This is a genomic window from Neobacillus bataviensis, assembly GCF_019969725.1.
Map to the genome: position 1 here is coordinate 1 of NZ_JAHXYW010000018.1, position 56,008 is coordinate 56,008.

Sequence of the window (56,008 nt, forward strand, 5' to 3'; positions counted from 1 at the left end):
GATCACCCTCTCAGGTCGGCTACGCATCGTCGCCTTGGTGAGCCGTTACCTCACCAACTAGCTAATGCGCCGCGGGCCCATCTGTAAGTGTCAGCCGAAACCGACTTTCAGCTTTTCCTCATGAGAGGAAAAGGATTATCCGGTATTAGCACCGGTTTCCCGGTGTTATCCCAGTCTTACAGGCAGGTTGCCCACGTGTTACTCACCCGTCCGCCGCTAACCACCGGGAGCAAGCTCCCAGTGATTCGCTCGACTTGCATGTATTAGGCACGCCGCCAGCGTTCGTCCTGAGCCAGGATCAAACTCTCCAAGAAAGTTGATTAGCTCATAAAATAAAACGTTGGCTTCATTTCAATAAGAAACGAATATTATTGTTTGTTGACGTTTTTGTTTGTTTAGTTTTCAAAGAGCAATCCATCGCTCAAAAGCGACTTTATTAATATATCATCTGCACTTCGTAATGTCAACGACTTTTTAAAAAGTTGTTTTTTTAACGTCAGCAGCGACGTTTATTAATATACCAAGATATTTTATAGTTGTCAACGGAATTTGAAAAAAAGTTATCCTTTTTTTCTGTCCCTCTTACCTCTTCTCATGTATCTTAAACAATCGTTCGGTGATGCAACCCTTCTAAATAAAGTAAAGAGTACCTTATATCTCTCTTCCATAGCTCTTTTTACTATATGATCAATGCGTTCATCCCTTAAATCAAATAATATTTCATCCATTTCTCTTTTAATTAGGTATTCCATTTCTTTAACTTCTTTTTCATTGATGAGAAGCCCAAACATTGAATTACCCCCAGTGAAATTTCTAGTTATTGTAGTCTTTTCCAATTAATGAAATTTTATAATAAAAATTCTTTAATCATATATTTAAAAAAACAAGCATAGGTTGAAGACAAGGATGGTATTGGACGAGGTGGTCATATATGAATTTCTTTGTTGTGCTAAACGGAAAGGCCTTAAAGAGTGTTGTTCTCATTTTAATCGCCGCATTTTTTACTGCATGGTTTCTCTATATGGAGAACCTTGCACAAATACCTGTCTTTTCAACGAAAGAGGGTCCAAAAGCCGTTTATCGCGGTGAAAAAGACCTTGCTCTAACCTTTAATATTGGCTGGGGTGATGAAAAGGCAGAACCTATTCTAGATACATTAAAAAAGGAAAATGTGAAATCAGCTACGTTCTTTTTATCTGGATCATGGGCTGAAAGACACCCTGATCTTGTCAGCAGAATTGTCAAAGATGGGTTTGAGATTGGTATTCTCGGGTATGATTATGTGGACTATCGTGATTTAGAGGACGTAAAGATCGGCAAGGATATTGCCAAAGCCCAGGAAGTTTTTGCAAAATTAAATGTGAAGGATATTAAATTATTACGTGCGCCGACAGGGCATTTTGATGAGCGAGCATTAAATATCGCAAAAAGATATGGATACACAATGGTTCATTGGCGTGTGGATTCCAAGGACTGGACCAATCCTGGGGTTGGCAAGATCGTCGCAAATGTAAAAAAAGCCGATAAGGGAGATATCGTTCTACTTCACGCTTCTGACTCGGCTAAACAAACTGCTAAAGCCTTGCCGCTTATTCTTCAGGATATTCGTCAAAAAGGCTTAAAGCTCGTGTCCGTTTCCGAGATGATTACTAACGGGGAAGTTCAGTCGAAGATTATCAATTAAAAAGAAAACCGTCCATTTTATACGGACGGTTTTTTTGTTAATTTTTTAGGGCTATTTGCTTTTCGTTTAAGTCTTTCCTGTCTTTCCTTTTCTGATTGTGTATTCAATTTATGGAGAATTAACAATTGATAGGCATTACAGGCCATCAAGGCAAACATCATCAAAAAAAGCCAGTTTTTAGAGTTTGTCCTTAGAACAGGAACCCACTCTACTATCGTTACCACAACCATGAAGAACAGCGCCGGAATAAATGCCTGCTTATTGGTCTGTTTCATCTTATACCATGCCGCCACAGCACCGACTACCAAAAGGATTATGGCCGGTACCAAAAAAGGAAAGATCGATTGTCCAGATTTAGCAAAATTTTCATAACGCAAATAAACCAAATCAAACAGAGCAAATAAAATTAGGACAATCTGAACAGCATTCCAGAGGGAAACAGATTTAAATATTCCTATTCCAAACCGGTGAATCGTTAAATATGCAAAAAAGCCCATTTGGCTGATAGCACTAAATAAAAACCCCATGACAATAAACCAGATTAACGCCGACAATATATCGCCAATTTGAAATCCAACAAAAAATGGCTGCATTTCATTCCAGCGGACAATCAATCCCACAATAGCCGTCGTAAGCCCGCCAACTACTAAAGTGGTGATAAACAACCTTACCAAATTTCGGCTTGTCACCTTATAAACCTCCAGCGTACAAAATAAATTCCATTATGATTGTACCAATCAACATTTGAAAAATCCATATTTTAAAGTTCCAACGAATAATCTTTCCGAGTTTTCTTCATTATAAAATTAAGGATTCATATGTGAAAGGAGCTTGTAAATGAAAACGAAAAGTATGTTGCTCCTCCTACCCATCATGGTGCTCCTAACGAGCTGTTCTTCTCCTGATACCAGCAGCGGAGGGCAAGTGGATTATGACGAAACGAAAAAAATGGTAGTGGATATTCTTAAAACCGATGATGGAAAGAAAGCAATTGAAGATGTTTTGTCCAAAGATGGCATAAAAGAAAAACTTGTGATGGATCAAAAGGTGGTTTCCGACACCATTTCACAAACCCTAACTTCAGAAAAAGCGACTGAATTTTGGAAAAAGACTTTTAGTGACCCAAAATTTGCTCAAGGCGTTGCGAAAAACATGAGATCCGAAAATGAAAAACTTTTGAAGGATTTGATGAATGATCCTGAATATAGAGGTATGATGATTGAGGTTTTTAAAGAACCTGAGATTCAAAAAGAAATGGCAGATGCCTTAAAAAGCAAAGAATATCGCGAACATCTTCAAAAAGTCATTACCGAAACAGTAGATAGTCCATTGTTTAAGGCTAAAATTCAAGAATTACTTTTAAAAGCGGCTGAGGAAGCGAATACTAAAGCCAGCAGTAAAAGCGGGTCAAGTGAAAAATCCAGCGGCAATCAGGGTTCTGGCGGTCAAGGCGGCGGCGGATCTTAAAAAAGCCTATAAAAAAAGAAGCCTCTTCGTTAATCCGAATGGGCTTCTTTAACATTATTTTTTAAGAAGGCTGACTACTTTATCGGCAATTTCCAGATAAATTTTTCCGATTTGATGATCTTCTTGGTAGATAGACGGAGCAAAGTCTTCATCGTTCCAGTCTGGCTGGTTAAGCGGCAGGCGGCCAAGAACCTCGGTATTTAATTCTTCGGCAAGCTTATCGCCGCCGCCCTTACCGAACACATACTCTTTTTCACCAGTTAATTTGCTTTCAAAATAGGCCATGTTTTCGATGACCCCAAGGACCTCATGCTCAGTTCGAAGTGCCATCGCACCAGCGCGCGCAGCAACAAAAGCTGCTGTTGGATGTGGAGTGGTCACGATAATTTCTTTACATGCCGGAAGCATGGTGTGAACATCAAGCGCCACATCTCCTGTTCCTGGCGGCAGGTCTAATAGTAAATAATCAATTTCTCCCCACTCTACTTCATTGAAGAAGCTGTTTAACATTTTGCCAAGCATCGGGCCGCGCCAAATGATTGGGGAGTTGTCTTCCACAAAAAATCCCATAGAAATAACTTGAACGCCAAAGCGTTCAACAGGAATAATCTTTTCTCCTCGAACAACAGGGCGCTTCGTAATTCCCATCATATCCGGTACGCTGAAGCCGTAAATATCGGCGTCAATAAGTCCTACCTTTTTACCTAGGCGTGCTAAAGCAACAGCAAGATTTACAGATACTGTTGATTTCCCTACGCCGCCTTTACCGCTGGCAATAGCAATGAAGGTAGTATCGGCAGAATTGAGAAGATTTTTCTCTTTTTCAGGCTCTGCATGTCGGTGAGCAGCTAAAACTTCCTCCGGCAGTTCGCTAAAGCGAATGCCTACGGTTGCTGCCCCGGCTTCTTTTATTAAATTCACGATTTGTGTTTGCAGCTGCAATTGCTCGCTCGTTCCCGTCCGGGCAATCCCCACCTTTACACTCACATGATTTTTTTCTTCTTTAATCTTAATTTCCTCGATTGCATTCAATTCAGCTAAGCTTTTATGTAAAAATGGATCTTTGAGGCTGCCAATGGCCTCAGTGATTCTTGCTTCTGTTAACATTGAGTAACACCTCACCAATTGAATTCGTTTCCATCTTTCAGTATATCATACATCTCCAAAGAATCAGTTAATTGAATCACAGGTAAACAATATTCAATGAAAAAAGCCAAAATAAACGGAAGGTGTTTCCCACCTTCCCTTAATCTGTTTCTTTTAATTCTTTTTCATTCGTGAAATAACGGATGACCCCACGGTAAATGGATTCCGCTATTTTCTCCTGATACGATTCCTTTTTCAAGTTTTCCTTTTCTGCTGGATTTGATAGAAAGCCTACCTCAACAAGCACCCCTGGTTTTTTTGCATTTTTCAAAATATATACCTGGCTTATTGGCTTCGCCTTACGGTTGGTATTCCCTAGATTTTTGCGGAGTTCCTCTTGGATAAATTTAGCCGCTTTTGCATTTTCTTTGTGATGCGGGGCATAAAAGGTTTGGGCACCGCTCCATCTTGAGGAAGGAATCGCATTTAAATGGATACTGACAAAAAAGTCATTATCGGAATCATTAATCATTTTTAATCGTTTCTTAAGGTCTTCTACTTTTCTGCGGCTATAGCCCTTTGTATCATCATCGGCTAAATCCTTATCAGTATCTCTTGTCATTACCACAAGAGCGCCCTGCTGCTGCAAAAGATCCCTAACTTTTAACGTAATATCTAAGGCAATATCCTTTTCGAGTGTTTTCCCGGTACCTGCGCCCCCATCAGGACCGCCATGGCCTGGATCAAGCAAAATGATTTTGCCTGATAAAGGAAGATTCCAGGATTTCCATGAGTTATTTTCCGAAAAATCGTGCTGTAAGATGAGGAATAATACCAGTAACCCCACTGAAAAACCGATTATTTTCAATCTGCGCTTTGACAACCAAATCATTCCTTCCCGCTCGTCCCTGTTCAATAAACTATATGGGACAAGGGGGAAAAATATTACAACGAAAAGCGGAAGCGCCTTGATTAGGGGCGACAAGCATAAGACGAGCCCCTAGGCGCTGAAGCTGGACAATTTTAATGAAGTCGCAGCTTATGGCGTCTTTGGCCTTTTTCGTAGCCCTCTCTCCACCAAACATGGATGTATTGTTCACATAAATAATAAAGGGACTCACTCATGGCTCCTTCTTGGCCATTACCCCAGTACAGTAAAAAGTTATATAACGTATCAATTAAATGCTGTTCCTCGCGGAAGCAGCGGACCCTTACGTCTTCCAAACTCTCTCCATGGTAGCCAAATTTGCTGAACTTTGCCCCTAATAAAAAAGCTTCAAGGGCGACATCATAGCAGGCTTCCTCTATTCCCGTATTCATAATCATGCTTGAAGCAATATTCGTTGAACCAAAATACTGTCTTACTCTTTCTTTCAGTGTATTAATCGATAAATCCCGCAGGACGGAACGCTCGTATTTTATTTGTTTTTCACGTCGTTTTTCTTTAAAGGTAGTTATTACAGTCACTTCGTTTTCACCTCTTAGAACTATTCTTTATCCCTCGTTCATAAGAAATGCAAAGACGATATTTCCAATTTTTATTTTTAAATTTTAACAACTGGCGATCACCTTGAATATTTTTATAGGGAATATAAAGGAACGGAGGCTAAGATCTTGTGCTGGAAGTAAAAGAATCGAAGTACGGAAGAGGCGTTTTTGCGACCAGGGATATCCAAAAAGGTGAACTCTTAGATGCTTCGCCAATCATTGTCATCCCTCATGAAGAGTATAAATATTTGAAAAAAACAGTGCTGTCAAACTATGTATTTTGGTGGGGGAAAAATGATAAAGCCCGAGCTGTCGCATTAGGCTATGGTTCGTTATTTAACCATTCTTACACACCGAATGCCAAATATAAATTTAAAAGGAAAACAGATACGATTAATTTTTATGCTTATACCGATATTAAAGCAGGCGAAGAAATATTGGTTAATTATAATGGAGACCCTGATGACCAATCGCCCGTATGGTTTGAGGTGTTATAAAGGATGATTCCCCCAAATTGGGGGATTTTCTTTTGAATTCATATTCTTTCCACTAAAGGAAAAGATAAAAGTAATCCTGAATACGGCGGTGACTCAACAAATGGGTTGGTTTTCAAAAAAACACGAGCAACAAGTTGATAGAGAATCACTAGAACAATTCCTGCTGCGTTCCAAGGACTATAAAAAGGTTTCTTATATTAATCAACCAACAAACAACCAGTTTACACTTTCCTTTATATCTACGCTTATTGATGAGAGCATTTTACAGGAAAGCGCACTTCCTTATTTAATGGGAAAAAACCTCGAAAAGATTGAGGATGTTAAAAAGATTGTCGCACTTACGGACGTGGAAATCAGCGATGACCCAAGTGTAATTGAGCAAAAATTGTTTAATGGTTATGTGCTCTTAACGCTGAACTCAGATCATAAACAATTTGCCTTTTTGGCGGCGCAAAAGGAGATTGTAAGAAGTGTTACAACGCCTGAGGTTGAATTTAGTGTCATTGGCCCGAAGGAGGCCTTTGTCGAATCTATCGAGCAAAATATCAATTTAATTCGAAAGCGACTTCCTGTGAAGGAGCTCATTTTTGAAGAAATAACAGTCGGGAGACTTTCAAAAACGAAAATTGTTGTGCTCCATATTGACGGTATTACGGATAAAGATAATGTTCAAACCGTGGTCGAACGGATAAAAAAAATAGACTTTGATGCTATAACGGATAGTTCCTATGTCGTACAACTCATATCTGATAACAAAAACTCCCCTTTTCCACAGCTTTTGGATACAGAGCGTCCGGACAGGGTAACAGCGATTCTCGCAGAGGGGAAAGTAGCCATCTTTGTTGACGGGTCACCGCATGCCCTGATTGGCCCAACAACGCTGGTCGAATTCTTTAGTTCCTTTGAGGACTATTTTCTAAATTGGATGCTTTCTTCCTTTTTCAGGATGATACGGCTATTCGCCGTTATGTTTTCCGTTTTAATAACACCAATATATGTTGCGACACTATCCTACCATTACGAGCTTATACCGAAGGATTTAATGAATACCTTGGTAACCTCACGCCGAGAAATTCCGCTGCCGCCGATATTAGAGGCACTGTTTTTAGAACTGACCATCGAACTCCTAAGGGAGGCAGGAGCCCGCCTGCCGACGAAGGTTGGTCAGACGATCGGTATCGTTGGCGGGATTGTCATCGGGACCGCATCAGTTGAAGCGGGACTGACAAGTAATGTCTTATTGATCATTGTGGCGCTGGCGGCTCTGGCATCCTTTACGACGCCTGTATATAAAATGGGCAATGCCATCCGGTTGATGCGATTTCCCTTTTTATTTTTTGCAGAACTATGGGGTCTGCTTGGAATTGTGTTTTGTTTTTGTCTTTTAATGACACACTTAATCAGGCTTACTTCTTTGAACAGACCTTTTTTAGAACCACTCTATCCACCTAGAATGACGGACCTTAAAGATTCTCTAATTAGGCTGCCATTTAGTAAACAGTCTAAAAGGCCGCAATCTTTAAGAACACAAGATCCTGTTCGGTTTACCCCCATGAAGGAAAGAAAAAATAAAAGTGATATTGACGAATAGGAGGCGGTTATTGGGCTATGGAACAATTAGTACCCGAAAAAGCAAAAATATCGCCTTTTTTAGTTTTTTTTCTAATCCACACAATGCAGTTTGGTATAGGTGTCCTTGGTTTCCAGCGAATTATCGCCATGACGGCTGGATATGACGCATGGATATCGGTTATTATTGCTGGATTATGCATCCACATCATTATTTGGATGATGTATAAAACCCTTGAAACCGTAAACGGTGATTTGGTTTCCGTTCATAGCTTTATTTTGGGTAAGAAAATGGGCAAGCTCCTGACACTTCCTTTTGTTATCTATTTTGTACTTATCGCTTTAACAGTGCTTAGGACCTTTATTGAGGTCATACAAGTTTGGATGTTTCAAGATATGAGTACCTTCTGGTATTCTCTGGCTTTTTGCGGATTAGCGATTTATATTATTTTTGGCGGATTTAGAGCCGTAACAGGTATAGCATTTTTTGGAGTTGTATTACCGTTTTATTTACTATTCAGTTTTTTCTTTACTATCCCTTATGCCGATGCTAGTAACTTATATCCAATCCTTGATCACTCTATAAAAGATTTGCTCATAGCATCTTATCAAATGTCTCTCACATATTTAGGATATGAAATACTACTGTTTTTCTATCCGTTTATAAAAGAACCACAAAAATCAAAGAAATGGGCCCATCTGGGTGTTTTATTTACCACTTTTCTTTATACAGTGCTTACCATTGTTACCTTTGCCTATTTTTCAGAGATGCAGCTTCAGAAGAGTATTTGGGCCACACTAACGATGTGGAAAATTGTTGAAATGCCCTTTGTTGAGCGCTTTGAGTACATTGGTATAGCCAATTGGAATATCGTTATTCTGCCGAATTTTTGCATTGCTATATGGTGCGCCACCCGCGTCCTAAAAAGAGTGACCCATTTGAAGCAAAAATATGGAGTCCTCCTCGTATCATTGGTCGTGTTAATCACTATAAATTTCTTTAAGACACGAACCCAAATAAACACGCTCATAGATTATACGGGTAAAATTTCATTTTATTTAAACTATGGGTATATCCCGCTGCTATTTTTTCTTGTGCTGATTGTGAAGAAGGTGAAGAAAAAGTGATAAAAAATATGATTGTCAGCTTAATTGTCATTACAGTTCTTGCGGGTTGTGTGGAAAAGGAAATCTTAGATGATGTAAATCTGGAGTCTGGGAGTGCCTATGATTATGTAAATGGAAAAATAAGAGGCACTGCCTTAGTACCTATCTATTTGCCCAATAAAGAGGTGCAAAATAAAACCTTTTCTGCCTCTTCTAATTTAAGCAGAGACTTTTTAAGAGATGTCCAGCGTCAATCATCAGATCCACTGGTCACTGGGAGCATTAAAGTTGTTCTTTTTGGTAAAGATCTAGCTAGAGAAAAAGGAATATTAGACCTAATTGATTCGTTTCAGCGCGATCCCAGTATTGGTGCTGGTTTATACCTGGCAGTAACTAATGGGGAGGCAAAAAATGTCATAGAAGGGAATTATGGAAAAAGAGGTAATGCTATTTATTTATCTAATCTCATTCATCATAATATGAAAAACAAAGATATACCTAAAACAAACCTTCATCGCTTCCTATTTGATTTTAATCAAAAAGGGAAGACGCCTTATCTACCAGAAATAAGAAAATTAGGCAAAGAGCAAATTGAAATTAGCGGTATCAGCTTTTTTTACTATGGCCGTGTAGTAGATACCATTCCAGCTTCGAAAATGTTCTATTTCAAGCTTCTTGTCGACAAATATAGCCAAGGGACCTTAAAGGTGACTCATAAGAAAGAAAGAGCTGCTATTGAAAGTATTCGTTCTAAGTACAATATGAAAATAATCTCTAGAGATCCCTTAACAGTAAATGTTCAGCTTAAAATAAAAGCGGTATTAAATGAATACTCTGGGGCACGCGTCACACCAAAGGAAATTAAAGAAATCGAAAAACTCCTTCAGAAAAATATCGAAAAAGAATGCACATTATTAATAACCAGATTTAAAGAAAAGAATATTGATCCAGTTGGATTTGGCCATTTTATAAAAAGCCACACTAAACGCTTCAATTTTAAAAAATGGGAAACAGACTATCCGCATTTAAAGGTTAAGGTTCATGCAGATGTAACTATTATGGAATCTGGCGTAATTGAGTAATTTGTCGAATATGTTCTCAGATTTTGTAGATATTTCCCGGGAATTTGTTGGAATTTGAAAAATAGGAACCCTTTAAAGTCGAAAACAGAAAATTACTGTTATATCGCTAAGCGATACAAAACAAAAAATGCCTTATGTAGGGACTTTTATTTTTGGAATATGGAGAAAAGCCCCCACCATTTTTCTTTTGGTTTTTGTTTTTGTATCGCTTCTTCTAAACGTTTATTAAATTCATTTTGTGAAACCCATTCTTTACTCTGCTCATCTCGCAAATTCTGTATTTCTTTTTGTAAGAATTCACTCTTTTCTTTTTCTTGCTGTAGTAACGTTTCGTAATGAGTATTTTGTTGTTCAGATAATTTTTCAATTTTAGTAATGGTCTTTTGAGCCGAATTTGCAATATTAGAACTTATAACATGATGGTCCTGCTGAAGACGGGATACATGCGTTTTAAGTTGAGACAAATCGTTCGTTAATTGAGCATTCACTTCGCGTGTAGCTGCAACCTCATTAACTAAAAACATTAAGATTTCTTTTAATTGATTAGGGTCTTGGGGTAAATTTTCGTATGGAACGGAAATCGCCATCTCTGTATCAGTGGAACCATTTAATCTTTCTTTTTGTTGATTTACTATGTCTTTCGCCGTTTCGTCGAGGGGCTTGTCCGTATCGCGTAACGCTATAAGCACTCCGATGTCAGATTGAACAAAGATTCGCCGATCGCCATCTTTCAAAAACTCATATCCATTCCGCTCTAAGATCTGGCCATACTTTCGAACAGTTGGTGTTGCAATTCCTACTTCTTCTGCCGCTTCCTTGGTAGAAAAAGCTCTTTCATTCGGTTGTATATCACGTCGCATATCGGACCTCCTTTATTATTAAATATGAAGGTTTTTACCCATATTTGCAATATATATCGCCAAGCGATACAAAAAACAATTCTTTCTTCCCAAATGCTATCACATATGATTATTAACCATAGAAAAAAAACTCCCAGCCATGATGGCAGGGAGTCTTTGATTTTGTGCAAATTAACGCTTTGAGAACTGAGGCGCACGACGAGCACCTTTAAGACCGTATTTCTTACGCTCTTTCATACGTGCATCACGAGTTAATAGACCAGCGCGCTTTAATGTTGGACGGAATTCAGGGTCAGCTTGTAGTAATGCGCGAGCAATACCGTGGCGGATTGCGCCAGCTTGACCAGTGTATCCACCGCCGCTTACGTTTACAAGAACATCGTAGCTTCCTACTGTTTCAGTAGCTACTAATGGTTGTCTTACAACAACACGTAAAGCTTCAAATGGGATATAATCTTCGATTTCACGACCGTTAACAACAATTTTACCTGTACCTGGAACTAAGCGCACACGTGCGACAGAGCTCTTACGACGACCAGTACCAATATATTGAACTTGTGCCAAGTTAATTCCCTCCCTCTTAATTAACCGCGAAGTTCGTAAACTTCAGGTTTTTGTGCTTGGTGTGGATGTTCTGCACCAGCATATACGTGTAATTTTTTGAACATTTGGCGGCCAAGAGAATTCTTTGGAAGCATGCCTTTAACAGCAAGCTCGATCATTTTCTCAGCATAGTTTGTACGCATTTCAAGAGCCGTTCTTTGCTTTAAACCACCTGGGTGTAAGCTGTGACGGTAGTAGATTTTGTCAGTTAATTTCTTACCAGTTAATTCTACTTTAGAAGCGTTAAGAATGATAACATGATCACCAGTGTCAACATGTGGTGTAAAAGTTGGTTTGTTTTTACCACGTAAGATTGATGCTACTTCAGAAGCAAGACGACCAAGAGTTTTGCCTTCTGCATCAATTACGTACCATTTACGCTCGATATTGTTGGCATTTGCCATAAACGTTGTACGCATGAGTTTCCCTCCTAATTAAATCCATTAAGGTTATAATGTTCGCACCATCAAAGTATTCGTGGTTCAAACTGTTCCGGGAATGAACGACCGATTACCCTTGTGCGTTTAAGTTTCAAAATCATATATTTTCAATCACGATGAAGACTTTCCGGGGCTTTATCGTGGGATTAAAAACACACACATATAATATAATAAATAGTATGGGTCAAAATGTCAAGGGAATGTTACACCAGGTTAGGTTGTTTTAGAAAATTATTTATTATAATAAAAGTATGCTTAAAGTGATTAAGTAACCAGTCATTTTGAAGCCGCCTTAATGACCGCCGCTGGCTTTTTTCACCTTTCGCGGGCATTATGAACCCTTCTTAATGACCATCACAAGCTTTTTTCACCCTTCACGGGCATTATAAACCTTTCTTAATGACCATCACAGGTTTTTTTCACCCTTCGCAGGCATTATGAACCCTTCTTAATGACCGTCACAAGCTTTTTTTACCTTTCACGGGCATTATGAACCTTTCTTAATGACCGTTACAAGCTTTTTTCACCCTTCGCAGACATTATGAACCTTTCTTAATGACCGTTACAAGCTTTTTTCACCCTTCGCAGACATTATGAACCCTTCTTAATGACCATCACAAGTTTTTTCACCCTTCGCGGGCATTATGATGCTTCATAACTGCCGGCCACCTAGTTATAAAAAACTTCCCAAAGATACAAACCATGTGCTGGTGCGGTTTTTCCGGCAAGGCGTCGGTCTTGGCCAGCTATGATTTCAGCCATATCCGACGGCGAGCGATTACCAACTCCAACTTCTAGTAATGTTCCTACCAATATCCTAACCATATTATATAAAAAGCCATTCCCTATGAATCGAATCACAAGCAAGTCGCCATCCACGACAAACTCAATGCTTTCAATCGTACGAACTTTGTCTATTACTTCTGTTTTCGAAGCACAAAAACTCGTAAAGTCATGAGTACCAAGAAAGTATTTACTAGCTTGCTTCATGGCATCGACGTCTAAAACATATGGATACTGATATGCAAAATTCCGCTGGAACGGGTCCCGCTTAGAAGAAAGATGTATTAGATAACGGTATTCCTTTCCTGCAGCATCAAAACGAGCATGGAAGGAATCGTTCACTTTCTCTACCGAAAGCACCGAAATATCCGACGGCAGCATGGAGTTTAACGCCATCTCCCATTTACGTTCCGGAATAGGCAGGGCTGAATCAAAATGAATGACCTGACCTTTTGCGTGAACACCAGCATCCGTCCTGCCTGATCCTGATACCTTTACCGGCACACCCTTATGCATTTTTGCTAAAACAGTTTCTAGCTCTAATTGCACAGTCCGCTTATTTGGCTGAACCTGGTAACCGGAAAAACCCGAGCCATCATAGGATAGGATGCATTTATACCTTTGCATGAATTCGCCCCATTATGAACGTAATAAAAATAATAAAACCGATAAAACGACCAAAATCATAAGCTGCACGGAATCTGCTATATGCCAGCTTAATTGGCGGTATTTCGTCCGTCCTTCGCCGCCGCGATAGCCCCTTGCCTCCATCGCAATCGCCAGCTCTTCTGCACGCTTAAAAGAACTCACAAATAAAGGAATAAGCAGGGGAATGACCGCTTTGATTCTTTCTTTAAAGGGTCCGCTGGCAAATTCCACGCCACGGGCCATTTGCGCCTTCATAATCTTGTCCGTTTCCTGCATGAGTGTCGGAATAAACCGTAAAGAAATTGACATCATTAACGCCATTTCATGAACAGGAAACCGAACTTTTTTTAACGGATGCAGCAATGTTTCAAGCCCATCTGTAATTTCGATCGGTGTGGTTGTTAAGGTTAATAAGGACGTCATTAAAATTAAGAAGAAGAAACGTAAGGAAATAAAAATCCCCTGCCGTAAGCCTTCCTCATAAATTTTCAATGGACCTAATTCAAAAATGACTGCACCTTGTTTTGTAAATAACAGCTGCAGGACTAACGTAAATAAAACAAGCCACAGCACAGGTTTAAGACCGCCATATAAAAAGCGAATTGGTATCCTTGATAAACCAAGCATTAAAAAAGTATAAATTCCAATAAGTGCATAGGTTACAACGTTATTAGCGAGAAAAATGATACAAACAAATAAAAAAATGAGAATCAATTTTGAACGTGGATCCATCTTGTGAAGGACCGAATCTGCAGGAACATAGCGGCCAAAAATCATTTTTTCCATCATGAGCGTACACCTCTGCTTAAAAAGTCTGAAACTGCAGATGATAACTCGTCAATGGAAAGATAAATTTTATCTAATTTCATGCCCATTTTTTCCTCAACCTTAAGCTGAAAACGAACCACTTCTGGAACATCCAATCCCATTTGCACTAATTCCACAGGGGTAGAGAAAATCTCCTCTGGTGACCCTTTTTTGGCAACCTTGCCTTGCTGCATAATCACAATTTGGTCGGCATATCGTGCGGCATCCTCCATACTGTGGGTCACAAGGATCGTGGAAAGACCTCTATCCTGATGAAGTTGATAGAACATATCCATTATTTCTTTTCGGCCGCGAGGATCTAAACCTGCAGTAGGCTCGTCCAAGACAATGACATCTGGTTCCATCGCCAGCACACCAGCAATGGCTACGCGGCGCATTTGCCCGCCTGACAGGTCAAATGGTGACTTTTCTAAAATTTCTTCACTAAGTCCCACTTGCTTTAGAGCAACTCGTGCTCGTCTTTTTGCCTCTTCTTCGGTAACTCCAAAATTAAGCGGTCCAAAAATAATGTCTTTTTCAACAGTTTCCTCAAACAATTGATGCTCCGGGAACTGAAAGACAATCCCAACTTTTTGCCGTACTGGTTTGAGATTTTTATTCTTTTGTTTCGCTTTTATTTCATTGTCCCCAATTTTCACCATTCCGTCTGTTGGCTGCAGAAGAGCATTCAAGTGCTGTAACACAGTAGACTTCCCGGATCCTGTATGACCAATCAAAGCCAAATAGGTCCCGGAAGGAATATCGATTGAAACGTCTTGAATAGCTAATCTTTCAAATGGGGTATTTGCTTGATAACGGTACTCTACATGTGAGAGCGAGATGTCCATAGCTCTTTCACCAACTCTTCTTCCGATAAATAGTGCCTGGATAAATCAATCCCTTTTTGACGGAATGCTTTGCTCATTTTAACTGAAAAGGGAATATCCAGCCCAAGTTGTATCAATTGTTCATCCATCGAAAAAATCTCTTCTGGTGAACCTTCTTTAAATACCTCACCTTTATTCATCACGATGATTCGGTCCGCTTTCGCCGCTTCCTCTAAATCATGTGTAATTGAAATAACGGTTAGTAACTTTTCTTCTTTTAAACTTCTAACCGTCTCTAACACTTCTTCCCTGCCCTTTGGATCAAGCATCGACGTTGCTTCATCTAAAATAATAATCGATGGTCTTAAGGCTAGTACACCTGCGATTGCCACCCGCTGTTTTTGACCGCCTGATAGATGGTGGGGCTCTTGATATAGAAACTGATCCATTTTAACTTTTTTGAGTGAATCCTCAACTCTTAGGACCATTTCTTCTCTTGGTATTCCGTTATTTTCTAAACCAAAAGCCACATCATCCTGTACAGTTGTCCCAACAAACTGATTATCAGGGTTTTGAAATACCATTCCGATTTTTCTCCGGATGTCCCAGATTGATTCTTCGTTCAGCTTTACATCGCCAACAGTAATTTCGCCTTCCTTGGGAAACTGCAGGCCATTTAAAAGTTTTGCCATTGTCGATTTTCCCGAACCATTATGCCCGACAATGGCCAGCCATTCCCCTTCAAAAATGTCGAAGGAGACATTCTTAAGGGCATAGCGCTCTTGTGAATCGTATTGAAAAGATACTCCCTTTAGAGATACAATTGACTTTTTCATCAAGCAATCCCCCACTAAGCTAGACTATTCTCATCTCTTATTTTCTTTTAAATACAAAAAAAGCCTGCACCTCGACCCAGTTGCAGCACTGCGCTTCAGAGACTGCAATAAAAGGGATTTCTATAATAGAAATGGGAGGAGGTGCATGAGCTAGACAAGTCGCAAAAAGGAATAGAAGTAATCCTTCCGGGAAAAAATCATCGCTCCATTTTAGTGGAGTCACGCTCATCATAACACTCGTTTGGCTTGATAAAACTATAAAATATTGAATTCCATTTTACAGAAAAAGGGCAAAGAACAAGTTTGTTTGTAAACTGTCCAGCGCCCTTGTTGTCTGTTAAAAGGTATTAAACTAACTCGATAATAACCATTGGCGCACCGTCACCGCGGCGAGGTCCAAGTTTCATAATACGAGTGTATCCACCTTGACGCTCTTGGTAACGTGGAGCGATATCAGTGAAAAGTTTTTGTACAGCATCTTGACCGTTTTCAGCGTTAGCAACTTCGTTACGAACGTAAGAAGATGCTTGACGACGAGCATGTAAATCGCCGCGCTTACCTAAAGTGATCATTTTTTCAACTGTCACACGAAGTTCTTTCGCGCGAGTTTCAGTTGTTTCGATGCGCTCGTTGATAATTAAATCTGTAGTTAAATCACGTAGCATAGCTTTACGCTGTGCACTTGTGCGTCCTAACTTTCTGTATGCCATGAAGGGTTCCCTCCTTTGTTGAAGTCATAAAACGGATTATCATAACGCATGACTAGTCGTCTTTGCGTAAGCCTAATCCAAGCTCTTCTAGTTTTGCCTTCACTTCTTCAAGTGATTTACGGCCTAAGTTACGAACTTTCATCATATCTTCTTCAGTCTTATTGGCTAATTCCTGAACAGTGTTGATTCCAGCACGCTTCAAGCAGTTATAAGAACGAACAGAAAGATCAAGTTCTTCAATAGTCATTTCTAGAACCTTTTCTTTTTGGTCTTCTTCTTTTTCAATCATGATTTCAGCATTTTGTGCTTCATCAGTTAAACCAACAAAGATGTTCAAATGCTCGGTCAAAATTTTTGAACCTAGAGCAATCGCTTCTTTTGGCCCAGTGCTTCCATCTGTCCAAACATCAAGCGTAAGCTTATCATAATTTGACATTTGGCCAACACGTGTATTTTCTACCTGGAAAGCCACACGAGCAACTGGCGTATAAATCGAGTCAATTGGAATTACACCAATTGGTTGATCTTCTCTCTTATTCTGATCAGCCGGTGTATAACCACGACCACGTTTAGCCGTTAAACGCATGCGAAGATGACCATTTGACGCTAATGTCGCAATATGAAGATCTGGATTTAAAATCTCAACATCACTGTCATGGGTAATGTTGCTTGCTTTTACAGGTCCTTCACCTTGTACATCAATCTCAAGTGATTTTTCTTCATCAGAGTAGATTTTTAAAGCTAGCTTTTTAATGTTTAAAATGATGGATGTTACATCCTCTACGACGCCTTCAATTGTTGAGAACTCATGAAGTACCCCATCGATTTGAATCGATGTAACAGCGGCACCTGGGAGTGAAGATAATAGGATACGACGTAAGGAGTTACCCAAAGTAGTACCATATCCGCGCTCAAGTGGTTCTACGACGAACTTGCCATACTTGGCATCATCGTTGATCTCAACCGTTTCGATTTTTGGTTTTTCTATTTCGATCATCATTAACCCTCCTTCAAAACGTCGAAACTCGATTAGTTAGTAAGCTAACCGAAATTCCCCCATGTTTACGTTCCCGTTTTGTGCACAACAACTGGAATAAATCTTCTGTATGTTGCCAAAATTTAATATCATATCCCATTATAGACATATGATACAAAATCTATACAGAAAAATTAAACGCGACGACGTTTTGGTGGACGGCATCCATTATGAGGAACTGGTGTAACGTCTTTGATAGCAGTTACTTCAAGACCAGCAGCTTGAAGAGCACGGATTGCAGCTTCACGGCCTGCACCAGGTCCTTTAACAGTAACTTCTAAAGTTTTCATACCATGTTCAATGGAAGTCTTAGCTGCTGTTTCAGCTGCCATTTGAGCTGCGAATGGAGTAGATTTACGAGAACCTTTAAATCCAAGCGCACCAGCACTTGACCAAGAAATTGCATTACCATGAACATCAGTGATTGTTACGATCGTGTTGTTGAAAGTTGAACGGATATGAGCAATACCTGATTCAATATTCTTTTTAACACGACGCTTACGTGTATTAGTTTTACGTGCCATTTAAATAACCTCCTTTGCCGATTACTTCTTCTTGTTCGCAACAGTCTTACGAGGACCTTTGCGTGTACGAGCGTTGTTTTTCGTATTTTGTCCACGAACCGGTAAACCACGACGATGACGTAATCCGCGGTAGCAGCCGATTTCCATTAAACGCTTAATGTTAAGAGAAACTTCACGGCGAAGATCACCTTCGACTTTTAATTTGTCGATGATGTCACGGATTTTGTTTAATTCGTCTTCTGTTAAATCACGTACACGAGTATTTTCAGAAACACCAGCTTCTGCTAATACCTTTTGTGCAGTATTTTTACCAATACCATAAATGTAAGTTAAAGAGATAACTACACGCTTTTCACGTGGAATATCTACACCAGCAATACGTGCCATAATGAGCGCACCTCCTTCAATGATTAACCTTGTTTTTGTTTATGTTTAGGGTTTTCACAGATAACCATAACTTTTCCGCGTCTACGGATAACTTTGCACTTTTCGCAGATCGGTTTAACAGATGGTCTTACTTTCATTATCCTAACCTCCTTAGTAGTACGGAGTGCAAGCGAATTATTTGAAGCGGTAAGTAATTCTTCCGCGTGTCAAGTCATATGGAGAAAGCTCAACAGTAACCTTGTCTCCAGGAAGAATCCTGATGAAGTGCATGCGGATCTTACCAGAAACATGAGCCAGCACAGTATGACCATTTTCTAATTCTACCTTAAACATCGCATTTGGCAAAGTTTCAATGACTTTACCCTCAATTTCAATTACATCATCCTTGGCCATCAACTCGTCTCCCTTCTCTATTCAAAAATAGTATTCGAAAATGTAAAATTAATCTTCTTATAGGTACAACAATAGCAACCTTAAAATTTTAACATATTGTACAGCATCTGTCCGCAAGTAAATTCTACATTTTTAGGAATTTCTCAGTCCTCATGTAAGTCTTGCCCAACTCTCGGTCCTACATACTAAGTACAATAGAAAAGCCATTTTCTCCCACATACTTTTGTTTTCTTTTGAAGAGATGTTCGAGAGTCGCCCGCTCAGTGTTGCCAATGATCATTAACGTACATCCTCAAGTAATTGCTCGATGTCAGCAAAAACTTTGCGAATATCCTGTTGACCATCAATCGTGCGGAGATAGCCTTTTGTTTCATAAAAAGTTAATAATGGCTCTTGTTGTTTGATGTTGACGTCTAAACGGTTTTGAACGGTTTCCGCATTATCATCAGCTCTTTGATAAAGCTCGCCGCCACACTTGTCGCATTTACCTTCGTTGGCAGGAGGATTAAATACTAAATGATAAGTAGAGCCGCAGTTCTTACAAATCCGACGTCCAGTCAAACGATCCATTAATATACTTTTATCAACGTTAATATTGATTACATAGTCGATTTTTTTATTTAAATCAACTAGTAAGTTTTCCAACGCATCTGCTTGAGGTACTGTTCTAGGAAAGCCATCCAGCAAAAATCCTTTTTCACAGTCATCTTTGCTTAATCGTTCACGAACAATGCCGATTGTTACTTCATCAGGAACAAGTTCACCTTTGTCCATGAAGGATTTTGCTTGTAATCCTAGTTCAGTTCCTTCTTTCATCGCTGCACGGAACATATCTCCAGTTGAGATATGAGGGATGCCGTATTGCTCTACGATTCTTTCAGCCTGAGTACCCTTTCCGGCACCCGGAAGCCCCATTAATACTAAATTCACACGTGTTCCCCCCTCGTGCTATATTTGGTTTCAGGGGCCAATAGGTCCCCAAAACCTTTTACTTTATAAAACCTTTATAGTGACGTTTAACAAGTTGTGCTTCAAGTTGTTTCATCGTTTCAAGTGCAACACCGACAACGATGAGCAAGCTTGTTCCGCCTATTTGTGCCGATTGCGGCAGGTTCGCTAATTTAATGAATAAAACAGGAAGAACCGCAATAACAGATAAGAAGATCGCACCAACAAATGTTAAACGATATAAGACGCGTGTTAAGTATTCTTGCGTGCTCTTACCAGGACGTATGCCAGGAATATAGCCGCTTTGCTTTTGTAAGTTTTCCGCTGCTTGTTCAGGGTTAACTTGGATAAAGGCATAGAAATAAGTAAACGCGATAATTAATGCTGCATAAAGAGTCATCCCGATTGGATGAGAATAGTCAAATACTTTTGTAATCCAAAGTGTAACATCATTCGTTGGAAAGAATGAGGCAACTGTTCTTGGCGTTACGATGAATGAAACGGCAAAGATAACAGGGATAACACCGGCTGCGTTAACTTTTAACGGCATATGAGTAGATTGGCCACCCACCGGATTGCGTCCTTCTACAACGCGTTTCGCATATTGAATAGGAATTTTACGTGTTGCTTGCTGGATAAAAATAACTCCAACAACAATGGCAATAACAGCAAGAACTATTAATGCAACTGTAACAATACGTAGGAACAGAGCTTCTCCTGCATTTTCGAACTGTTGAACATAAATTTGATTAACTGTGTTAGGAATGGCAGCAACAATACCGGCGAAGATGATGATCGAAATACCATTTCCGACACCCTTCGAGGTAATTTGCTCACCTAACCACATCAAGAAAGATGTACCAGCAGTTAAAACCGTAGCAATCAATAGATAAGTTCCGATTCCAGGGTTTTCAATTAATTGGCCACTGGCTAAGTTATTAAAGCCATATGACATACCTAATGCTTGGATAAATCCAAGCACAACAGTGAAATAACGAGTGAATTGAGCAATCTTACGACGCCCTGCTTCCCCTTGTTTGGACCATTCCGTAAATTTTGGAACAACATCCATCTGTAAAAGCTGAATGATAATCGAAGCGGTGATATACGGCATGATACCCATTGCAAAGATGGAGAATTGTTTCAATGCTCCACCGCCAAAGGTATTTAAAATTCCGAAGACACTTAGCTTATCCTGATTAGCAAGAACCTCAGCATTTACATTCGGTACAGGGATAAATGTACCTAGTCGAAAAACGACTAACATTAAAAGGGTGAAAATAATTTTATTCCTTATCTCACCCACGCGCATAAAATTGGAGATTGTCTGGAACATTAGATCACCTCAGTAGTTCCACCAGCAGCTTCGATAGCTTCCTTAGCAGCAGAGGAGAATTTGTGAGCTTTTACAGTCAACTTTTTCTCTACGTTCCCTTTAGCAAGAACTTTAATTCCTGCTTTTTCGTTACTTACAACGCCTGTTTCGATAAGAAGTTCTGGAGTAACTTCTGTACCTTCTTCGAAGCGGTTTAATGCATCAAGGTTCACAACTGCGTATTCTTTACGGCTAATGTTAGTGAAACCGCGTTTTGGTAAACGACGGAATAAAGGTGTTTGACCACCCTCAAAACCAACACGTACACCGCCGCCAGAACGAGCGTTTTGACCTTTATGACCTTTACCTGCAGTCTTTCCTTGGCCAGAACCGATCCCGCGTCCTAAACGTTTGCGCTCTTTACGAGAACCTTCGGCAGGTTTTAATTCATGAAGTTTCATATTGGCACCTCCTTATGAAAGAAAACAATGGATTATTGTTCTTTTACTGTTACAAGGTGAGCAACTTTGTTAATCATACCGCGAATCGCAGCGTTATCTTGGTGCTCAACTGTTTGATTTAATTTACGTAAACCTAGCGCTGTAACTGTTGCACGTTGGTCCTCAGGGCGACCTATAACGCTCTTGTTGAGGGTAATTAAAAGTTTCGCCATTTGATTTCCCCCCTTATCCTAACAGTTCTTCTACTGATTTACCACGTAATTTCGCTACGTCTTCAGCACGTTTTAATTGTTTTAAACCATCAACTGTAGCACGTACCATATTAATTGGAGTGTTTGTGCCTAATGATTTAGAAAGGATATCTGCTACCCCAGCTAATTCAAGAACCGCACGAACTGGACCACCAGCGATAACTCCTGTACCTTCAGAAGCAGGCTTAAGAAGAATTTCACCAGCACCAAAACGTCCAATTACTTGGTGAGGAACAGTAGTTCCAACCATTGGTACTTCCACTAAGTTTTTCTTTGCATCTTCGATAGCTTTACGAATTGCATCAGGTACCTCTTGGGCTTTACCAGTACCGAAGCCGACATGACCGTTTTTATCTCCCACTACGACAAGTGCAGAGAAACGGAAACGACGTCCACCTTTAACAACCTTCGCAACACGGTTAACTGTAACTACGCGTTCTTCTAGTTCAAGTTTGTTTGGATCAATACGACGCATCTTTAAGTGTCCCTCCTTTGTCTATTAAAATTGTAGGCCGTTTTCACGAGCAGCATCAGCTAATGCTTGAATACGTCCATGGTATAGGTATCCTCCACGGTCAAATACAACTGCAGAGATCCCTTTTTCTACCGCACGTTTAGCAACTAATTCTCCGACTTTTTGTGCAGCTTGAACGTTGCTTGTAGATTCAAGACCGAAGTCTTTTTCTATTGTAGAAGCACTTGCTAAAGTAACTCCATTCATGTCATCGATAATTTGAGCATAAATGTGTTGGTTTGAACGGAACACATTTAGACGTGGACGAGCTGAAGTTCCGCTAAGTTTCGCACGAACACGAGCATGTCTTTTCTTGCGAGTAGCGTTTTTATCAAGCTTCGTAATCATTTACGTCACTCCTTTCGTTTACCTATGCGGCATTACTTACCTGTTTTACCTTCTTTGCGACGAACAAATTCGCCTTCGTAACGAATTCCTTTGCCTTTATATGGCTCTGGAGGACGAACTCCGCGAATATTGGCAGCTAATGCACCAACACGTTCTTTATCAGTACCTTTAACGATGATCTTTGTGTTAGTAGGTACTTCGATTTCAAGACCTTTTTCAGGTTCCATTTCAACTGGATGAGAGTAACCAACGTTTAATACAAGCTTAGTACCTTGCTTTTGCGCACGGTAACCAACCCCGATTAATTCTAAGCCTCTTTCGAAGCCTTTGGAAACACCTTCAACCATGTTCGCAATCACAGCACGAGTTGTACCATGTAATGCGCGGATTTCTTTTACATCAGATGGACGAGCCACTGTAATGATGTTCTCTTCAACAGTGATCGCAATCTCAGGATTAAAAGTACGAGTAAGTTCGCCTTTAGGGCCTTTTACTGTAACTGTATTGTTATTTAAAGTAACCGTAACTCCAGCTGGAATTTCGATAGGTTTTTTTCCTACGCGAGACATTTAGTGCACCTCCATTCATTCAAAAACTCGATTACCAAACGTATGCTAAAACTTCTCCACCGATTTGTTTTGCACGAGCTTCTTTATCTGTAATAACACCTTGTGATGTAGATACTAGTGCGATACCAAGACCGTTAAGAACACGTGGTACCTCAGTAGATTTTGCATAAACACGAAGACCAGGCTTACTTATGCGCTTAAGACCAGTAATAACACGCTCATTATTTGTACCGTACTTTAAGAAGATACGGATGATACCTTGTTTGTTGTCGTCGATAAACTCAACGTCACGTACGAAACCTTCACGCTTTAAGATTTCAGCGATTTCTTTTTTCATATTAGAAGCAGGCACTTCTAACTTTTCGTGACGTACCATGTTCGCATTACGAATGCGAGTAAGCATATCTGCAATTGGATCTGTCATGACCATTATTTTTACCTCCTTCCACAACTCTGGGTTTTACCAGCTAGCTTTTTTAACACCAGGAATTTGTCCTTTGTATGCTAATTCACGGAAACAAATACGGCAAAGCTTAAATTTACGGTATACAGAGTGCGGACGGCCGCAACGTTCGCAGCGAGTGTACTCCTGTACAGCATATTTAGGCGTGCGTTTTTGTTTCGCAATCATTGACTTTTTAGCCACGTTTTCGCCTCCCTTATTTAGCGATTACTTTTGGAATGGCATTCCAAATTGAGTTAAAAGTTCACGAGATTCTTCATCAGTGTTAGCAGTCGTTACGATAACGATATCCATACCACGAACTTTGCTTACTTTATCGTAATCAATTTCAGGGAAGATTAATTGTTCTTTAACACCCAAAGTATAGTTACCGCGACCGTCGAAAGCTTTCTTAGAAACACCACGGAAGTCACGTACACGAGGTAAAGAAACAGAAACTAATTTATCCAAGAATTCGTACATGCGCTCACCACGAAGAGTAACCTTTGCACCGATTGGCATACCTTCACGAAGACGGAAGCCAGCGATAGATTTTTTCGCACGAGTGATAAGTGGCTTTTGACCAGTGATCGTTGCTAATTCTTCAACAGCGTTATCAAGAGCTTTTGCGTTTGCAACTGCATCACCAACACCCATGTTTACAACGATCTTTTCGATCTTAGGAACTTGCATAACTGATTTATAGTTGAACTTGCTCATTAGAGCAGGAGTAATTTCTTTAACAAACTTTTCTTTTAGGCGGTTCATGTGTGTACCTCCCTTCTTAATTTAAACTATTTATCTAATACTTCACCGGATTTTGCTACGCGTACTTTTTTGCCATCAACCGTTTTGTAACCTACACGAGTTGGGTTACCTGATTTAGGATCGATAGGCATAACGTTTGATACATGAATTGGAGCCTCAAAGCTGATAATTCCGCCTTGTGGATTCACTTGAGAAGGCTTTGAGTGCTTTTTCACGATGTTTACGCCTTCTACTAGAACACGGCTGTCTTTAGGATAAGCAGCTAGGATCACACCTGTTTTGCCTTTATCCTTGCCAGAAATAACTCTGACTTTATCACCTTTTTTTACATGCATCTTGTCGCACCTCCTTAAAGGCAATTGATTTTAAAATTATAATACTTCTGGAGCAAGAGAAACGATTTTCATAAAGTTGTTATCGCGAAGTTCGCGGGCAACTGGTCCGAAGATACGTGTTCCACGTGGGCTCTTATCATCTTTAATGATTACACATGCGTTTTCATCGAAACGAATGTAAGAACCATCTGGACGGCGAGCGCCACTCTTTGTACGAACGATAACAGCCTTAACAACGTCACCTTTTTTAACAACGCCACCTGGTGTTGCTTGTTTTACTGTACAAACGATCACATCACCAATACCAGCAGTTTTACGACCAGAGCCACCAAGAACTTTAATCGTAAGCACTTCACGAGCACCAGAGTTGTCAGCAACTTTTAAACGTGATTCTTGTTGAATCATGTGTGTAACCTCCCTTCGGATTGAAGCTTATCCGAACAATTAAATAATAACGGCTTTTTCTACAACTTCGACTAAACGGAAGCGTTTAGTAGCTGAAAGTGGGCGAGTTTCCATAATGCGAACAACATCACCGATTTTTGCCTGGTTTTGCTCATCATGAGCTTTATACTTTTTAGAGTACTTAACGCGTTTACCATATAAAGGATGCTTTTTGTATGTTTCAACAAGAACTGTAACAGTTTTGTCCATCTTGTCAGAAACAACGCGTCCTGTGTAAACTTTGCGTTGGTTACGTTCACTCATCTGTGAACCTCCTCTCATTTATTACTTGTTAACGCTGATTTCTCTTTCGCGAACAACAGTTTTCATACGAGCGATCGCTTTGCGTACTTCACGAATGCGAGCAGTATTTTCTAGTTGTCCTGTCGCCAATTGAAAGCGTAGGTTGAAAAGCTCTTCTTTAAGAGATTTTACTTTTTGTTCAATTTCAGCAGTGGTAAGGTCACGAAGTTCATTAGCTTTCATTTGATTCACCACCAATTTCTTCACGTTTTACAAACTTACATTTTACTGGAAGTTTGTGCATAGCAAGACGTAATGCTTCACGTGCGATTTCTTCAGAAACACCCGCGATTTCAAACATAACTTTCCCTGGCTTTACAACTGCTACCCAGCCTTCAGGTGAACCTTTACCGGAACCCATCCGCACTTCTAGAGGCTTTGCAGTGTAAGGCTTATGAGGGAAGATTTTAATCCATACTTTACCGCCACGTTTCATGTAACGTGTCATCGCAATACGAGCAGCTTCGATTTGACGGTTTGTAATCCAAGAAGCTTCCATTGCTTGTAGGCCAAATTCACCGAATGTTACTTCAGCTCCGCCTTTTGTTTGGCCGCGCATATTTCCACGGTGTTGACGGCGATATTTTACGCGTTTTGGCAATAACATTATTATTTGCCTCCTTCCGCATTTTTCTTCTTAGTAGGAAGGACTTCTCCACGATAGATCCATACTTTTACGCCAAGCTTACCATAAGTAGTATCAGCTTCAGCCGTAGCATAGTCGATATCAGCGCGAAGTGTATGAAGTGGAACTGTTCCTTCGCTATAGTGTTCAGAACGAGCGATATCAGCGCCGCCAAGACGACCAGATACCATTGTTTTAATACCTTTCGCACCTGCACGCATAGCACGTTGAATAGCTTGCTTTTGTGCACGACGGAAAGATACACGGTTTTCTAATTGACGAGCAATATTTTCAGCAACTAGTTTCGCATCAACGTCAGCCTTTTTGATTTCAAGGATGTTGATGTGAACGCGTTTGCCAGTAAGTTGATTTAATGCTTTACGAAGTGCTTCAACTTCTGTACCGCCTTTACCGATAACCATACCAGGCTTAGCTGTATGAACTGTTACGTTAACACGGTTAGCAGCACGTTCGATTTCTACTTTAGAAACAGAAGCATCTTTTAAACGCTTCGTGATATACTCACGAACTTTAAGGTCTTCGTGTAAAAGATCAGCGAAGTCTTTACCTGCGTACCATTTAGATTCCCAATCACGGATGATTCCGATACGCAAACCGACTGGATTTACTTTTTGACCCACAGCTTATCCCTCCTTCTTTTCTGTTAAAACGATTGTAATATGGCTTGTGCGTTTGTTAATTTGGCTTGCACGGCCCATTGCGCGAGGACGGAAACGTTTTAAGGTTGGTCCTTCGTCAACGAATGCTTGAGTAACAACTAGAGTGTTAACGTCCATTTCATAGTTGTGCTCAGCGTTTGCCATAGCAGATTTTAAAACTTTTTCAACGATTGGAGAAGCAGCCTTAGGTGTGAGATTTAGAATCGCCACAGCTTCACCAACTTGCTTTCCTCGGATTAAATCAACGACTAAACGTGCTTTACGAGGAGCAATACGAACTGTTCTTGCAACAGCTTTAGCTTGCATTTGGATGCCCTCCTCTCTTAACGTCTTGTTTTCTTGTCATCATTGCCATGCCCTTTGTAAGCACGTGTTGGAGCGAATTCTCCAAGCTTGTGACCTACCATGTCTTCAGTAACATATACAGGCACATGTTTGCGACCATCATAAACTGCGATTGTGTGGCCGATAAATTGTGGGAAGATCGTAGAACGGCGAGACCAAGTCTTAATAACTTGTTTGCTCTCAGTTTCATTTAACTTTTCGACCTTAACCATTAAATGATCATCAACGAATGGTCCTTTTTTTAAGCTGCGACCCATGAAGGTACCTCCCTTCGTGACTGTTCTACGGTTCTATCTTTGAACCGTAGGAGAGACACGTTATTTTTTACGACGACGTACGATAAATTTATCTGATTTGTTCTTCTTCTTACGAGTTTTGTATCCAAGAGTTGGTTTACCCCATGGAGTCATTGGTGACTTACGTCCGATTGGTGAACGTCCTTCACCACCACCGTGTGGGTGATCGTTAGGGTTCATAACAGATCCACGAACAGTTGGGCGTTTGCCTAACCAACGAGAACGACCTGCTTTACCAATGTTAATAAGTTCATGTTGTTCGTTACCAACTTGACCGATTGATGCACGACACTCAGAAAGGATCATTCGAACTTCACCAGAAGTTAAACGAACTAGTACGTATTTTCCTTCTTTACCTAGAACTTGTGCGCTAGTTCCAGCAGAACGAACTAATTGTCCGCCTTTACCAGGTTTTAGCTCAATGTTGTGTACTACAGTACCAACAGGGATGTTTGCTAGTGGAAGTGCGTTACCCACTTTAATATCTGCCTCAGGGCCAGACATTACTTCCATACCTACTTGAAGGTTTTTAGGAGCTAAGATATAACGCTTCTCTCCATCAACATAATTGATTAATGCAATATTTGCAGAACGGTTTGGATCATACTCGATAGTGGCAACGCGTCCTGGAATGCCATCTTTGTTACGTTTAAAGTCGATTAAACGATATTGACGCTTATGGCCGCCACCTTGATGACGAACAGTTAACTTACCTTGGTTATTACGGCCGCCTTTTCTCTTTAATGGAGCTAATAGAGATTTTTCTGGAGTGCTAGTTGTGATTTCAGCAAAATCAGAGCTAGTCATTCCGCGACGACCATTGGAGGTAGGTTTGTACTTTTTAATCGCCATTTTATTCCCTCCTCTTCTTGTTAGTTTTTAGCTTTCAAAGAATTCGATTTCTTTGCTGTCAGCTGTTAATTTTACGATTGCTTTACGACGCTTGTTTGTGTAACCGCCGAATTTACCCATACGCTTGAATTTACCTTTATAGTTCATGATGTTAACTTTCTCAACTTCAACGCCAAAGATTTCTACAATAGCATCTTTAACTTGTGTTTTGTTAGCTCTCACATCAACTTCGAACGTATATTTCTTTTCAGCCATTAGGTCAGTAGAACGCTCAGTGATAACGGGGCGCTTAATGATATCGCGTGCATCCATTATGCAAGCACCTCCTCTACTTTTTCAACCGCTGCTTTAGTCATGATTAATTTATCATGGTTTACAACATCTAGTACGTTGATTCCATCAGCTGTTACTACTGTTACACCAGGAATGTTGCGAGCAGAAAGTGCTACATTTTCATCTAGGTTAGCTGTAACAATAAGTGCTTTTTTCTCAACAGAAAGACCGTTTAAAACAGCTTTGAAATCTTTTGTTTTTGGAGCTTCGAAAGCTAGGCTTTCTAATACTAAGATATTTTCTTCTAATACTTTAGAAGATAATGCAGATTTGATCGCTAAGCGACGAACCTTCTTAGGTAATTTATAGCTGTAGCTGCGTGGTGTTGGACCAAATACAGTACCACCTCCGCGCCATTGTGGAGAACGGATTGACCCTTGACGAGCACGGCCAGTTCCTTTTTGACGCCATGGCTTACGGCCACCGCCTGCAACTTCAGAACGAATTTTAGTTTTATGAGTTCCTTGACGTAATGAAGCACGTTGCATAACAATCGCTTCGAATAATACGTGCTGGTTAGGCTCAATACCAAAAACTGATTCATTAAGCTCGATATCACCAACTTGTGATCCGTTTTGGTTTAATAATGCTACTTTCGGCATTCCTTTGTTCCTCCTTTCTTAAAAAGTGACTATGCTTTTACCGCACCTTTAATTTTTAATAAAGCTTTTTTAGCTCCTGGAACATTACCTTTGATCAATAGTAGGTTGCGCTCAACGTCAACTTTAACGATTTCAAGGTTTTGTACAGTAACTTGTTCTCCGCCCATACGTCCAGGTAATGCTTTACCTTTGAATACACGGTTTGGAGCAACAGGTCCCATTGAACCAGGACGACGGTGGTAACGTGAACCGTGAGCCATTGGGCCGCGTGATTGTCCGTGGCGCTTGATTGAGCCTTGGAAACCTTTACCCTTCGAGATTCCTGTTACATCTACAATATCGCCTGCAGCGAAAATATCTACTTTGACTTCTTGACCAACTTCAAGTGCTGCTAAGTCGTCTCCGCGGAATTCGCGAACGAAGCGCTTAGGAGCAGTGTTTGCTTTAGCAACATGGCCTTTTTCTGGTTTGTTAGATAACTTCTCACGCTTGTCTTCAAAACCAACTTGAACTGCAGTATAACCGTCAGTTTCAACTGATTTCTTTTGAAGAACTACGTTAGCAGCTGCCTCAACTACAGTTACAGGAATTAAGTTGCCGTTACTAGCAAATACTTGAGTCATACCAATCTTTCTTCCTAAGATTCCTTTGGTCATTTAAGTCACACCTCCTGTATATTTGTTCATTTATTTTGATTAAAGTTTGATTTCGATATCTACACCAGATGGTAAATCTAAACGCATTAACGCATCAACTGTTTGTGGAGTTGGGTTAACGATGTCGATTAGACGCTTATGTGTCCGCATTTCGAACTGTTCACGAGAATCTTTGTACTTATGAACCGCACGAAGAATTGTGTAAACAGACTTTTCAGTTGGAAGCGGAATCGGACCAGAAACTGCCGCACCTGAACGTTTTGCTGTTTCAACGATTTTTTCTGCAGATTGATCAAGAATTCTGTGATCATACGCTTTTAAGCGGATACGAATTTTTTGTTTTGCCATTATTTTCCCTCCTTTATTCGCCTATTTTCGAAATAGACAGTTCTCAGTGAAAATTTCCCACACACTCGCCATGGCAAAGCGGCCGGGTGTGTCAGCAACCTTCCACCTCATCGCAGTCAAAGACCAACATTGTCTATTATACATAAAACATAAAGCAAACGCAACAGTTATTACAATTTTTTTTATGCTTTCTGTGCTGAACACTTTTTTAATTATAGCGGCTGACATTTTCAATTTCAATCCCAAAATGTAATCTCCAATATTCTCCTAATTTATTACTCCAAATATTTAATCAATTTAATATGTACATATATAATAGTAGAAACTGTTTTCAACATAAAACACGAACACTCTACTCTGGTATATTTGCTCGTGATTTACCAAAATAGGTTCGAACCAAAATCATTATTAGAGCGATGAATGGTATTCCCACTAATAGCGGGAACCCCACCAAATAAGGCATTTTATTATAAAAAAACTCTTGATAAGCAATCTTATTTTTTGATCCAATCAATGAGTAAATAAAAATGAGAGATATTACGGGGATAATCAAAGGCTGATACCTTTTAAATTTTAAAATGTCCCTTAACCCAATCAAAGCTGCATAGACATAAAGAATAATTTTTATGAAAAATCCTACCGCAAATGTCCCAACAACAATGGAGTCCATCCTCTGGATAATATGGCCAACATTGATCTTTTCGACTGTAAGAAGCAATGGGATTTCAACTGCCTGAGCACCAGTACCAATTACACTAATAATTAATAAAAAGGTCCATGTAAGACCTAACCCACTTAACAAAATGGAAAGTAAGCCCGTTCTTTTGACCAATTCGGGCTTATTCAAGTAAGGGAAAATCATAAGAAAAAGAAAAATTTCCCCAAAAGGGAAAAACAACGTTAGGGGTACAGCATGTTTTAAAACGGGCAGCCAGCCAAATTCTAAAACAGGCTGGACGTTCTTAATTTTGATAATTCCGGAAGCAAAAACCGTTAAATTACCAATTACTCCGAAAGCGGCCATTGCGCCAACGAGGATCTCTGCCGTCCTTCCCACCACTTCAATCCCTAAATAGCAGGCATAAGAAACCAATAACAGTCCGATAAAAATAAATACGGAAACCGGCGTTTCCGATAAAATATAAGTTCCTATTGTATCCCCTAAATGCCGCGCATTGACTGCGGCAACAAATGTAAAATAGCAAATATATACTATGCTTAATGGAAGTCCGATATATTTGCTAAATACTTTAATTAAAATTCCGGTAAAAGGAAGGTTTGGATACCGTTTAAATATTTGGACGTATACAAAGAAAAAAAGAATGAGTGCGCCAAGCATGCCAAGCGTGATTGATAACCAAGCATCTTGTTTCCCTTCATGAAATGAAATGACAAATAAATAGATATTCCCATTCAAAAAAATATGGTTTTCTGGGAAAAGTGAGGAACAAGCATGCTTGAGAATGGTAAAATTCCACCTCATCAATATACAATAATGATTGCATTTTTTATTGTCGGCGGCAGCATTTTGTATACCCCCTCAGGTCTTGTACATAGTGCGAAACAGGATGCTTGGATGGCTAATATTATTGTAGTCGGACTAGGACTATTACTGGTGTCTCTGTTCAATTTACTAGGAAGTAGATTTCCGACAATGAACCTAACTGAATATAGCGAAAAAATATTAGGAAAATGGCTTGGAAAATTCGTATCCTTTTTGTATTTCATTTATTTTTTTCTTAGCCTTGCTGTATTCATAAGACAAATCGGTGACTTTGTAATCATACAAATTCTCCCGGATACGCCCATTTTACCCCTTCATATTCTTTTAATCGCAATAATGATTATGGGCGTGCGATACGGAATAGAAACCTTTTCTCGAGCGATAGAAATTTTCTTTCCAATCATTTTTTTACTTTTACTTATCTTTATCATATCGATTTTCCCTATGATTCAATTTCAGCAACTTCAGCCCATATTAGCCAATGGGATAAAACCCGTAATTAGCGCTGCTTTGAAATCCATTGGAACACCTTATTTGCAATTAGTGTTGTTCTTAATGTTCTTCCCCGCTGTAAACCAAACGACAAAAGCAAAAAAATCCTTTTTGCTTGGAACAATTATTGGAGGTAATGTTTTAACAATCGTTACATTACTAAGTATATTGTGCTTAGGCACTTATTTTTCTGAGAATATGCAATTCGTTACCTATGCTCTAGCACTAAAAATCAATATTGGAGGCTTTTGGCAGCGCATAGAGGCCGTCATGGCCTTCATTTGGTTCATTTCCATCTATATTAAAATCACAATATATTTTTATGGGTCTATTATATGTTTGGGTCAAATTCTAGAACTAAAGGAATATAAATGTTTAACGTTTCCATTAGGGTTAATAACACTTATTCTCTCTCTCATCATAAATAAGAATATAGTTGAATCTGACAAACAAGCTGAATGGTGGACGTCTTTTTCTCTACCTTTTGGTCTCTTTTTTCCATTATTATTATTAATAGTGAGTAAGATAAGAAAAAAGGGCCGGTATTGACGTTCTTGTTATAGACAAATAAAAAAAGCAGATGGATCGTCATCCATCTGCTTTTACATATATTGATTACTCAGTGATATCAGTGATTGAACCTGAACCTACTGTACGGCCACCTTCACGAATAGAGAACTTAGTTCCTTCTTCGATCGCAACTGGAGCGATTAGCTCAACAGTCATTTCGATGTGGTCGCCAGGCATAACCATTTCAGTACCTTCTGGAAGGTTACAAATACCAGTAATATCAGAAGTACGGAAATAGAATTGTGGACGGTAGTTAGTGAAGAATGGAGTATGACGTCCACCTTCTTCTTTTGTTAAAACGTAAACTTGTGCTTTGAACTTTGTGTGTGGAGTGATTGATTTTGGCTTAGCCAAAACTTGACCACGCTCGATTTCTTCACGAGCAACACCACGAAGAAGGGCACCAATGTTGTCACCAGCTTCAGCAAAGTCAAGAAGCTTACGGAACATTTCTACACCTGTTACAGTTGTAGATTTTGGTTCTTCAGTGAAACCTACGATTTCAACTACGTCACCAACTTTAACTACACCACGCTCAACACGTCCTGTAGCAACTGTTCCACGACCAGTGATTGAGAATACATCCTCAACTGGCATCATGAAAGGCTTGTCAGTGTCACGAGCAGGAGTTGGGATGAACTCATCAACAGCAGTCATAAGTTCAAAGATTTTTTCTTCCCAAGCAGCGTCGCCTTCTAATGCTTTTAGAGCAGAACCTTTGATAACTGGAGTGTCATCGCCAGGGAAATCGTATTCTGATAATAGATCACGAATTTCCATTTCTACTAATTCAAGAAGTTCTTCGTCGTCAACCATATCACACTTGTTCATGAATACAACAAGGTAAGGTACGCCTACCTGACGAGAAAGAAGGATGTGCTCACGAGTTTGTGGCATTGGGCCGTCAGTTGCAGAAACAACTAGGATACCGCCGTCCATTTGCGCAGCACCAGTGATCATGTTTTTAACATAGTCAGCGTGTCCTGGGCAGTCTACGTGTGCATAGTGACGAAGATCTGTTTCATACTCAACGTGTGCAGTAGAGATTGTGATACCACGTTCTCTTTCTTCTGGAGCACCGTCGATTTGATCGTATGCACGAGCTTCTGCTTTACCAGATTTCGCAAGAACAGAAGTGATTGCAGCAGTTAAAGTAGTTTTACCATGGTCAACGTGTCCGATTGTACCAATGTTAACGTGTGGCTTTGAACGGTCGAATTTAGCTTTTGCCATTTGGAAAATCCTCCTTTGGATTATAAAAGTTAAGTATATTTTTTTATGGAAGCTGAGAAATGGGGTGTCCCATTATTACAGCTTCCATTACTCACAATAGTAGTTATACTTTATCAAAAGATGAAAATCAATTATTCACCTTTATTTTTTTTGATAATTTCTTCAGAAACTGACTTTGGTACTTCTTCGTAGTGATCGAAGTGCATAGAGAATACGCCGCGACCTTGTGTACTTGAACGAAGAGCTGTTGCATAACCAAACATTTCTGAAAGTGGAACCATTGAACGAACCACTTGTGCATTACCACGAGCTTCCATACCCTCTACACGTCCACGACGAGCAGTGATTTGTCCCATGATATCACCTAGATATTCTTCAGGGATAACAACTTCAACTCTCATCATAGGCTCAAGGATTACAGGCTGACACTTAGAAGCAGCATTTTTAAGAGCCATTGAAGCAGCAATCTTAAACGCCATTTCAGAGGAGTCAACATCATGGTATGATCCGTCGAATAATCTTGCTTTAATATCAACTAATGGATATCCAGCAAGAACACCGCGGTCAAGGGCATCTTCAAGACCAGCTTGAACAGCAGGGATGTATTCACGAGGGACGACACCACCGACGATACCGTTTTCGAATTCGAAGCCTTTTCCTTCTTCGTTAGGAGCGAATTCGATCCAAACGTGACCGTATTGTCCACGACCACCAGATTGACGAGCGAATTTACCTTCAACTTGTGCAGAAGCACGGAAAGTTTCGCGGTAAGCAACCTGAGGTGCACCCACATTAGCTTCAACCTTGAATTCACGGCGCATACGGTCAACGATGATATCTAGGTGAAGCTCACCCATACCAGCGATGATAACCTGTCCAGTTTCCTGGTCAGTATGTGCACGGAAAGTTGGATCTTCTTCTTGAAGCTTTTGTAGTGCAGTAGTCATCTTGTCTTGGTCAGCTTTTGACTTAGGTTCTACAGAAAGTTGAATAACTGGCTCAGGGAATTGCATAGACTCTAGGATAACAGGGTTTTTGTCATCACATAGAGTATCGCCAGTTGTTGTATCTTTCAAACCTACAGCAGCTGCAATGTCACCGGCATAAACCTTAGAGATTTCTTGACGGCTGTTTGCGTGCATTTGCAGGATACGTCCGATACGCTCACGCTTGCCTTTAGTTGAGTTCTGTACATATGAACCAGACTCTAAAGTACCAGAGTAAACGCGGAAGAATGTTAACTTACCAACGTATGGGTCAGTCATAACTTTAAATGCAAGAGCTGAGAATGGCTCTTCATCGCTTGAATGACGCTCAAGGACTTCTTCTTCATCATCTACAGCATGACCTTTGATTGCAGGTACATCAAGTGGAGATGGAAGGTAGTCGATAACCGCATCCAACATTAACTGAACACCTTTGTTTTTGAATGCAGATCCACAGATTACTGGGTAGAATTCAACGTTAACTGTACCTTTACGAATCCCTGCTTTAAGTTCTTCTTTAGTGATTTCTTCACCACCAAGGTACTTTTCCATTAACTCTTCATCTAGTTCAGCAACTGCTTCTACTAGCTTCTCACGGTATTCTTCAGCTTGAGCACGGAATTCTTCAGGAATCTCACGTACTTCAATATCAGTACCTAAGTCGTTTCCGTAGAATACAGCATTCATTTCCACAAGGTCAATGATTGCTTCAAACTGATCTTCAGCACCGATTGGTAACTGAATCGCATGTGCATTCGCTTGAAGTCGGTCATGAATTGTTCCCACAGAATATAAGAAATCTGCACCAATTTTGTCCATCTTGTTTACGAAAACAACACGTGGTACACCGTAAGTTGTTGCTTGGCGCCAAACTGTTTCAGTTTGTGGTTCAACGCCTGATTGTGCATCAAGGACTGCTACCGCACCATCAAGTACACGCAGGGAACGTTCAACTTCAACTGTGAAGTCTACGTGTCCTGGTGTGTCGATGATATTAACGCGATGGCCTTTCCATTGTGCAGTAGTTGCTGCGGAAGTGATTGTGATTCCGCGTTCTTGTTCCTGCTCCATCCAGTCCATCTGAGATGCGCCTTCATGTGTTTCACCGATTTTATGAATCTTACCAGTGTAATAAAGGACACGCTCAGTGGTCGTCGTTTTACCGGCATCGATGTGTGCCATGATTCCGATATTACGAGTGTTGTTTAAGGAGAACTCTCTTGCCATTGGGTCTTTCTCCTTCCTAGTATGAAAGTTTTTATATTGAAGGTTAAATTACCAACGATAGTGAGCAAACGCTTTGTTTGCTTCTGCCATTTTGTGTGTATCTTCACGCTTCTTAACGGATGCACCAGTGTTGTTAGCTGCATCCATGATTTCGTTAGCTAAACGCTCTTCCATCGTTTTTTCACCGCGAAGACGTGAATAGTTAACTAACCAGCGAAGACCAAGAGTTGTACGGCGGTCAGGACGCACCTCAACTGGAACTTGGTAGTTAGCACCACCAACACGGCGTGCTCTTACTTCTAGAACTGGCATGATGTTTTTCATTGCAGCTTCGAATACTTCCATTGGTTCCTTGCCAGAACGTTCACGGATAGTATTGAATGCAGAGTAAAGAATTTCTTGAGATTTACCTCTTTTACCGTCGATCATCATTTTGTTGATTAGACGAGTAACTAATTTTGAATTGTAAAGCGGATCTGGTAACACGTCTCTCTTTGCTACAGGACCTTTACGTGGCATTCTTTTTCCTCCTTTCAAAGAAGCTTCTATTTATTGTCAAATTATTTTTTTGCTGCTTTTGGTCTCTTAGTACCATATTTAGAACGACCTTGCATACGGTTGTTTACACCAGCCGTATCAAGCGCTCCACGTACGATGTGATAACGTACCCCCGGTAAGTCCTTTACACGTCCTCCACGGATAAGAACAACGCTGTGCTCTTGAAGGTTGTGGCCGATACCAGGAATGTATGCAGTCACCTCGATACCATTTGTCAAACGTACACGCGCATATTTACGTAACGCTGAGTTTGGTTTCTTTGGAGTCATTGTACCAACACGAGTACATACTCCGCGTTTTTGTGGTGAAGATACATTAGTTTGTGATTTCTTGAAGCTGTTGTAACCTTTATTTAGCGCAGGTGATTTTGACTTTTCCTCTTTAGTTTGACGAGGCTTGCGCACTAATTGGTTAATAGTAGGCATGAATTTTTCCTCCCTTCATTATTTGTAAGCCCACACATCCAGGTGGTTCATTTTTTTGCAAAAACAAAGTTTTTGCAGACTACTCTATCTACAAAAACAGTTTTTAACGGATAATTGCTACAGCTGCCGCACCTACTTCAATCCCGCACGCTTTCCCGAGTTTTTTCATCGAGTCAACGTATTGGACCGGAACGTTGAATCCAAGAGCTTCCTCTACAATCTTTCCAGTAACCTTTGGTTCTGCATCGGTTGCAACGAAAATTTCTTGAACTTTCCCTTCCTTTAGGGCTTTCACTGTTTGTTTAGTTCCTATAATGATCTTTTGTGCCTGTAATACTTTTTCATAAGACATTAATCATATCCTCCAAAGTATCAGGTGAATAGGAGCACCTTTGATATAGTAACACCTTCGAAATAAGATGTCAACAACACATTTAATATTTTTCTTAAAATAGGGTACCTGCAGGTAAGCAGGTACCTCTAATTAGTTAGTCAATAGCAACTGTTTCTTCAGAAGTTGTATCCCTCAGGACAGGCTCTGCTTTGCGGTAGCGCTGCATGCCGGTACCAGCAGGTACAAGTTTTCCGATGATAACATTTTCTTTTAAGCCGAGTAATTCATCGCGCTTTCCTTTGATCGCTGCATCGGTAAGAACTCTTGTTGTTTCTTGGAACGATGCTGCTGACAAGAATGAATCAGTTTCAAGTGATGCTTTTGTAATACCTAGCAAGACCGGACGACCTGTTGCCGGCATTTTACCAGCAAGTAATGCTTTTTCATTCGCATCCGTAAACTGGTGAATATCCAGAAGTGTACCAGGTAATACATCTGTTTCACCCGCATCGCTGACACGGATTTTACGCAACATTTGACGGACCATTACTTCAACGTGCTTATCGCCAATTTCTACCCCTTGCATACGGTAAACCTTCTGCACTTCACGCAATAGGTATTCTTGAACAGATGTCACGTCTTTTACTTTGATTAATTCTTTAGGGTCAATAGAACCCTCTGTTAATTCCTGGCCACGTCCGACATGATCATTGACAGCTACTTTCAAGCGTGCCGTATACGGTGCATTATAAGTGCGTGATTCAACCTCGCCTTGAACGACGATTTCATGCTGACGGTCACGGCCCTCATTAATACCAACAACAACACCATCAATTTCAGAAATAACAGCTTGACCTTTAGGGTTACGGGCTTCGAAAATCTCTTGGATACGCGGTAAACCTTGAGTGATATCGTCTCCGGCAACACCGCCCGTATGGAATGTACGCATGGTTAACTGAGTACCTGGTTCACCGATGGATTGAGCAGCGATAATACCAACTGCTTCGCCAACTTCAACCTCTTGACCAGTTGCCAAGTTGCGTCCATAACACTTCTTACATACTCCATGGCGAGTATTACATGTAAAGGCAGAGCGAATTTTTACGGTTTCAATACCTGCACCAACAATGATTTCCGCTAAATCTTCAGTAATCAGACCGTTTTCAGGTACAAGCACTTCTTTTGTTTCAGGATGCTTGATCGGTTTGCGTGCATAGCGGCCGATTAAGCGTTCATCCAAGCCTTCAATGATTTCCGTACCGTCTTTTAAGGCACTGATTGTAAAGCCTCGATCGGTTCCGCAGTCGTCTTCTCGGACAATAACATCCTGGGCAACGTCAACAAGACGACGAGTCAAGTAACCAGAGTCAGCGGTTTTAAGAGCGGTATCGGCAAGACCTTTACGCGCACCGTGTGTAGAGATAAAGTACTCTAATACCGTTAATCCTTCACGGAAACTTGATTTAATTGGTAACTCGATTATACGTCCTGCCGGGTTGGCCATCAAGCCGCGCATACCAGCAAGCTGGGTAAAGTTCGAGGCGTTACCACGGGCACCAGAATCAGACATCATGAAAATTGGGTTCGTTTTATTCAAGGATTTCATTAGCTTGCCTTGAATGGTATCTTTAGCCGCACTCCAGATAGCGATAACACGGTCATAACGCTCATCTTCGGTAATTAAACCACGTCTGAACTGTTTCATGACGTTATCAACTTTACCTTGTGCTTCTTTCAGAATTTCTTGTTTTTCACCTAAAACGACGATATCTGCCACACCAACAGTAATACCAGCTTTAGTTGAATGCTTAAATCCTAAGTCTTTCATGCGGTCAAGCATTTTTGACGTTTCAGTAATCTTGAAACGCTTGAATACTTCTGCAATGATATTTCCAAGAATTTTCTTCTTGAACGGATCAACTAATGGCATATCTTTGATTTTCGCAGAGATATCTTCGCCTTTTTCTACAAAATATTTAGCAGGCGTTTCAACTTCTAAATTGTGTCGAGTTGGTTCATTGATATACGGGAATGATTTTGGCAGAATTTCATTAAAAATAAGCTTACCAACCGTCGTGATTAATAACTTATTATTTTGCTCTTCTGTAAAAGTCTCATTTCCTAATGATCCGGCATGTACAGCGACACGCGTATGGAAGTGAGCATAACCATTTTGGTATGCAAGGATCGCCTCGTTTGTATCTTTAAAAATCATACCCTCGCCGACTGTACCTTCACGCTCAAGAGTCAAGTAATAGTTACCTAGTACCATGTCCTGAGATGGTGTAACAACCGGTTTACCATCTTTAGGGTTCAAGATGTTTTGGGCAGCAAGCATTAAAAGTCGAGCTTCTGCTTGTGCTTCAGATGAAAGCGGCACGTGAACCGCCATCTGGTCACCGTCGAAGTCGGCATTGTATGCTGTACATACTAACGGGTGAAGACGGATAGCTCTACCTTCAACTAATGTAGGCTCAAAAGCCTGGATTCCTAATCTATGCAAAGTAGGGGCACGGTTTAACAGAACCGGATGCTCCTTAATAACATCTTCAAGTACATCCCAAACATCAGGGGATACTCGTTCAATTTTGCGTTTTGCTGATTTAATGTTATGTGCTAAGCCTTTTTCAACTAATTCCTTCATGACAAATGGCTTGAACAATTCAAGAGCCATTTCTTTCGGAAGGCCGCACTGATACATTTTTAAGTTTGGACCTACGACGATAACAGAACGTCCAGAATAGTCAACACGCTTACCAAGTAAGTTTTGACGGAAACGTCCTTGCTTACCTTTTAACATATGAGAAAGTGACTTTAACGGACGGTTACCAGGACCAGTAACAGGGCGTCCGCGGCGGCCGTTATCAATCAAGGCATCAACAGCTTCTTGAAGCATACGTTTTTCGTTTTGCACGATAATGCTTGGTGCACCAAGATCTAATAAACGCTTTAGACGATTATTACGGTTAATAACACGACGATAAAGATCGTTTAAGTCTGATGTTGCAAATCTTCCTCCATCCAATTGAACCATCGGGCGTAATTCCGGCGGAATAACCGGAAGAACATCAAGAATCATCCAAGATGGCTCATTTCCTGAACCACGGAATGCTTCTAACACTTCAAGGCGCTTAATCGCACGCGTACGGCGCTGGCCTTGAGCAGTTTTCAATTCTTCCTTTAAGCTATCTACTTCTTTTTCTAGATCGATATCAGAAAGAAGCTTTTTAATCGCTTCTGCACCCATGGCAGCTTGGAATTTGTTTCCGTACTTTTCACGGTAAGCACGATATTCTTTTTCAGAAAGCAGTTGCTTTTTATCTAGGGCAGTATCACCGGATTCAGTTACGACATAGGAAGCAAAATAAATAACTTCCTCGAGTGCTCTTGGGGACATGTCTAACACAAGACCCATCCGGCTTGGGATTCCTTTAAAGTACCATATATGAGATACAGGTGCAGCAAGTTCAATATGACCCATACGTTCACGGCGAACCTTTGCCCGTGTAACTTCAACGCCGCATCGGTCACAAACAACACCCTTATAACGGACGCGCTTGTACTTTCCGCAATGACATTCCCAGTCCTTTGTTGGACCAAAAATTCGCTCACAGAATAAACCGTCTTTTTCAGGCTTCAAGGTACGATAGTTAATGGTTTCTGGCTTTTTGACTTCTCCGAAGGACCATGAACGGATCTTATCCGGTGAAGCAAGACCGATTTTCATATACTCAAAATTATTAACGTCTAGCAAGGGGCCTACCTCCCTTTCGTTCTCCAGGTTTTACCCTTAGTGCGAAAAAAGGTTAAAAGCGCACACACATTGGTTGTGCGCTTTTAACGTATAAATCTATTCTTTTGAACCAACCTTTTCAGATTCAAAGCTTTGTGCATCAGGAACAATGTTTAATGTGTCGACTTGCTGTAAGTCTTCTTCATCTTCCATATCGCGCATTTCAATTTCTTCTTCGTCGCCAGATAGGATTTTCACATCCATACCTAAGCTTTGAAGCTCTTTAATTAATACTTTGAATGACTCAGGAACGCCAGGTTCTGGAACATTTTCACCTTTTACGATGGCTTCATATGTTTTCACACGGCCAACCACGTCATCTGATTTAACGGTAAGAATTTCTTGAAGCGTATATGCAGCACCGTATGCCTCAAGTGCCCAAACCTCCATCTCACCGAAACGCTGTCCGCCAAACTGAGCTTTACCGCCAAGTGGCTGCTGTGTAACAAGTGAGTAAGGTCCAGTGGAACGAGCATGCAATTTATCATCTACCATGTGTGCCAGTTTGATCATATACATGACACCAACAGATACACGGTTATCAAATGGTTCACCAGAACGGCCATCATACAGAACAGTCTTCGCATCACGGGCCATTCCAGCTTCTTCGATTGTACCCCAAACATCTTCCTCACGGGCACCGTCAAAAACCGGCGATGCAACGTGAATGCCTAACGCTCTAGCTGCCATTCCAAGATGGAGCTCAAGCACCTGTCCGATGTTCATACGAGAAGGTACCCCTAATGGGTTTAACATGATATCAACTGGTGTACCGTCTGGAAGGTATGGCATATCTTCCTCTGGTAAAATTCTTGAGATAACCCCTTTGTTACCGTGGCGTCCCGCCATTTTATCTCCTTCAGAGATCTTACGTTTCTGAACGATATATACGCGGACAAGTTGATTCACGCCTGGTGGCAGTTCATCACCGTCTTCACGATTAAAGACTTTAACGTCAAGAACAATACCGCCGCCGCCATGTGGAACGCGAAGTGATGTATCACGAACTTCACGGGCCTTTTCACCAAAGATCGCATGAAGAAGACGCTCTTCTGCAGTCAGCTCCGTTACACCCTTAGGCGTTACTTTACCAACAAGCAGGTCTCCATCTTTTACCTCAGCACCAGTGCGGATAATACCGCGCTCATCCAAGTTGCGAAGGGCATCTTCCCCTACGTTTGGAATATCACGGGTAATTTCTTCTGGTCCAAGTTTTGTATCGCGAGATTCTGATTCATATTCTTCGATGTGGATCGATGTGTATACATCTTCTTTTACTAAACGCTGACTCATGATAATCGCGTCTTCGTAGTTGTAACCATCCCATGTCATAAAGGCAACGAGAACGTTACGTCCAAGCGCTAACTCACCTAGCTCCATGGATGGACCGTCAGCGAGAATTTCACCCTTTGTTACACGGTTTCCAACAGCCACAATTGGGCGTTGGTTATAGCAAGTTCCTTGGTTGGAACGAATGAACTTTAACATGCGATATTTATCAAGATCGCCTTTTACTTCTTGTCCGTCTACCTCTTTAATACGACGAACCCATACTTCGCGCGCTTCTACGTGCTCAACAATACCTTCGTGCTTACAAATAACAGCTGCACCGGAGTCTTTACCAGATACATATTCCATACCTGTTCCTACTCTTGGTGCTTCTGGCTGCATTAACGGCACTGCTTGACGCTGCATGTTCGCACCCATTAAGGCACGGTTCGAGTCATCGTTTTCAAGGAACGGAATACACGCAGTCGCCGCAGAAACAACCTGTTTTGGTGATACATCCATATAGTCAATACGTTCACGTTTAACTACTGTGTTTTCACCACGGAAACGAGCTACGATATCTTCATCTAAGAATGATCCATCATCTCCAAGACGAGAGTTCGCCTGTGCCGTAACATAGTTATCTTCTTCGTCTGCTGTTAAGTAATCGATCCTGCTTGTTACTTTTCCAGTATCCGGGTCAACTCTGCGATATGGTGTTTCAATAAATCCGAAACGATTTACCTTCGCATAGGATGATAAGGAGTTGATCAACCCAATGTTCGGACCTTCCGGTGTTTCAATCGGACACATCCGGCCATAGTGAGAATAGTGAACGTCACGCACTTCAAAACCTGCACGTTCACGTGTTAATCCACCTGGTCCTAATGCTGATAGACGTCTTTTATGTGTTAATTCGGCTAACGGATTCGTTTGATCCATGAACTGCGATAATTGTGAGCTTCCGAAGAATTCTTTAATTGACGCAATTACTGGACGAATATTAATTAACTGCTGCGGAGTAATCGTTGCTGTGTCTTGAATCGACATTCTTTCACGGACTACACGCTCCATACGGGATAAACCGATACGGAATTGATTTTGCAATAGCTCTCCAACAGAACGAAGACGTCTGTTACCTAAGTGGTCGATATCATCTGTATCACCTACACCATGCAGCAGGTTAAAGAAATAGCTGATTGATGCAATGATATCTGCAGGAGTAATATTTTTAATTGGTTCCGCCACATAGGCGTTGCCGAGTACATTAATAACTTTTTCGTTTTCATCCCCAGGCGCATAAATTTTAATGCCCTGAAGGGTAATTTCTTCTTCCACTACGCCGCCAACAGGATTAAAGTTCTTGAAATTAATATGTTTTTCAAGAGCCGGTAAAATTCTATCAAGGTTCCTTCTATCAAGTACTAATCCTTTTTCAGCAATGATTTCGCCTGTCTCAGGATCAGCAAGTGATTCTGCTAAACGTTGATTGAATAAACGGTTTTTAATGTGAAGCTTCTTATTAATTTTGTAACGACCTACATTGGCAAGGTCATAGCGCTTTGGATCGAAGAAACGGGAAACTAATAAGCTTTTTGCGTTATCGACGGTAGGCGGTTCACCTGGACGAAGGCGTTCATAGATTTCTAGTAACGCTTTGTCTACACCTTCCGTGTTGTCCTTTTCAAGCGTATTACGAATATATTCGTTGTCACCAATCAATTCAATGATTTCTTGATCAGAGCCGAACCCAAGGGCACGCAAAAGAACCGTAACGGGCAGTTTCCGAGTACGATCTATTCTGACATATACGACATCTTTGGCATCTGTTTCATATTCCAGCCAAGCGCCGCGGTTCGGAATTACAGTTGCTGTAAATCCTTTTTTTCCGTTTTTATCAAGCTTGCCACTGAAATAGACACTCGGTGAGCGCACTAATTGTGATACAATAACGCGTTCTGCACCATTGATAACAAATGTGCCCGTTTCAGTCATGAGCGGGAAATCACCCATGAAGACATCCTGATCTTTTACTTCGCCTGTTTCTTTGTTTACAAGACGTACTTTCACACGCAATGGAGCTGAATATGTAACGTCCCGTTCTTTAGACTCTTCAACAGAATACTTTGGATCGCCAAGACTGTAATCAATAAATTCTAGTGATAGGTTACCAGTAAAGTCTTCAATCGGTGAAATATCCTGGAACATTTCACGTAACCCCTCATCAAGAAACCATTGATAGGAAGAGGTTTGGATTTCGATTAGATTTGGTAATTCTAAAACTTCACTGATTCGCGCGTAACTTCTTCGTTGGCGGTGTCGTCCATACTGAACTAGTTGACCTGTCAACTGATTCACCCCTCAAATCAAGCGTTATTTAAAAATAATCTATTACATCTTATAGAAAAAACTGTAGGTCTTTCTATAAGACAAAAAGAAAAAGGGTTTTTTCCTCAAAAACCACATTTTCACATTTTGACTATTATTTTGTCATCATTTCCTTCTTACTCCAATTTTATACTAAAAAAATAAGTATTTTTAGGAATAATTCGGTAAATATTATGATGGCATTTTATAATGCTAACACAACGACAATTCCGAGTCAACTATTTTATCGCTTTAATGATAAAATAACCTTTCGATTTGTCAATAGTTTCTACATGGGAAAATAAAGTTTTTAATTTTTCCTGCGCGGATGGTGCACCTTGCTTCTTTTGAATGACTACCCACAGCTCTCCCTGTGTAACAAGATGTTCATAGCTTTGTTCAAAAATATCATGCACCGTCTTTTTTCCAGCTCTAATCGGCGGATTTGTAAGAATAGCTGCGAAGGAATTCTCCTTCACATTTTCCAGCCGGTCACTTTCATAAATGTTCACATTGTCAATACGGTTTAGTGACGCATTTTCTCTAGCTAATTCAAGCGCCCGTTCATTTACATCAACCATATGTACAAGTCGATCTTTATAGGTTTTCGCTATAGACAATCCAATCGGTCCATAACCACAGCCAACATCCAGTACAAACCCTTCCACAGCCGGCATTTCAAAAGATTCAATTAATAACCGTGAGCCAAAATCTACTTCTCTTTTTGAAAAAACTCCATTATCCGTTTTAAAACGAAAGTTATGGTTTCTTAAGCTGAAATCCCAATATTTCGGATCACTTTCAACCTTTTGGGTTCGAGAATAGTAGTGTTCTGACAATAGACTCACCTCCAGGGGAGTATATATTGTAGAAAATTGAGGAAGTAGAAAAAAGCCCGCTTATGCAGCGAGCTTTCTTATATCAAAATTACTTAACTTCAACGTTAGCTCCAACTTCATCAAGCTTAGCTTTGATTGCTTCAGCATCTTCTTTAGAAACGCCTTCTTTGATTGGCTTTGGAGTGTTGTCAACAAGGTCTTTTGCTTCTTTAAGTCCAAGACCAGTGATTTCACGAACAACTTTGATAACCTTGATTTTTTGATCTCCAGCGCCAGCTAGGATTACGTCGAATTCTGTTTTTTCTTCAACAGCAGCCGCACCAGCTCCGCCTACCATTGCTACAGGAGCAGCAGCAGTTACGCCGAATTCTTCTTCGATTGCTTTTACTAGGTCGTTAAGTTCTAAAACAGTCATATTTTTAACTGCTTCAATGATTTGTTCTTTAGTCATGATAATATTTCCTCCTTAGTTTTCGTTTACTATTTTTAAATTGCGATAAAGATTAACTTACGCGCCTTGTTCTTCTTTTTGTTCTGCCACAGCTTTTGTAGCAAGAGCAAGATTGCGGATTGGAGCTTGTAGTACGCTGAGTAGCATAGATAGCAAGCCTTCGCGTGAAGGAAGTTCAGCAAGAGCTTTAACCTCTTCAACTGTTGCAACATTACCTTCAATTACACCTGCTTTAATTTCAAGTGCTTCATGCTTTTTCGCAAAATCGTTAAGGATTTTCGCTGGAGCAACTACATCTTCAGTACTGAACGCGATTGCGTTTGGACCTGTTAATGCATCATTTAAGCCACTAAGCTCAGCAGCTTCTGCAGCACGGCGAGTCATAGTGTTTTTGTAAACTTTGAACTCAATACCGGCTTCACGAAGTTGTTTACGAAGTTCAGTTACTTCAGCAACTGTTAGTCCGCGGTAATCAACAACGATTGTTGATACGCTGCTTTTTAATTTATCGGTGATTTCTTCAACAATATGTTTTTTTGCTTCGATTGCACTGCTCATCTTTACACCTCCTGTAGAATGTCTACATTTATACCAGGCAAGTAAAAGCCTCCATATCAATCTAAGACATGGAGGCAGCATATAACAACTGAACGACTCAGTTGAATTTATTCGCTCTACCTCGGCAGGACATTAAGCCTTGCGGCACCTGCTGTCTACAGTACAAATGTTTATAATATTAAACAACAAAATATATTGTATAAGATGTTGTTGTATTTGTCAATTGGTAAAATTATCTAGCTGCTACTGTAGAAGGATCTACTTTAACGCCAGGTCCCATTGTTGAAGTAACAGTTACGTTCTTCATGTAGGTACCTTTTGCAGCAGATGGTTTAACTTTTAACATAGTTTCAAATACAGTTGTAAAGTTTTCTACAAGCTTTTCGTTTTCGAAAGAAGCTTTACCGATTGGAACATGGATATTACCAGCTTTGTCAACACGGTATTCTACTTTACCTGCTTTGATTTCATTGATAGCACGAGTTACATCAAATGTAACTGTTCCTGTTTTAGGGTTTGGCATTAAGCCTTTAGGTCCTAATACACGACCAAGCTTACCAACTTCACCCATCATGTCAGGAGTTGCAACGATTACATCAAAATCAAACCAACCTTGTTGGATTTTGTTGATGTATTCAGCATCGCCTACATAATCAGCACCAGCTGCTTCAGCTTCTTTCACTTTTTCACCCTTCGCGAATACTAATACGCGTTGAGTTTTACCAGTTCCGTTTGGAAGCACAACAGCTCCACGGATTTGTTGGTCAGCTTTCTTAGGGTCAACGCCTAAGCGGAAAGCAACTTCAAGAGATGCATCGAATTTTACAAAGTTTGTTTGCTTAGCAAGTTCAATTGCTTCTGCAATTGGGTAAGCCTTTGTACGATCTACAAGCTTTGTAGCTTCTAGGTACTTTTTACCTTTTTTAGCCATTATAATTTCCTCCTAATTTGTGGTTTTAGCGTTTTATAACTCCCACGAAAAAGGTTGCAGTAGTTTAAAACTCCGCAACCCCTCATTACAAACAACCAGTTTCACATGGATTAGTCTTCGATTACGATACCCATGCTGCGTGCAGTACCTTCAACCATGCGCATTGCTGCTTCAACGCTAGCTGCGTTTAGGTCAGGCATTTTTTGTTCCGCAATCTCGCGTACTGTACCACGCTTTACTGTTGCTACTTTATTACGGTTAGGCTGGCCTGAACCAGACTGAATTCCAGCTGCTACTTTCAAAAGAACGGCAGCAGGAGGAGTTTTCGTAATAAATGTAAATGAACGGTCTTCAAATACCGTGATTTCAACAGGAATGATCAATCCAGCTTGATCTGCTGTACGAGCGTTAAATTCCTTACAGAATCCCATGATGTTAACACCGGCTTGACCTAGTGCAGGACCAACTGGTGGTGCAGGGTTTGCTTTACCAGCAGGGATTTGTAATTTAACAACTTTAATTACTTTTTTAGCCACGAGACACACCTCCTTAAAGTCCGTGATGTGGTAATTGGGTTCCTTAGGGACCCTCCCACTCAGGCAATTAGTCTTTATATAAATACAAAGAACTTGACAAAAGTCTTGTCTCCAATTCGGAGACATACTGACCTATGAAATATTAACATTTTTTAAAAATGATTTCAAGTTTTTTTACATTACAATTTTTCAATTTGTGTAAAATCAAGCTCCACTGGGGTGTCACGGCCGAACATGTTAACAAGTACCTTAAGCTTCGAGTGGTTCTTGTCCATTTCTTCAACTGTTCCAGTAAAGTTCGCGAATGGGCCTTCCTTTACGCGGACTGTCTCGCCGATTTCATAATCAACATCCACACGTTTTTCATCTACACCCATACGTTTCAATAATACTTGTACCTCTTCCGGCAGTAACGGAGTCGGTTTTGATCCGGAACCTGCAGATCCAACAAATCCCGTTACACCTGGTGTATTCCGCACCACATACCAAGAATCATCGGTCATTACGATTTCAACTAATACATATCCAGGGAAAACCTTTCGCTTTACAACCTTTTTCTTACCATTTTTGATTTCAGTTTCTTCTTCCTCCGGAACGACTACGCGGAAAATTTTATCCGCCATTCCCATCGATTCCACACGTTTCTCTAGATTCGCCTTTACCTTATTTTCATAACCCGAGTAAGTATGGACTACATACCAATTCTTTTCCATTTAAGAGGACTCGCGTCCGTCCCTCCCTATTTTTACTGTCCAGCTCCAGCGCCCAGCGACTAGTGTCCTTCGCTCTCCGCCCTACGATAAGTCAAGCACGAATGCGCTGACGCTCTTCGTGTTTCCTTTATCTCAGTTGGAGCGCTCCAGGCCTGTCGTGCGCTATACGGTCGCTTCCGCTTTTCTAGCCAAATTAAAAAACCCGCATCTACGGGTTTTAGTTCAAAATTCTTTATTAGTCACCATTATACCATGAAGTATAACTTATTATTCAAGAATTAAACGAATCAATTTAGAAATTCCTAAATCTAGTACAGCAAAGAATGCCGCAAAAAAAACAACTGTTGATAAAACGGTAATCGTAGAACGAGTTAGTTCACCGCGTTTTGGCCAGCTTACTTTTCTCATTTCACGTAAAATATCACTAAAGAATTTCTTTATGCGTTGCATATCTGTAACCCCCAGACTATCTTAATCAGCATTGCAAAAAATCTATCGAAATCATTTTGTTTCTCGATGAATGGTATGGGTTGCGCAAGTCTTACAGAATTTTTTCAATTCTAATCTTTCTGAAACTGCCTGCTTGCTTGCGGTCGTATAATTACGCGAGCCGCATTCAGCACAGGCAAGAATGATTTTTTTACTCATAATAAGGCACCTTTACCCATCTTTTTTATCCCTAAAAATGTACCATGTGTCCTATTTAATGTCAATAACCATGAGAGCGGATTCAAAATTTATGCCATATATCAAAGTGAAAATTCGCGTATCTCGAGGTAACGCTCCAATTTTCTTTTCACACGCTGAAGGGCATTATCGATGGATTTAACATGGCGGTTCAGTTCTTCCGATATTTCTTGATAGGACTGTCCATCAAGGTATAGGGCTAAAACTTTCCGTTCTAAATCGCTTAATAATTCTGTCATTTTTACTTCTATATGGTCAAATTCTTCTTGATTAATGATTAATTCTTCCGGGTCAAGTACCTTGGCACCTGACAAAACATCCATCAAGGTCCGGTCCGATTCTTCATCATAGATAGGCTTGTCCAAAGAAACATAAGAATTCAACGGAATATGCTTTTGCCGTGTGGCTGTCTTAATCGCTGTAATAATTTGCCGGGTTATGCACAGCTCCGCAAACGCTTTGAATGAGGTAAGCTTGTCCTCACGAAAGTCACGAATGGCCTTATATAGACCAATCATTCCCTCTTGCACAATATCTTCTTTATCGGCTCCAATTAAAAAATAGGATCTTGCTTTTGCACGCACAAAATTACGATACTTATGGATTAAATAATCCAATGCTTCACTATCACCCTGGTGCACTAAATCGACAATTTCTTCGTCTTCCATCCGAAAAAACTCTTCGTTGATTTTTGTCCCGAAGTCCGTACTCAAAGTAGATCCCCTCCACCGAACAAGCATAGATAAGTATTATTATACATGACAAACTATGAAAATACTATGCTCATTTCTGCCCTCTGCGCCATTTTTCAAAAATTTCCGCCATTTCATCGCTAATCGGGATTTTGGACACAGGTTTCTTTTCTTGGATCTTCTTCACTTTCTTTTCGATGCCCTTCTCAATGGAAGACATTTCAACAAGGAGCTCACGAGCGGATTTTCTTAACGCCCCTTGTCCAAAAATAGCCCATTGTTCTGTAAAATCGGAGGTCGCCACATGAATTTGTGTTCTTCGATTATTTAAACTAATGGCCATTTTTTCTATCCGCTCATCAGCTGTTTCGTTTTCTTTTGTAAAAATCACTTCTACTTTATGGTTTTTATATTTTTTTTCCGTCCCTTGTACATAGTGGGCATCAAAAACAACAATAACGCGATAACCAGAAACGGCTTGATATTCAGCCATTCTTTCAACTAAGCGGTCTCTAGCAGCAGGCAGATCACGGTCCTTTAATTCCCTTAGTTCTGGCCAGGCTCCGATAATGTTGTATCCGTCAACTAGCAGGATATCCATGGCTATCCCTCTAATTTATGACGTTTTCGATATACCTCATACATCAGCAAGGCAGCCGCAACAGAGGCATTTAAGGACGTAACTTTGCCGGCCATCGGTAAATGGATGAGAAAATCACATTTATCGCGAATCAGCCTTCCCATTCCTTTACCTTCACTGCCAATGACTAAACCAAGCGGAAGTGTTCCATCCATTTGTCGGTAATCTTGTTTTCCTTTCGCATCGGTACCGGCAATCCACACACCGCGTTCCTTTAATTCCTCAATCGTTCGTGCCATATTCGTGACACGGACAACCGGGATATATTCTATTGCACCCGTCGAAGCTTTGGCAACCGTCGCCGTAAGGCCAACAGCCCTGCGCTTTGGAATAATGATGCCATGAGCTCCGACAGCATCGGCCGTCCTCATAATCGACCCGAGGTTGTGAGGGTCCTCAATTTCATCAAGCAATAAAAAGAAAGGAGGTTCGTTTTTCTTTTCTGCCGCAGCAAACAAATCATCCATTTCGGCATATTGATAGGCCGCAACGTAAGCAAGGACTCCTTGATGATTTTGGTCCGTCACTTGATCAATTTTTTTCTTTGGGACAAATTGCACCAGCACATTTGCTTCTTTTGCCAATTGGGTCACTTGCTGCATCTGACCACGCTGTGAACCTTCTGCAATTAAAATTTTATTAATATCCCTTCCTGATTTCAGTGCTTCCATAACCGGATTTTTTCCAATGATGTATTCCTGGTTCATCCTTTTTCCTCCTTTCTTTTTTCATCAACATATAAAAATGCCTTCTGAATGAGTTCCTCTAAACGAGTGATACGATCCGTTAGGTATAAATAACCCATCAACGCCTCAAAAGCAGTACTGTAACGATAAGTTTGAACATCGGTGTTTTTGGGGACAGTTCCTGACTTAGCGTTCCTGCCGCGCATGACAACAGCTAATTCTTCTTCATTTAATAGATGATCATCCATCATTTGAAAAAGAATTTGACTCTGCGCTTTCGCTGATACATATCTTGTACCAGCTCGGTGAAGCTGATGGGGCCGAACCTGGCCCCCGTACAAAAGATGACGCCTGACATATGTTTCAAAAATGGCATCACCCATGTAAGCAAGGGCGAGGCTATTCAATTGTTTAGCATCGATTGATTGTTCATAATCAAGCATTGAATTAGCCTCTTTTCCATCTGGTACCCTGTGGTGTATCCTCTAAAATAATATTCATATCCTTCAATTGGTCACGAATTTGGTCAGACAATTGGAAGTTTCGGTCCTTACGTGCCTGAATACGTTTTTCAATTAAGGCATCAATCTCTTCGTCGAGCATTTCCTCTTGTTCCATCGTCAAACCAAGCACCTGAAAAAGCTCTTCAAATTGCTTGGTAAAGGCATCAATGACTTCTATTGCTGTATTTTTTTCTAATAGATAATAATTGGCCAGCTTGGAAAGATCAAAAAGAACTGAAATGGCTTTTGCTGTATTAAAATCATCATCCATCGCTTCGATAAACTGCTCGCGTAAAACGGCTATTTTTTCAAGCCACTCTTGATTATTATGAGTCAAGTCAGTACTTGCATCCTTGCGGTGTTTTAAATTTTGGTATGAGGTCGTTAAGCGTTCGAGTGCCGCCTTCGTGCTCTCCAATAATTCCTCACTATAGTTAATCGGATTGCGATAATGGACTGACAGCATGAAAAATCTTACTACCTGTGGATTATGCTGTTTGATAATGTCATGCACTAAGACGAAGTTGCCAAGTGACTTTGACATTTTTTCATTATCAATATTGATATAGCCGTTGTGCATCCAGTAGCGGGAAAATAGCTTACCTGAAAGCGCTTCTGACTGGGCAATCTCATTTTCATGATGAGGGAAGGTTAAATCCTGTCCGCCTGCATGAATATCGATTGTGTCACCAAGATATTTTTTCGCCATTGCCGAGCATTCGATATGCCAGCCTGGACGGCCAATGCCCCACGGGCTTTCCCAGTAAATTTCCCCTTCCTTTGCCGCTTTCCATAGGGCAAAGTCTAAATCATCCTGTTTTTTATCGCCGACTTCAATTCTGGCGCCAACCTGCAGGTCATCAATCGATTGGTGGGACAGCTTGCCGTATTCATCGAAGCTTCTAGTACGGAAATAGACATCTCCTTCGGATTCATAAGCGTAGCCTTTCTCAACTAACTGGCTGATAAAATCAATGATGATATCCATATTTTCCATAACGCGTGGATGGACATCCGCTTTTTTGCAGCCTAACGCCGAAACATCTTCAAAATAAGCATTGATAAATCGTTCCGCTACTGTTGGAACATCCGTCCCTAATTGATTGGCAGCACGGATTAATTTATCGTCGACATCCGTGAAATTGGAAACATACTGCACATCAAAACCGCGGAATTCTAAATAGCGGCGCACCGTATCAAACACGATTGCCGGACGGGCATTGCCTATATGAATATAATTATAGACAGTCGGCCCGCAAACATACATTTTTACTTTCCCTTCCTCTAGCGGAATGAAATCTTCCTTTTTGCGAGTGAGTGTATTATAAAGTTGAATGGCCATTGACCTTTATCCTTTCTTCCTTCAATTCTTCGAGTTCTACTTTTAACTGGTTTAGTTCAAATTGCATATCCCGCAGGCGATCAGCAACTGGATCCGGCAGGTCGCAATGATTGAAATCTTTATTAATCCGCTTGCCATCCTGAATGACAACTCTTCCCGGCACCCCTACAACCGTTGAGTTTGGCGGTACTTCCTTTAATACGACTGAACCTGCACCGATTTTGGAATTTTCCCCTACCGTAATCGAACCGAGAACTTTCGCACCGGTGGCAATGAGGGCATTATCCTTAATAGTAGGATGCCTCTTTCCTTTTTCTTTACCAGTACCTCCGAGCGTAACCCCTTGGAAAACAGTAACATTATCTCCGATTTCACATGTTTCACCGATGACAACTCCCATACCATGATCGATGAAAAATCTCCTGCCTATTTTTGCCCCCGGATGGATTTCAATTCCCGTAAAAAAGCGGCTGATTTGGGAAACAACCCGGGCTAAGAAAAATAATTTCCGTTTAAAGAGTGCATGGGCAACGCGATGTGCCCAAATAGCATGTAAGCCTGAATAGGTTAGAACCACTTCCAAATAGCTTCGTGCTGCTGGATCCTGCTCAAAAACAACTTCAATATCCTCCCTCATCCTTCTAAACATTAGCCATTTCCCCCTTGTTTTTGTAAAAATAAAAAACGCCCCTGTCATAACGACAGAGACGCTTATGCGTGGTTCCACTCTGATTAGACTGTAAGCTAATCGCTTACTAATCTCACTCTTACTTGTTAACGGAATTGTTCCGCCCAAATCTACAGGAGTTGACTCTTTCGAACTGGGGCTCAGAGGTGCATTTCAATCAATGAGAGGCTTAAACCACTTTCAGCCGGTGATGGTTCTCTCTTAAAAGCATCATTTATCTACTTTTCCTCTTCGTCGCTTTAAGATATAAAAAATTCTTACATATACTATATTACATTTTGTCTGTAATGTTAACTAATAATTTTATTAATTCTCATTTGGACCTTTTGCTTGCCTAAAAGTTCAATTGCCTGGGGGAGATCTGGTCCATGGGTTTGGCCTGTCACCGCTGCACGAATCGGCATGAACAGATTTTTTCCTTTTTGACCAGTGGATTTTTGAACAGCCTTCATGGCTGCCTTAATGCCATCTGCCTCGAAGCTTTCGAGTTGATCGAGTTCTTGAGAGAATGCCTTTAATACTTCTGGAACCTGCTCACCTGTCAGTATTTCCCTTGCATCATCCTCATATACTGCCTCGTCTGTAAAGAACATATCGGACAGCTCGACGATTTCGGCGCCAAAGCTCATTTTTTCCTGTAAAAGCGCAACTAAGCCATGTACCCAGTTTCTCTCTTCTTCGGTCGGGTTTCCGCTGATGCGACCTGCTTTCATTAAATGAGGCAGCGCTAGTTCCACAACCCGGTCAACTTCAATCTTTTTCATATATTGATTGTTCATCCAGGTAAGCTTTTGTTTATCAAATAATGCCGGTGATTTTGACAGTCGGTTTGCATCAAATATTTCAATAAATTCAGCCTTAGAATATAGTTCCTCTTCACCTGCTGGCGACCAGCCGAGTAAGGTAATAAAGTTAAATAAAGCTTCCGGCAAATAGCCTAATTCCTCGTATTGCTCAATGAATTGAATAATCGATTCATCGCGCTTGCTTAACTTTTTGCGGCTTTCGTTGACAATTAAGGTCATATGTCCAAAAATAGGCGGTTCCCAGCCTAATGCTTCATATACCATCAGCTGCTTTGGTGTGTTCGAGATATGGTCATCGCCGCGAAGGACATGAGAAATTTTCATTAAATGATCATCAATGGCAACTGCAAAGTTATAGGTAGGCGTTCCATCTTTTTTAACGATGACCCAGTCACCCATTCCTTCTGATTCAAAGGAAACGACGCCTTTAACCATATCATCAAAGGTATAGGTTTTTCCTTCAGGAACCGCAATACGGATGCTTGGCTCACGGCCTTCACTTTCCAGCTGCTGACGCTCTTCCGGAGTCAAATGACGGCATTTCCCGGAATAATGCGGCGTTTCGCCTCTTTCCGTCTGCGCTTCACGCTCTGCTTCAAGCTCCGCCTCTGTACAATAACACTTATAAGCGTGGCCCTGATCTAATAATTGATTATAGTATGTTTCATAAATATCGTTTCTTTCAGATTGACGATAGGGTCCATACTCACCGCCTACATCGACACTTTCATCCCAATCCATACCAAGCCATTTTAAATATTTTAATTGGCTTTCTTCTCCGCCCTCGATATTCCGCTTTTTATCGGTATCTTCAATCCTGATGATAAATTTCCCGCCTTTGCTGCGTGCGAATAAATAATTAAATAACGCAGTACGGGCGTTTCCGATATGTAAATGTCCTGTCGGACT

Annotated in this window: 71 protein-coding genes, 1 rRNA gene and 2 other annotated features (1 of these 74 cut by a window edge); of the genes, 7 read left to right on the forward strand and 65 right to left on the reverse strand. The window is 40.6% G+C overall.

From position 1 onward, the window contains the following. Positions 1-314: ribosomal RNA gene (locus tag LC455_RS27500) — 16S ribosomal RNA — on the reverse strand; the annotation flags it as partial. Positions 315-560: 246 nt separating this feature from the next. Continuing rightward, the gene (locus LC455_RS27505) at positions 561-791 is read right to left on the reverse strand and encodes a hypothetical protein (RefSeq protein WP_223595806.1); all 231 of its coding nucleotides are present in this window, start codon (positions 789-791) and stop codon (positions 561-563) included. 140 nt (positions 792-931) lie between these two features. Here LC455_RS27505 and pdaB point away from each other — a divergent pair, with 140 nt between their 5' ends. Beyond that, positions 932-1,684 (forward strand): polysaccharide deacetylase family sporulation protein PdaB, encoded by a 753-nt coding sequence (gene pdaB / locus LC455_RS27510; protein ID WP_223595807.1) that lies wholly within the window; start codon positions 932-934, stop codon positions 1,682-1,684. 17 nt (positions 1,685-1,701) lie between these two features. Here pdaB and LC455_RS27515 read toward each other — a convergent pair whose 3' ends face one another. Next, positions 1,702-2,373: a KinB-signaling pathway activation protein gene (locus LC455_RS27515; RefSeq protein WP_223595808.1), complete on the reverse strand. Its 672-nt coding sequence runs from the start codon at positions 2,371-2,373 to the stop codon at positions 1,702-1,704. Between the two features lie 148 nt (positions 2,374-2,521). On the opposite strand from LC455_RS27515, the gene gerD reads away from it, so the two are divergent. Next, entirely contained in the window at positions 2,522-3,151 is a 630-nt protein-coding gene (gerD, locus tag LC455_RS27520) for a spore germination lipoprotein GerD (RefSeq protein WP_223595810.1), read from the forward strand. Between the two features lie 54 nt (positions 3,152-3,205). Here gerD and LC455_RS27525 read toward each other — a convergent pair whose 3' ends face one another. From LC455_RS27525 to LC455_RS27535, 3 genes are all read right to left on the reverse strand, one after another. Continuing rightward, positions 3,206-4,258 carry an Mrp/NBP35 family ATP-binding protein gene (locus LC455_RS27525; protein ID WP_223595811.1) on the reverse strand — a complete coding sequence of 351 codons (1,053 nt, stop codon included), beginning with the start codon at positions 4,256-4,258 and terminating at the stop codon, positions 3,206-3,208. A 139-nt stretch (positions 4,259-4,397) separates the two neighbouring features. Then, positions 4,398-5,129: an N-acetylmuramoyl-L-alanine amidase CwlD gene (cwlD, locus tag LC455_RS27530; RefSeq protein ID WP_223595813.1), complete on the reverse strand. Its 732-nt coding sequence runs from the start codon at positions 5,127-5,129 to the stop codon at positions 4,398-4,400. A gap of 131 nt (positions 5,130-5,260) precedes the next feature. Beyond that, positions 5,261-5,704, reverse strand: coding sequence for a YbaK family protein (locus LC455_RS27535; protein ID WP_223595815.1), 444 nt, complete (start codon positions 5,702-5,704; stop codon positions 5,261-5,263). A gap of 149 nt (positions 5,705-5,853) precedes the next feature. Here LC455_RS27535 and LC455_RS27540 point away from each other — a divergent pair, with 149 nt between their 5' ends. The 4 genes from LC455_RS27540 (at position 5,854) to LC455_RS27555 (ending at position 9,980) form a co-directional block, all read left to right on the forward strand. Beyond that, on the forward strand, positions 5,854-6,222 hold the full coding sequence (locus LC455_RS27540) for an SET domain-containing protein (protein WP_223595817.1): 369 nt from the start codon (positions 5,854-5,856) through the stop codon (positions 6,220-6,222). 100 nt (positions 6,223-6,322) lie between these two features. After that, positions 6,323-7,813 carry a spore germination protein gene (locus LC455_RS27545; protein ID WP_223595819.1) on the forward strand — a complete coding sequence of 497 codons (1,491 nt, stop codon included), beginning with the start codon at positions 6,323-6,325 and terminating at the stop codon, positions 7,811-7,813. 17 nt (positions 7,814-7,830) lie between these two features. Continuing rightward, positions 7,831-8,919, forward strand: coding sequence for a GerAB/ArcD/ProY family transporter (locus tag LC455_RS27550; protein ID WP_223595821.1), 1,089 nt, complete (start codon positions 7,831-7,833; stop codon positions 8,917-8,919). Further along, positions 8,916-9,980, forward strand: coding sequence for a Ger(x)C family spore germination protein (locus tag LC455_RS27555; RefSeq protein ID WP_223595823.1), 1,065 nt, complete (start codon positions 8,916-8,918; stop codon positions 9,978-9,980). The genes LC455_RS27550 and LC455_RS27555 overlap by 4 nt, the downstream gene beginning before the upstream one ends. Before the next feature lie 146 nt (positions 9,981-10,126). On the opposite strand, the gene LC455_RS27560 is transcribed toward LC455_RS27555, so the two are convergent. The 37 genes from LC455_RS27560 to LC455_RS27740 form a co-directional block, all read right to left on the reverse strand. Further along, positions 10,127-10,840, reverse strand: a complete 714-nt coding sequence (locus tag LC455_RS27560; protein ID WP_223595825.1) for a hypothetical protein — start codon at positions 10,838-10,840, stop codon at positions 10,127-10,129. A gap of 171 nt (positions 10,841-11,011) precedes the next feature. After that, complete coding sequence (gene rpsI / locus LC455_RS27565; RefSeq protein WP_098533175.1) at positions 11,012-11,404, reverse strand: 30S ribosomal protein S9; 393 nt, start codon at positions 11,402-11,404, stop codon at positions 11,012-11,014. 20 nt (positions 11,405-11,424) lie between these two features. Further along, on the reverse strand, positions 11,425-11,862 hold the full coding sequence (gene rplM, locus LC455_RS27570) for a 50S ribosomal protein L13 (protein ID WP_223595827.1): 438 nt from the start codon (positions 11,860-11,862) through the stop codon (positions 11,425-11,427). 690 nt (positions 11,863-12,552) lie between these two features. Continuing rightward, positions 12,553-13,293: a tRNA pseudouridine(38-40) synthase TruA gene (truA, locus tag LC455_RS27575; RefSeq protein ID WP_223595829.1), complete on the reverse strand. Its 741-nt coding sequence runs from the start codon at positions 13,291-13,293 to the stop codon at positions 12,553-12,555. A gap of 12 nt (positions 13,294-13,305) precedes the next feature. Further along, a complete protein-coding gene (locus tag LC455_RS27580) occupies positions 13,306-14,103 on the reverse strand; it encodes an energy-coupling factor transporter transmembrane component T family protein (RefSeq protein WP_223595830.1) in 798 nt (265 codons plus the stop codon). Next, positions 14,100-14,969 (reverse strand): energy-coupling factor ABC transporter ATP-binding protein, encoded by an 870-nt coding sequence (locus tag LC455_RS27585; RefSeq protein WP_223595831.1) that lies wholly within the window; start codon positions 14,967-14,969, stop codon positions 14,100-14,102. The genes LC455_RS27580 and LC455_RS27585 overlap by 4 nt, the downstream gene beginning before the upstream one ends. Continuing rightward, positions 14,945-15,784, reverse strand: a complete 840-nt coding sequence (locus LC455_RS27590; protein ID WP_223595832.1) for an energy-coupling factor ABC transporter ATP-binding protein — start codon at positions 15,782-15,784, stop codon at positions 14,945-14,947. The genes LC455_RS27585 and LC455_RS27590 overlap by 25 nt, the downstream gene beginning before the upstream one ends. A 347-nt stretch (positions 15,785-16,131) precedes the next feature. Continuing rightward, the gene (gene rplQ, locus LC455_RS27595) at positions 16,132-16,494 is read right to left on the reverse strand and encodes a 50S ribosomal protein L17 (RefSeq protein WP_223595833.1); all 363 of its coding nucleotides are present in this window, start codon (positions 16,492-16,494) and stop codon (positions 16,132-16,134) included. Positions 16,495-16,546: 52 nt separating this feature from the next. Continuing rightward, positions 16,547-17,491 carry a DNA-directed RNA polymerase subunit alpha gene (locus LC455_RS27600; protein WP_223595916.1) on the reverse strand — a complete coding sequence of 315 codons (945 nt, stop codon included), beginning with the start codon at positions 17,489-17,491 and terminating at the stop codon, positions 16,547-16,549. A 173-nt stretch (positions 17,492-17,664) separates the two neighbouring features. Continuing rightward, complete coding sequence (gene rpsK, locus LC455_RS27605) at positions 17,665-18,054, reverse strand: 30S ribosomal protein S11 (RefSeq protein WP_026574109.1); 390 nt, start codon at positions 18,052-18,054, stop codon at positions 17,665-17,667. A gap of 21 nt (positions 18,055-18,075) precedes the next feature. Beyond that, the gene (rpsM, locus tag LC455_RS27610; protein WP_223595834.1) at positions 18,076-18,441 is read right to left on the reverse strand and encodes a 30S ribosomal protein S13; all 366 of its coding nucleotides are present in this window, start codon (positions 18,439-18,441) and stop codon (positions 18,076-18,078) included. A gap of 23 nt (positions 18,442-18,464) precedes the next feature. Beyond that, the gene (rpmJ, locus tag LC455_RS27615; protein ID WP_000868344.1) at positions 18,465-18,578 is read right to left on the reverse strand and encodes a 50S ribosomal protein L36; all 114 of its coding nucleotides are present in this window, start codon (positions 18,576-18,578) and stop codon (positions 18,465-18,467) included. 37 nt (positions 18,579-18,615) lie between these two features. After that, on the reverse strand, positions 18,616-18,834 hold the full coding sequence (gene infA, locus LC455_RS27620; protein ID WP_007085268.1) for a translation initiation factor IF-1: 219 nt from the start codon (positions 18,832-18,834) through the stop codon (positions 18,616-18,618). Between the two features lie 279 nt (positions 18,835-19,113). Then, entirely contained in the window at positions 19,114-19,764 is a 651-nt protein-coding gene (locus LC455_RS27625) for an adenylate kinase (protein ID WP_223595835.1), read from the reverse strand. Between the two features lie 58 nt (positions 19,765-19,822). Beyond that, positions 19,823-21,118: a preprotein translocase subunit SecY gene (secY, locus tag LC455_RS27630; protein ID WP_223595837.1), complete on the reverse strand. Its 1,296-nt coding sequence runs from the start codon at positions 21,116-21,118 to the stop codon at positions 19,823-19,825. After that, positions 21,118-21,558, reverse strand: a complete 441-nt coding sequence (gene rplO / locus LC455_RS27635) for a 50S ribosomal protein L15 (RefSeq protein WP_223595839.1) — start codon at positions 21,556-21,558, stop codon at positions 21,118-21,120. The genes secY and rplO overlap by 1 nt, the downstream gene beginning before the upstream one ends. Before the next feature lie 32 nt (positions 21,559-21,590). Further along, complete coding sequence (rpmD, locus tag LC455_RS27640; protein WP_223595841.1) at positions 21,591-21,770, reverse strand: 50S ribosomal protein L30; 180 nt, start codon at positions 21,768-21,770, stop codon at positions 21,591-21,593. A 13-nt stretch (positions 21,771-21,783) separates the two neighbouring features. Beyond that, entirely contained in the window at positions 21,784-22,284 is a 501-nt protein-coding gene (gene rpsE / locus LC455_RS27645; protein WP_223595843.1) for a 30S ribosomal protein S5, read from the reverse strand. Between the two features lie 24 nt (positions 22,285-22,308). Further along, the gene (gene rplR, locus LC455_RS27650; protein WP_223595845.1) at positions 22,309-22,671 is read right to left on the reverse strand and encodes a 50S ribosomal protein L18; all 363 of its coding nucleotides are present in this window, start codon (positions 22,669-22,671) and stop codon (positions 22,309-22,311) included. A 32-nt stretch (positions 22,672-22,703) separates the two neighbouring features. After that, entirely contained in the window at positions 22,704-23,240 is a 537-nt protein-coding gene (gene rplF / locus LC455_RS27655) for a 50S ribosomal protein L6 (RefSeq protein WP_223595847.1), read from the reverse strand. A 31-nt stretch (positions 23,241-23,271) separates the two neighbouring features. Next, on the reverse strand, positions 23,272-23,670 hold the full coding sequence (rpsH, locus tag LC455_RS27660; protein WP_223595849.1) for a 30S ribosomal protein S8: 399 nt from the start codon (positions 23,668-23,670) through the stop codon (positions 23,272-23,274). A 30-nt stretch (positions 23,671-23,700) separates the two neighbouring features. Further along, positions 23,701-23,886, reverse strand: coding sequence for a type Z 30S ribosomal protein S14 (locus LC455_RS27665; protein WP_034676107.1), 186 nt, complete (start codon positions 23,884-23,886; stop codon positions 23,701-23,703). A 24-nt stretch (positions 23,887-23,910) separates the two neighbouring features. Then, positions 23,911-24,450, reverse strand: a complete 540-nt coding sequence (gene rplE / locus LC455_RS27670) for a 50S ribosomal protein L5 (RefSeq protein WP_223595851.1) — start codon at positions 24,448-24,450, stop codon at positions 23,911-23,913. A gap of 26 nt (positions 24,451-24,476) precedes the next feature. Continuing rightward, complete coding sequence (gene rplX / locus LC455_RS27675; protein ID WP_223595853.1) at positions 24,477-24,785, reverse strand: 50S ribosomal protein L24; 309 nt, start codon at positions 24,783-24,785, stop codon at positions 24,477-24,479. Between the two features lie 36 nt (positions 24,786-24,821). Continuing rightward, positions 24,822-25,190 carry a 50S ribosomal protein L14 gene (gene rplN, locus LC455_RS27680; protein WP_034676100.1) on the reverse strand — a complete coding sequence of 123 codons (369 nt, stop codon included), beginning with the start codon at positions 25,188-25,190 and terminating at the stop codon, positions 24,822-24,824. A 39-nt stretch (positions 25,191-25,229) separates the two neighbouring features. Further along, positions 25,230-25,493: a 30S ribosomal protein S17 gene (rpsQ, locus tag LC455_RS27685; protein ID WP_019157093.1), complete on the reverse strand. Its 264-nt coding sequence runs from the start codon at positions 25,491-25,493 to the stop codon at positions 25,230-25,232. Between the two features lie 21 nt (positions 25,494-25,514). Continuing rightward, entirely contained in the window at positions 25,515-25,715 is a 201-nt protein-coding gene (gene rpmC / locus LC455_RS27690) for a 50S ribosomal protein L29 (RefSeq protein WP_007085282.1), read from the reverse strand. Next, entirely contained in the window at positions 25,705-26,139 is a 435-nt protein-coding gene (rplP, locus tag LC455_RS27695) for a 50S ribosomal protein L16 (protein ID WP_223595855.1), read from the reverse strand. The genes rpmC and rplP overlap by 11 nt, the downstream gene beginning before the upstream one ends. Positions 26,140-26,141: 2 nt before the next feature. Then, positions 26,142-26,798, reverse strand: a complete 657-nt coding sequence (gene rpsC / locus LC455_RS27700; RefSeq protein ID WP_223595857.1) for a 30S ribosomal protein S3 — start codon at positions 26,796-26,798, stop codon at positions 26,142-26,144. Positions 26,799-26,801: 3 nt separating this feature from the next. Further along, a complete protein-coding gene (gene rplV / locus LC455_RS27705) occupies positions 26,802-27,143 on the reverse strand; it encodes a 50S ribosomal protein L22 (protein WP_223595858.1) in 342 nt (113 codons plus the stop codon). 17 nt (positions 27,144-27,160) lie between these two features. Further along, positions 27,161-27,439 carry a 30S ribosomal protein S19 gene (rpsS, locus tag LC455_RS27710; RefSeq protein ID WP_026565526.1) on the reverse strand — a complete coding sequence of 93 codons (279 nt, stop codon included), beginning with the start codon at positions 27,437-27,439 and terminating at the stop codon, positions 27,161-27,163. 60 nt (positions 27,440-27,499) lie between these two features. Further along, positions 27,500-28,330, reverse strand: coding sequence for a 50S ribosomal protein L2 (gene rplB, locus LC455_RS27715; protein WP_223595859.1), 831 nt, complete (start codon positions 28,328-28,330; stop codon positions 27,500-27,502). 27 nt (positions 28,331-28,357) lie between these two features. Continuing rightward, positions 28,358-28,642: a 50S ribosomal protein L23 gene (gene rplW, locus LC455_RS27720; protein WP_223595860.1), complete on the reverse strand. Its 285-nt coding sequence runs from the start codon at positions 28,640-28,642 to the stop codon at positions 28,358-28,360. Beyond that, the gene (gene rplD / locus LC455_RS27725; protein WP_223595861.1) at positions 28,642-29,265 is read right to left on the reverse strand and encodes a 50S ribosomal protein L4; all 624 of its coding nucleotides are present in this window, start codon (positions 29,263-29,265) and stop codon (positions 28,642-28,644) included. Before rplD ends, rplW begins: the two co-directional genes overlap by 1 nt. A 29-nt stretch (positions 29,266-29,294) precedes the next feature. Beyond that, positions 29,295-29,921 carry a 50S ribosomal protein L3 gene (rplC, locus tag LC455_RS27730; RefSeq protein ID WP_223595862.1) on the reverse strand — a complete coding sequence of 209 codons (627 nt, stop codon included), beginning with the start codon at positions 29,919-29,921 and terminating at the stop codon, positions 29,295-29,297. A 39-nt stretch (positions 29,922-29,960) separates the two neighbouring features. Further along, complete coding sequence (gene rpsJ, locus LC455_RS27735) at positions 29,961-30,269, reverse strand: 30S ribosomal protein S10 (RefSeq protein ID WP_007085291.1); 309 nt, start codon at positions 30,267-30,269, stop codon at positions 29,961-29,963. 352 nt (positions 30,270-30,621) lie between these two features. Next, the gene (locus tag LC455_RS27740; protein ID WP_223595863.1) at positions 30,622-31,686 is read right to left on the reverse strand and encodes a GerAB/ArcD/ProY family transporter; all 1,065 of its coding nucleotides are present in this window, start codon (positions 31,684-31,686) and stop codon (positions 30,622-30,624) included. 36 nt (positions 31,687-31,722) lie between these two features. Here LC455_RS27740 and LC455_RS27745 point away from each other — a divergent pair, with 36 nt between their 5' ends. Next, positions 31,723-32,814 carry a GerAB/ArcD/ProY family transporter gene (locus tag LC455_RS27745; protein WP_223595865.1) on the forward strand — a complete coding sequence of 364 codons (1,092 nt, stop codon included), beginning with the start codon at positions 31,723-31,725 and terminating at the stop codon, positions 32,812-32,814. 66 nt (positions 32,815-32,880) lie between these two features. Here LC455_RS27745 and tuf read toward each other — a convergent pair whose 3' ends face one another. The 22 genes from tuf to gltX form a co-directional block, all read right to left on the reverse strand. Continuing rightward, positions 32,881-34,068 carry an elongation factor Tu gene (gene tuf, locus LC455_RS27750; protein WP_223595867.1) on the reverse strand — a complete coding sequence of 396 codons (1,188 nt, stop codon included), beginning with the start codon at positions 34,066-34,068 and terminating at the stop codon, positions 32,881-32,883. A 131-nt stretch (positions 34,069-34,199) separates the two neighbouring features. Next, positions 34,200-36,281: an elongation factor G gene (fusA, locus tag LC455_RS27755; RefSeq protein WP_223595869.1), complete on the reverse strand. Its 2,082-nt coding sequence runs from the start codon at positions 36,279-36,281 to the stop codon at positions 34,200-34,202. Positions 36,282-36,329: 48 nt separating this feature from the next. Further along, the gene (gene rpsG / locus LC455_RS27760) at positions 36,330-36,800 is read right to left on the reverse strand and encodes a 30S ribosomal protein S7 (protein WP_223595871.1); all 471 of its coding nucleotides are present in this window, start codon (positions 36,798-36,800) and stop codon (positions 36,330-36,332) included. Positions 36,801-36,841: 41 nt separating this feature from the next. Next, entirely contained in the window at positions 36,842-37,264 is a 423-nt protein-coding gene (gene rpsL, locus LC455_RS27765) for a 30S ribosomal protein S12 (RefSeq protein WP_027322663.1), read from the reverse strand. A gap of 103 nt (positions 37,265-37,367) precedes the next feature. Beyond that, entirely contained in the window at positions 37,368-37,616 is a 249-nt protein-coding gene (locus LC455_RS27770) for a 50S ribosomal protein L7ae-like protein (RefSeq protein ID WP_223595873.1), read from the reverse strand. A gap of 136 nt (positions 37,617-37,752) precedes the next feature. Then, complete coding sequence (rpoC, locus tag LC455_RS27775; RefSeq protein WP_223595875.1) at positions 37,753-41,352, reverse strand: DNA-directed RNA polymerase subunit beta'; 3,600 nt, start codon at positions 41,350-41,352, stop codon at positions 37,753-37,755. 96 nt (positions 41,353-41,448) lie between these two features. Next, positions 41,449-45,009 (reverse strand): DNA-directed RNA polymerase subunit beta, encoded by a 3,561-nt coding sequence (rpoB, locus tag LC455_RS27780; protein WP_223595877.1) that lies wholly within the window; start codon positions 45,007-45,009, stop codon positions 41,449-41,451. 257 nt (positions 45,010-45,266) lie between these two features. Beyond that, complete coding sequence (locus tag LC455_RS27785) at positions 45,267-45,866, reverse strand: class I SAM-dependent methyltransferase (RefSeq protein WP_223595878.1); 600 nt, start codon at positions 45,864-45,866, stop codon at positions 45,267-45,269. Between the two features lie 88 nt (positions 45,867-45,954). Beyond that, positions 45,955-46,317: a 50S ribosomal protein L7/L12 gene (gene rplL, locus LC455_RS27790; protein ID WP_223595879.1), complete on the reverse strand. Its 363-nt coding sequence runs from the start codon at positions 46,315-46,317 to the stop codon at positions 45,955-45,957. A gap of 57 nt (positions 46,318-46,374) precedes the next feature. Beyond that, the gene (gene rplJ / locus LC455_RS27795; protein ID WP_223595880.1) at positions 46,375-46,875 is read right to left on the reverse strand and encodes a 50S ribosomal protein L10; all 501 of its coding nucleotides are present in this window, start codon (positions 46,873-46,875) and stop codon (positions 46,375-46,377) included. A 33-nt stretch (positions 46,876-46,908) separates the two neighbouring features. Continuing rightward, positions 46,909-47,054, reverse strand: a sequence feature (ribosomal protein L10 leader region). A gap of 53 nt (positions 47,055-47,107) precedes the next feature. After that, positions 47,108-47,806 carry a 50S ribosomal protein L1 gene (gene rplA, locus LC455_RS27800; RefSeq protein ID WP_223595881.1) on the reverse strand — a complete coding sequence of 233 codons (699 nt, stop codon included), beginning with the start codon at positions 47,804-47,806 and terminating at the stop codon, positions 47,108-47,110. Positions 47,807-47,916: 110 nt separating this feature from the next. Further along, positions 47,917-48,342 carry a 50S ribosomal protein L11 gene (gene rplK / locus LC455_RS27805; protein WP_223595882.1) on the reverse strand — a complete coding sequence of 142 codons (426 nt, stop codon included), beginning with the start codon at positions 48,340-48,342 and terminating at the stop codon, positions 47,917-47,919. A gap of 179 nt (positions 48,343-48,521) precedes the next feature. Further along, positions 48,522-49,055, reverse strand: coding sequence for a transcription termination/antitermination protein NusG (nusG, locus tag LC455_RS27810; protein WP_223595883.1), 534 nt, complete (start codon positions 49,053-49,055; stop codon positions 48,522-48,524). Positions 49,056-49,322: 267 nt separating this feature from the next. Then, positions 49,323-49,505: a preprotein translocase subunit SecE gene (gene secE / locus LC455_RS27815; protein WP_223595884.1), complete on the reverse strand. Its 183-nt coding sequence runs from the start codon at positions 49,503-49,505 to the stop codon at positions 49,323-49,325. A gap of 51 nt (positions 49,506-49,556) precedes the next feature. Continuing rightward, positions 49,557-49,703, reverse strand: a complete 147-nt coding sequence (gene rpmG, locus LC455_RS27820) for a 50S ribosomal protein L33 (protein WP_223595885.1) — start codon at positions 49,701-49,703, stop codon at positions 49,557-49,559. 101 nt (positions 49,704-49,804) lie between these two features. Then, the gene (gene sigH / locus LC455_RS27825) at positions 49,805-50,455 is read right to left on the reverse strand and encodes an RNA polymerase sporulation sigma factor SigH (protein WP_223595887.1); all 651 of its coding nucleotides are present in this window, start codon (positions 50,453-50,455) and stop codon (positions 49,805-49,807) included. A gap of 70 nt (positions 50,456-50,525) precedes the next feature. Beyond that, the gene (locus LC455_RS27830; RefSeq protein ID WP_223595889.1) at positions 50,526-51,035 is read right to left on the reverse strand and encodes an NYN domain-containing protein; all 510 of its coding nucleotides are present in this window, start codon (positions 51,033-51,035) and stop codon (positions 50,526-50,528) included. A 2-nt stretch (positions 51,036-51,037) separates the two neighbouring features. Then, positions 51,038-51,781 (reverse strand): 23S rRNA (guanosine(2251)-2'-O)-methyltransferase RlmB, encoded by a 744-nt coding sequence (rlmB, locus tag LC455_RS27835; RefSeq protein ID WP_223595891.1) that lies wholly within the window; start codon positions 51,779-51,781, stop codon positions 51,038-51,040. Then, positions 51,778-52,203, reverse strand: a complete 426-nt coding sequence (locus tag LC455_RS27840) for a Mini-ribonuclease 3 (RefSeq protein ID WP_223595892.1) — start codon at positions 52,201-52,203, stop codon at positions 51,778-51,780. The genes rlmB and LC455_RS27840 overlap by 4 nt, the downstream gene beginning before the upstream one ends. A gap of 4 nt (positions 52,204-52,207) precedes the next feature. After that, positions 52,208-53,605, reverse strand: a complete 1,398-nt coding sequence (cysS, locus tag LC455_RS27845) for a cysteine--tRNA ligase (RefSeq protein ID WP_223595895.1) — start codon at positions 53,603-53,605, stop codon at positions 52,208-52,210. Then, positions 53,586-54,254 carry a serine O-acetyltransferase gene (gene cysE / locus LC455_RS27850; RefSeq protein WP_223595897.1) on the reverse strand — a complete coding sequence of 223 codons (669 nt, stop codon included), beginning with the start codon at positions 54,252-54,254 and terminating at the stop codon, positions 53,586-53,588. Before cysE ends, cysS begins: the two co-directional genes overlap by 20 nt. A 51-nt stretch (positions 54,255-54,305) precedes the next feature. Beyond that, positions 54,306-54,537 (reverse strand) — a binding site (T-box leader). A 46-nt stretch (positions 54,538-54,583) separates the two neighbouring features. Further along, positions 54,584-56,008, reverse strand: the 3' portion of a protein-coding gene (gene gltX / locus LC455_RS27855) for a glutamate--tRNA ligase (protein ID WP_223595899.1). The gene runs 33 nt beyond the window's last position; the window shows 1,425 of its 1,458 coding nt (coding positions 34-1,458); its start codon lies beyond the right edge, outside the window; it ends in the stop codon at positions 54,584-54,586.

What these genes read in the sequence shown, in the direction of transcription:
- LC455_RS27505 (WP_223595806.1), bottom strand. Translation starts at nt 791, where the DNA reads ATGTTTGGGCTTCTCATCAATGAAAAAGAAGTTAAAGAAATGGAATAC.
- pdaB (WP_223595807.1), top strand. Translation starts at nt 932, where the DNA reads ATGAATTTCTTTGTTGTGCTAAACGGAAAGGCCTTAAAGAGTGTTGTT.
- gerD (WP_223595810.1), top strand. Translation starts at nt 2,522, where the DNA reads ATGAAAACGAAAAGTATGTTGCTCCTCCTACCCATCATGGTGCTCCTA.
- LC455_RS27525 (WP_223595811.1), bottom strand. Translation starts at nt 4,258, where the DNA reads ATGTTAACAGAAGCAAGAATCACTGAGGCCATTGGCAGCCTCAAAGAT.
- cwlD (WP_223595813.1), bottom strand. Translation starts at nt 5,129, where the DNA reads ATGATTTGGTTGTCAAAGCGCAGATTGAAAATAATCGGTTTTTCAGTG.
- LC455_RS27545 (WP_223595819.1), top strand. Translation starts at nt 6,323, where the DNA reads ATGGGTTGGTTTTCAAAAAAACACGAGCAACAAGTTGATAGAGAATCA.
- LC455_RS27550 (WP_223595821.1), top strand. Translation starts at nt 7,831, where the DNA reads ATGGAACAATTAGTACCCGAAAAAGCAAAAATATCGCCTTTTTTAGTT.
- LC455_RS27560 (WP_223595825.1), bottom strand. Translation starts at nt 10,840, where the DNA reads ATGCGACGTGATATACAACCGAATGAAAGAGCTTTTTCTACCAAGGAA.
- rplM (WP_223595827.1), bottom strand. Translation starts at nt 11,862, where the DNA reads ATGCGTACAACGTTTATGGCAAATGCCAACAATATCGAGCGTAAATGG.
- truA (WP_223595829.1), bottom strand. Translation starts at nt 13,293, where the DNA reads ATGCAAAGGTATAAATGCATCCTATCCTATGATGGCTCGGGTTTTTCC.
- LC455_RS27580 (WP_223595830.1), bottom strand. Translation starts at nt 14,103, where the DNA reads ATGATGGAAAAAATGATTTTTGGCCGCTATGTTCCTGCAGATTCGGTC.
- LC455_RS27585 (WP_223595831.1), bottom strand. Translation starts at nt 14,969, where the DNA reads ATGGACATCTCGCTCTCACATGTAGAGTACCGTTATCAAGCAAATACC.
- LC455_RS27590 (WP_223595832.1), bottom strand. Translation starts at nt 15,784, where the DNA reads ATGAAAAAGTCAATTGTATCTCTAAAGGGAGTATCTTTTCAATACGAT.
- rplQ (WP_223595833.1), bottom strand. Translation starts at nt 16,494, where the DNA reads ATGGCATACAGAAAGTTAGGACGCACAAGTGCACAGCGTAAAGCTATG.
- LC455_RS27600 (WP_223595916.1), bottom strand. Translation starts at nt 17,491, where the DNA reads ATGATCGAAATAGAAAAACCAAAAATCGAAACGGTTGAGATCAACGAT.
- rpsK (WP_026574109.1), bottom strand. Translation starts at nt 18,054, where the DNA reads ATGGCACGTAAAACTAATACACGTAAGCGTCGTGTTAAAAAGAATATT.
- rpsM (WP_223595834.1), bottom strand. Translation starts at nt 18,441, where the DNA reads ATGGCACGTATTGCTGGTGTAGATATTCCACGTGAAAAGCGTGTAGTT.
- rpmJ (WP_000868344.1), bottom strand. Translation starts at nt 18,578, where the DNA reads ATGAAAGTAAGACCATCTGTTAAACCGATCTGCGAAAAGTGCAAAGTT.
- infA (WP_007085268.1), bottom strand. Translation starts at nt 18,834, where the DNA reads ATGGCCAAGGATGATGTAATTGAAATTGAGGGTAAAGTCATTGAAACT.
- secY (WP_223595837.1), bottom strand. Translation starts at nt 21,118, where the DNA reads ATGTTCCAGACAATCTCCAATTTTATGCGCGTGGGTGAGATAAGGAAT.
- rplO (WP_223595839.1), bottom strand. Translation starts at nt 21,558, where the DNA reads ATGAAACTTCATGAATTAAAACCTGCCGAAGGTTCTCGTAAAGAGCGC.
- rpmD (WP_223595841.1), bottom strand. Translation starts at nt 21,770, where the DNA reads ATGGCGAAACTTTTAATTACCCTCAACAAGAGCGTTATAGGTCGCCCT.
- rpsE (WP_223595843.1), bottom strand. Translation starts at nt 22,284, where the DNA reads ATGCGTCGTATTGATCCAAACAAACTTGAACTAGAAGAACGCGTAGTT.
- rplR (WP_223595845.1), bottom strand. Translation starts at nt 22,671, where the DNA reads ATGATTACGAAGCTTGATAAAAACGCTACTCGCAAGAAAAGACATGCT.
- rplF (WP_223595847.1), bottom strand. Translation starts at nt 23,240, where the DNA reads ATGTCTCGCGTAGGAAAAAAACCTATCGAAATTCCAGCTGGAGTTACG.
- rpsH (WP_223595849.1), bottom strand. Translation starts at nt 23,670, where the DNA reads ATGGTCATGACAGATCCAATTGCAGATATGCTTACTCGCATTCGTAAT.
- rplE (WP_223595851.1), bottom strand. Translation starts at nt 24,450, where the DNA reads ATGAACCGCCTAAAAGAAAAGTTTGTTAAAGAAATTACTCCTGCTCTA.
- rplX (WP_223595853.1), bottom strand. Translation starts at nt 24,785, where the DNA reads ATGCATGTAAAAAAAGGTGATAAAGTCAGAGTTATTTCTGGCAAGGAT.
- rplN (WP_034676100.1), bottom strand. Translation starts at nt 25,190, where the DNA reads ATGATTCAACAAGAATCACGTTTAAAAGTTGCTGACAACTCTGGTGCT.
- rpsQ (WP_019157093.1), bottom strand. Translation starts at nt 25,493, where the DNA reads ATGAGTGAACGTAACCAACGCAAAGTTTACACAGGACGCGTTGTTTCT.
- rpmC (WP_007085282.1), bottom strand. Translation starts at nt 25,715, where the DNA reads ATGAAAGCTAATGAACTTCGTGACCTTACCACTGCTGAAATTGAACAA.
- rplP (WP_223595855.1), bottom strand. Translation starts at nt 26,139, where the DNA reads ATGTTATTGCCAAAACGCGTAAAATATCGCCGTCAACACCGTGGAAAT.
- rplV (WP_223595858.1), bottom strand. Translation starts at nt 27,143, where the DNA reads ATGCAAGCTAAAGCTGTTGCAAGAACAGTTCGTATTGCTCCTCGTAAA.
- rpsS (WP_026565526.1), bottom strand. Translation starts at nt 27,439, where the DNA reads ATGGGTCGCAGCTTAAAAAAAGGACCATTCGTTGATGATCATTTAATG.
- rplB (WP_223595859.1), bottom strand. Translation starts at nt 28,330, where the DNA reads ATGGCGATTAAAAAGTACAAACCTACCTCCAATGGTCGTCGCGGAATG.
- rplW (WP_223595860.1), bottom strand. Translation starts at nt 28,642, where the DNA reads ATGGATGCACGCGATATCATTAAGCGCCCCGTTATCACTGAGCGTTCT.
- rplD (WP_223595861.1), bottom strand. Translation starts at nt 29,265, where the DNA reads ATGCCGAAAGTAGCATTATTAAACCAAAACGGATCACAAGTTGGTGAT.
- rplC (WP_223595862.1), bottom strand. Translation starts at nt 29,921, where the DNA reads ATGACCAAAGGAATCTTAGGAAGAAAGATTGGTATGACTCAAGTATTT.
- rpsJ (WP_007085291.1), bottom strand. Translation starts at nt 30,269, where the DNA reads ATGGCAAAACAAAAAATTCGTATCCGCTTAAAAGCGTATGATCACAGA.
- LC455_RS27745 (WP_223595865.1), top strand. Translation starts at nt 31,723, where the DNA reads ATGCTTGAGAATGGTAAAATTCCACCTCATCAATATACAATAATGATT.
- tuf (WP_223595867.1), bottom strand. Translation starts at nt 34,068, where the DNA reads ATGGCAAAAGCTAAATTCGACCGTTCAAAGCCACACGTTAACATTGGT.
- fusA (WP_223595869.1), bottom strand. Translation starts at nt 36,281, where the DNA reads ATGGCAAGAGAGTTCTCCTTAAACAACACTCGTAATATCGGAATCATG.
- rpsG (WP_223595871.1), bottom strand. Translation starts at nt 36,800, where the DNA reads ATGCCACGTAAAGGTCCTGTAGCAAAGAGAGACGTGTTACCAGATCCG.
- rpsL (WP_027322663.1), bottom strand. Translation starts at nt 37,264, where the DNA reads ATGCCTACTATTAACCAATTAGTGCGCAAGCCTCGTCAAACTAAAGAG.
- LC455_RS27770 (WP_223595873.1), bottom strand. Translation starts at nt 37,616, where the DNA reads ATGTCTTATGAAAAAGTATTACAGGCACAAAAGATCATTATAGGAACT.
- rplL (WP_223595879.1), bottom strand. Translation starts at nt 46,317, where the DNA reads ATGACTAAAGAACAAATCATTGAAGCAGTTAAAAATATGACTGTTTTA.
- rplJ (WP_223595880.1), bottom strand. Translation starts at nt 46,875, where the DNA reads ATGAGCAGTGCAATCGAAGCAAAAAAACATATTGTTGAAGAAATCACC.
- rplA (WP_223595881.1), bottom strand. Translation starts at nt 47,806, where the DNA reads ATGGCTAAAAAAGGTAAAAAGTACCTAGAAGCTACAAAGCTTGTAGAT.
- nusG (WP_223595883.1), bottom strand. Translation starts at nt 49,055, where the DNA reads ATGGAAAAGAATTGGTATGTAGTCCATACTTACTCGGGTTATGAAAAT.
- secE (WP_223595884.1), bottom strand. Translation starts at nt 49,505, where the DNA reads ATGCAACGCATAAAGAAATTCTTTAGTGATATTTTACGTGAAATGAGA.
- rpmG (WP_223595885.1), bottom strand. Translation starts at nt 49,703, where the DNA reads ATGAGTAAAAAAATCATTCTTGCCTGTGCTGAATGCGGCTCGCGTAAT.
- LC455_RS27830 (WP_223595889.1), bottom strand. Translation starts at nt 51,035, where the DNA reads ATGGATATCCTGCTAGTTGACGGATACAACATTATCGGAGCCTGGCCA.
- rlmB (WP_223595891.1), bottom strand. Translation starts at nt 51,781, where the DNA reads ATGAACCAGGAATACATCATTGGAAAAAATCCGGTTATGGAAGCACTG.
- LC455_RS27840 (WP_223595892.1), bottom strand. Translation starts at nt 52,203, where the DNA reads ATGCTTGATTATGAACAATCAATCGATGCTAAACAATTGAATAGCCTC.
- cysS (WP_223595895.1), bottom strand. Translation starts at nt 53,605, where the DNA reads ATGGCCATTCAACTTTATAATACACTCACTCGCAAAAAGGAAGATTTC.
- cysE (WP_223595897.1), bottom strand. Translation starts at nt 54,254, where the DNA reads ATGTTTAGAAGGATGAGGGAGGATATTGAAGTTGTTTTTGAGCAGGAT.